Annotated in this window: 59 protein-coding genes and 3 tRNA genes (1 of these 62 running past the window's edge); 41 read left to right on the plus strand and 21 right to left on the minus strand. The window is 33.3% G+C overall.

Going from position 1 to position 57,671, the window contains the following annotated elements; all coding sequences use genetic code 11:
• Positions 1–144: 144 nt before the first annotated feature.
• Positions 145–1,317 (minus strand): type III PLP-dependent enzyme, encoded by a 1,173-nt coding sequence (locus tag BZ25_RS08080; RefSeq protein WP_012208369.1) that lies wholly within the window; start codon positions 1,315–1,317, stop codon positions 145–147.
• A gap of 270 nt (positions 1,318–1,587) precedes the next feature.
• Between BZ25_RS08080 and BZ25_RS08085 the strand changes: the two genes are divergently transcribed.
• From BZ25_RS08085 to BZ25_RS08095, 3 genes are all read left to right on the plus strand, one after another.
• Positions 1,588–1,675 (plus strand) — tRNA-Leu (locus BZ25_RS08085).
• A 121-nt stretch (positions 1,676–1,796) separates the two neighbouring features.
• Positions 1,797–2,744: a GAF domain-containing protein gene (locus tag BZ25_RS10380; RefSeq protein WP_012208370.1), complete on the plus strand. Its 948-nt coding sequence runs from the start codon at positions 1,797–1,799 to the stop codon at positions 2,742–2,744.
• Between the two features lie 20 nt (positions 2,745–2,764).
• On the plus strand, positions 2,765–3,373 hold the full coding sequence (locus BZ25_RS08095; RefSeq protein ID WP_012208371.1) for a CoA pyrophosphatase: 609 nt from the start codon (positions 2,765–2,767) through the stop codon (positions 3,371–3,373).
• A 4-nt stretch (positions 3,374–3,377) separates the two neighbouring features.
• Here BZ25_RS08095 and BZ25_RS08100 read toward each other — a convergent pair whose 3' ends face one another.
• The 5 genes from BZ25_RS08100 to BZ25_RS08125 all read right to left on the minus strand — a co-directional run bounded on the left by BZ25_RS08100 (position 3,378) and on the right by BZ25_RS08125 (position 10,249).
• Complete coding sequence (locus BZ25_RS08100) at positions 3,378–4,625, minus strand: glycerate kinase (RefSeq protein ID WP_121514655.1); 1,248 nt, start codon at positions 4,623–4,625, stop codon at positions 3,378–3,380.
• A 12-nt stretch (positions 4,626–4,637) separates the two neighbouring features.
• Entirely contained in the window at positions 4,638–5,981 is a 1,344-nt protein-coding gene (locus BZ25_RS08105) for a GntP family permease (protein ID WP_121514656.1), read from the minus strand.
• Between the two features lie 23 nt (positions 5,982–6,004).
• Positions 6,005–7,114: a sensor domain-containing diguanylate cyclase gene (locus BZ25_RS08110; RefSeq protein ID WP_121514657.1), complete on the minus strand. Its 1,110-nt coding sequence runs from the start codon at positions 7,112–7,114 to the stop codon at positions 6,005–6,007.
• 95 nt (positions 7,115–7,209) lie between these two features.
• Complete coding sequence (locus tag BZ25_RS08115) at positions 7,210–8,178, minus strand: ExsB family protein (protein ID WP_121514658.1); 969 nt, start codon at positions 8,176–8,178, stop codon at positions 7,210–7,212.
• 148 nt (positions 8,179–8,326) lie between these two features.
• Positions 8,327–10,249, minus strand: a complete 1,923-nt coding sequence (locus BZ25_RS08125; protein ID WP_121514659.1) for a GGDEF domain-containing phosphodiesterase — start codon at positions 10,247–10,249, stop codon at positions 8,327–8,329.
• A 191-nt stretch (positions 10,250–10,440) separates the two neighbouring features.
• Here BZ25_RS08125 and BZ25_RS08130 point away from each other — a divergent pair, with 191 nt between their 5' ends.
• Both BZ25_RS08130 and BZ25_RS08135 read left to right on the plus strand, forming a co-directional pair.
• The gene (locus tag BZ25_RS08130) at positions 10,441–11,319 is read left to right on the plus strand and encodes an acetamidase/formamidase family protein (RefSeq protein WP_370035042.1); all 879 of its coding nucleotides are present in this window, start codon (positions 10,441–10,443) and stop codon (positions 11,317–11,319) included.
• A 31-nt stretch (positions 11,320–11,350) separates the two neighbouring features.
• On the plus strand, positions 11,351–12,229 hold the full coding sequence (locus BZ25_RS08135) for an AEC family transporter (protein ID WP_121514660.1): 879 nt from the start codon (positions 11,351–11,353) through the stop codon (positions 12,227–12,229).
• Here BZ25_RS08135 and BZ25_RS08140 read toward each other — a convergent pair whose 3' ends face one another.
• The 8 genes from BZ25_RS08140 to BZ25_RS08175 are packed head-to-tail and all read right to left on the minus strand — an operon-like array spanning position 12,230 to position 20,835.
• On the minus strand, positions 12,230–13,786 hold the full coding sequence (locus tag BZ25_RS08140) for a S9 family peptidase (protein ID WP_121514661.1): 1,557 nt from the start codon (positions 13,784–13,786) through the stop codon (positions 12,230–12,232).
• 39 nt (positions 13,787–13,825) lie between these two features.
• Entirely contained in the window at positions 13,826–15,505 is a 1,680-nt protein-coding gene (locus BZ25_RS08145; RefSeq protein WP_158584885.1) for a hypothetical protein, read from the minus strand.
• Positions 15,468–16,220: an ABC transporter ATP-binding protein gene (locus tag BZ25_RS08150; RefSeq protein WP_121514663.1), complete on the minus strand. Its 753-nt coding sequence runs from the start codon at positions 16,218–16,220 to the stop codon at positions 15,468–15,470. Before BZ25_RS08150 ends, BZ25_RS08145 begins: the two co-directional genes overlap by 38 nt.
• Positions 16,213–17,451 carry a U32 family peptidase gene (locus BZ25_RS08155; RefSeq protein ID WP_121514664.1) on the minus strand — a complete coding sequence of 413 codons (1,239 nt, stop codon included), beginning with the start codon at positions 17,449–17,451 and terminating at the stop codon, positions 16,213–16,215. The genes BZ25_RS08150 and BZ25_RS08155 overlap by 8 nt, the downstream gene beginning before the upstream one ends.
• Complete coding sequence (locus BZ25_RS08160) at positions 17,448–18,794, minus strand: hypothetical protein (RefSeq protein WP_121514665.1); 1,347 nt, start codon at positions 18,792–18,794, stop codon at positions 17,448–17,450. The genes BZ25_RS08155 and BZ25_RS08160 overlap by 4 nt, the downstream gene beginning before the upstream one ends.
• Before the next feature lie 5 nt (positions 18,795–18,799).
• The gene (locus tag BZ25_RS08165) at positions 18,800–19,789 is read right to left on the minus strand and encodes an AI-2E family transporter (protein WP_233546316.1); all 990 of its coding nucleotides are present in this window, start codon (positions 19,787–19,789) and stop codon (positions 18,800–18,802) included.
• 34 nt (positions 19,790–19,823) lie between these two features.
• Entirely contained in the window at positions 19,824–20,369 is a 546-nt protein-coding gene (locus BZ25_RS08170; RefSeq protein ID WP_121514667.1) for a DUF4416 family protein, read from the minus strand.
• Positions 20,356–20,835, minus strand: coding sequence for a hypothetical protein (locus BZ25_RS08175; RefSeq protein ID WP_147429943.1), 480 nt, complete (start codon positions 20,833–20,835; stop codon positions 20,356–20,358). The genes BZ25_RS08170 and BZ25_RS08175 overlap by 14 nt, the downstream gene beginning before the upstream one ends.
• A 373-nt stretch (positions 20,836–21,208) precedes the next feature.
• Here BZ25_RS08175 and BZ25_RS08180 point away from each other — a divergent pair, with 373 nt between their 5' ends.
• The 34 genes from BZ25_RS08180 (at position 21,209) to BZ25_RS08345 (ending at position 49,934) form a co-directional block, all read left to right on the plus strand.
• Positions 21,209–22,888 carry a methylmalonyl-CoA mutase gene (locus BZ25_RS08180; RefSeq protein ID WP_121514669.1) on the plus strand — a complete coding sequence of 560 codons (1,680 nt, stop codon included), beginning with the start codon at positions 21,209–21,211 and terminating at the stop codon, positions 22,886–22,888.
• A 142-nt stretch (positions 22,889–23,030) separates the two neighbouring features.
• Positions 23,031–23,432 (plus strand): cobalamin B12-binding domain-containing protein, encoded by a 402-nt coding sequence (locus tag BZ25_RS08185; RefSeq protein ID WP_121514670.1) that lies wholly within the window; start codon positions 23,031–23,033, stop codon positions 23,430–23,432.
• On the plus strand, positions 23,410–24,342 hold the full coding sequence (locus BZ25_RS08190; RefSeq protein WP_121514671.1) for an ArgK/MeaB family GTPase: 933 nt from the start codon (positions 23,410–23,412) through the stop codon (positions 24,340–24,342). The genes BZ25_RS08185 and BZ25_RS08190 overlap by 23 nt, the downstream gene beginning before the upstream one ends.
• Entirely contained in the window at positions 24,326–24,730 is a 405-nt protein-coding gene (mce, locus tag BZ25_RS08195; protein WP_121514672.1) for a methylmalonyl-CoA epimerase, read from the plus strand. The genes BZ25_RS08190 and mce overlap by 17 nt, the downstream gene beginning before the upstream one ends.
• Before the next feature lie 220 nt (positions 24,731–24,950).
• Positions 24,951–26,507 (plus strand): acyl-CoA carboxylase subunit beta, encoded by a 1,557-nt coding sequence (locus BZ25_RS08200; RefSeq protein WP_121514673.1) that lies wholly within the window; start codon positions 24,951–24,953, stop codon positions 26,505–26,507.
• Between the two features lie 13 nt (positions 26,508–26,520).
• A complete protein-coding gene (locus BZ25_RS08205; RefSeq protein WP_158584886.1) occupies positions 26,521–26,928 on the plus strand; it encodes an OadG family protein in 408 nt (135 codons plus the stop codon).
• Between the two features lie 6 nt (positions 26,929–26,934).
• Positions 26,935–27,405: a biotin/lipoyl-containing protein gene (locus BZ25_RS08210; RefSeq protein WP_121514675.1), complete on the plus strand. Its 471-nt coding sequence runs from the start codon at positions 26,935–26,937 to the stop codon at positions 27,403–27,405.
• A 64-nt stretch (positions 27,406–27,469) separates the two neighbouring features.
• A complete protein-coding gene (locus BZ25_RS08215; protein ID WP_158585703.1) occupies positions 27,470–28,492 on the plus strand; it encodes a TrkA family potassium uptake protein in 1,023 nt (340 codons plus the stop codon).
• A gap of 12 nt (positions 28,493–28,504) precedes the next feature.
• A complete protein-coding gene (locus BZ25_RS08220; protein WP_121514677.1) occupies positions 28,505–29,836 on the plus strand; it encodes a hypothetical protein in 1,332 nt (443 codons plus the stop codon).
• Positions 29,837–29,950: 114 nt separating this feature from the next.
• On the plus strand, positions 29,951–30,328 hold the full coding sequence (gene rpsF, locus BZ25_RS08225; protein ID WP_121514678.1) for a 30S ribosomal protein S6: 378 nt from the start codon (positions 29,951–29,953) through the stop codon (positions 30,326–30,328).
• A 22-nt stretch (positions 30,329–30,350) separates the two neighbouring features.
• Positions 30,351–30,866, plus strand: coding sequence for a single-stranded DNA-binding protein (locus tag BZ25_RS08230; protein WP_121514679.1), 516 nt, complete (start codon positions 30,351–30,353; stop codon positions 30,864–30,866).
• Between the two features lie 87 nt (positions 30,867–30,953).
• Positions 30,954–31,184 carry a 30S ribosomal protein S18 gene (gene rpsR / locus BZ25_RS08235; protein WP_012208398.1) on the plus strand — a complete coding sequence of 77 codons (231 nt, stop codon included), beginning with the start codon at positions 30,954–30,956 and terminating at the stop codon, positions 31,182–31,184.
• 114 nt (positions 31,185–31,298) lie between these two features.
• Complete coding sequence (gene rplI, locus BZ25_RS08240; protein WP_121514680.1) at positions 31,299–31,748, plus strand: 50S ribosomal protein L9; 450 nt, start codon at positions 31,299–31,301, stop codon at positions 31,746–31,748.
• Positions 31,749–31,774: 26 nt separating this feature from the next.
• Positions 31,775–32,602 carry an MBL fold metallo-hydrolase gene (locus BZ25_RS08245; protein ID WP_121514681.1) on the plus strand — a complete coding sequence of 276 codons (828 nt, stop codon included), beginning with the start codon at positions 31,775–31,777 and terminating at the stop codon, positions 32,600–32,602.
• A 130-nt stretch (positions 32,603–32,732) separates the two neighbouring features.
• The gene (locus BZ25_RS08250; protein WP_121514682.1) at positions 32,733–33,203 is read left to right on the plus strand and encodes an NfeD family protein; all 471 of its coding nucleotides are present in this window, start codon (positions 32,733–32,735) and stop codon (positions 33,201–33,203) included.
• A 48-nt stretch (positions 33,204–33,251) separates the two neighbouring features.
• Positions 33,252–34,181: an SPFH domain-containing protein gene (locus BZ25_RS08255; RefSeq protein ID WP_121514683.1), complete on the plus strand. Its 930-nt coding sequence runs from the start codon at positions 33,252–33,254 to the stop codon at positions 34,179–34,181.
• Between the two features lie 18 nt (positions 34,182–34,199).
• Positions 34,200–34,721, plus strand: coding sequence for a hypothetical protein (locus BZ25_RS08260; protein ID WP_121514684.1), 522 nt, complete (start codon positions 34,200–34,202; stop codon positions 34,719–34,721).
• A gap of 71 nt (positions 34,722–34,792) precedes the next feature.
• Positions 34,793–35,464 (plus strand): thioredoxin family protein, encoded by a 672-nt coding sequence (locus BZ25_RS08265; RefSeq protein WP_012208404.1) that lies wholly within the window; start codon positions 34,793–34,795, stop codon positions 35,462–35,464.
• A 22-nt stretch (positions 35,465–35,486) separates the two neighbouring features.
• A complete protein-coding gene (gene trxB, locus BZ25_RS08270) occupies positions 35,487–36,509 on the plus strand; it encodes a thioredoxin-disulfide reductase (protein ID WP_012208405.1) in 1,023 nt (340 codons plus the stop codon).
• Positions 36,510–36,607: 98 nt separating this feature from the next.
• Positions 36,608–36,883 carry a 30S ribosomal protein S15 gene (rpsO, locus tag BZ25_RS08275; protein ID WP_012208406.1) on the plus strand — a complete coding sequence of 92 codons (276 nt, stop codon included), beginning with the start codon at positions 36,608–36,610 and terminating at the stop codon, positions 36,881–36,883.
• Positions 36,884–36,943: 60 nt separating this feature from the next.
• Positions 36,944–39,031 (plus strand): polyribonucleotide nucleotidyltransferase, encoded by a 2,088-nt coding sequence (locus BZ25_RS08280; protein ID WP_012208407.1) that lies wholly within the window; start codon positions 36,944–36,946, stop codon positions 39,029–39,031.
• Positions 39,032–39,433: 402 nt separating this feature from the next.
• Positions 39,434–40,663: a pitrilysin family protein gene (locus tag BZ25_RS08285; RefSeq protein WP_158585704.1), complete on the plus strand. Its 1,230-nt coding sequence runs from the start codon at positions 39,434–39,436 to the stop codon at positions 40,661–40,663.
• Between the two features lie 23 nt (positions 40,664–40,686).
• Positions 40,687–41,727: an HD-GYP domain-containing protein gene (locus BZ25_RS08290; RefSeq protein ID WP_012208409.1), complete on the plus strand. Its 1,041-nt coding sequence runs from the start codon at positions 40,687–40,689 to the stop codon at positions 41,725–41,727.
• Positions 41,728–41,730: 3 nt separating this feature from the next.
• Complete coding sequence (locus BZ25_RS08295) at positions 41,731–42,402, plus strand: metal-dependent transcriptional regulator (protein ID WP_012208410.1); 672 nt, start codon at positions 41,731–41,733, stop codon at positions 42,400–42,402.
• Positions 42,403–42,453: 51 nt separating this feature from the next.
• Entirely contained in the window at positions 42,454–43,266 is an 813-nt protein-coding gene (locus BZ25_RS08300) for a purine-nucleoside phosphorylase (RefSeq protein ID WP_121514686.1), read from the plus strand.
• A 32-nt stretch (positions 43,267–43,298) separates the two neighbouring features.
• Positions 43,299–44,306, plus strand: a complete 1,008-nt coding sequence (locus BZ25_RS08305; protein WP_012208412.1) for a bifunctional oligoribonuclease/PAP phosphatase NrnA — start codon at positions 43,299–43,301, stop codon at positions 44,304–44,306.
• Between the two features lie 15 nt (positions 44,307–44,321).
• A complete protein-coding gene (locus tag BZ25_RS08310; protein WP_121514687.1) occupies positions 44,322–44,744 on the plus strand; it encodes a Na+/H+ antiporter subunit E in 423 nt (140 codons plus the stop codon).
• A 38-nt stretch (positions 44,745–44,782) separates the two neighbouring features.
• Positions 44,783–44,998 carry a monovalent cation/H+ antiporter complex subunit F gene (locus BZ25_RS10685; RefSeq protein WP_158584887.1) on the plus strand — a complete coding sequence of 72 codons (216 nt, stop codon included), beginning with the start codon at positions 44,783–44,785 and terminating at the stop codon, positions 44,996–44,998.
• Positions 44,995–45,279, plus strand: coding sequence for a monovalent cation/H(+) antiporter subunit G (locus tag BZ25_RS08320; RefSeq protein ID WP_103065099.1), 285 nt, complete (start codon positions 44,995–44,997; stop codon positions 45,277–45,279). Before BZ25_RS10685 ends, BZ25_RS08320 begins: the two co-directional genes overlap by 4 nt.
• The gene (locus BZ25_RS08325) at positions 45,276–46,052 is read left to right on the plus strand and encodes a DUF4040 domain-containing protein (protein ID WP_121514688.1); all 777 of its coding nucleotides are present in this window, start codon (positions 45,276–45,278) and stop codon (positions 46,050–46,052) included. Before BZ25_RS08320 ends, BZ25_RS08325 begins: the two co-directional genes overlap by 4 nt.
• On the plus strand, positions 46,049–46,738 hold the full coding sequence (locus BZ25_RS08330; protein WP_121514689.1) for an MnhB domain-containing protein: 690 nt from the start codon (positions 46,049–46,051) through the stop codon (positions 46,736–46,738). Before BZ25_RS08325 ends, BZ25_RS08330 begins: the two co-directional genes overlap by 4 nt.
• Entirely contained in the window at positions 46,735–47,070 is a 336-nt protein-coding gene (locus BZ25_RS08335; protein WP_103065097.1) for a cation:proton antiporter subunit C, read from the plus strand. The genes BZ25_RS08330 and BZ25_RS08335 overlap by 4 nt, the downstream gene beginning before the upstream one ends.
• A gap of 27 nt (positions 47,071–47,097) precedes the next feature.
• Complete coding sequence (locus tag BZ25_RS08340; RefSeq protein WP_121514690.1) at positions 47,098–48,528, plus strand: complex I subunit 5 family protein; 1,431 nt, start codon at positions 47,098–47,100, stop codon at positions 48,526–48,528.
• Positions 48,529–48,632: 104 nt separating this feature from the next.
• Positions 48,633–49,934, plus strand: coding sequence for a hypothetical protein (locus tag BZ25_RS08345; protein ID WP_121514691.1), 1,302 nt, complete (start codon positions 48,633–48,635; stop codon positions 49,932–49,934).
• A 69-nt stretch (positions 49,935–50,003) separates the two neighbouring features.
• On the opposite strand, the gene BZ25_RS08350 is transcribed toward BZ25_RS08345, so the two are convergent.
• Positions 50,004–50,093, minus strand: a tRNA-Leu gene (locus BZ25_RS08350).
• Positions 50,094–50,184: 91 nt separating this feature from the next.
• On the opposite strand from BZ25_RS08350, the gene BZ25_RS08355 reads away from it, so the two are divergent.
• Positions 50,185–51,486 carry an NAD(P)/FAD-dependent oxidoreductase gene (locus BZ25_RS08355; RefSeq protein ID WP_103065094.1) on the plus strand — a complete coding sequence of 434 codons (1,302 nt, stop codon included), beginning with the start codon at positions 50,185–50,187 and terminating at the stop codon, positions 51,484–51,486.
• Positions 51,487–51,545: 59 nt separating this feature from the next.
• A tRNA-Gln gene (locus BZ25_RS08360) sits at positions 51,546–51,620 on the plus strand.
• A gap of 37 nt (positions 51,621–51,657) precedes the next feature.
• On the opposite strand, the gene BZ25_RS08365 is transcribed toward BZ25_RS08360, so the two are convergent.
• From BZ25_RS08365 to BZ25_RS08390, 6 genes are all read right to left on the minus strand, one after another.
• Positions 51,658–53,661: a peptidylprolyl isomerase gene (locus BZ25_RS08365; RefSeq protein ID WP_121514692.1), complete on the minus strand. Its 2,004-nt coding sequence runs from the start codon at positions 53,659–53,661 to the stop codon at positions 51,658–51,660.
• Positions 53,662–53,811: 150 nt separating this feature from the next.
• Entirely contained in the window at positions 53,812–54,792 is a 981-nt protein-coding gene (locus BZ25_RS08370; RefSeq protein WP_049755229.1) for a thiamine pyrophosphate-dependent enzyme, read from the minus strand.
• 13 nt (positions 54,793–54,805) lie between these two features.
• Positions 54,806–55,975, minus strand: a complete 1,170-nt coding sequence (gene porA / locus BZ25_RS08375) for a pyruvate ferredoxin oxidoreductase (RefSeq protein WP_121514693.1) — start codon at positions 55,973–55,975, stop codon at positions 54,806–54,808.
• Between the two features lie 26 nt (positions 55,976–56,001).
• Positions 56,002–56,304 (minus strand): 4Fe-4S binding protein, encoded by a 303-nt coding sequence (locus BZ25_RS08380; RefSeq protein WP_012208424.1) that lies wholly within the window; start codon positions 56,302–56,304, stop codon positions 56,002–56,004.
• On the minus strand, positions 56,297–56,872 hold the full coding sequence (locus tag BZ25_RS08385) for a 2-oxoacid:acceptor oxidoreductase family protein (RefSeq protein ID WP_012208425.1): 576 nt from the start codon (positions 56,870–56,872) through the stop codon (positions 56,297–56,299). The genes BZ25_RS08380 and BZ25_RS08385 overlap by 8 nt, the downstream gene beginning before the upstream one ends.
• A gap of 38 nt (positions 56,873–56,910) precedes the next feature.
• Positions 56,911–57,671, minus strand: the 3' portion of a protein-coding gene (locus tag BZ25_RS08390; protein ID WP_233546318.1) for a glycoside hydrolase family 57 protein. Its footprint extends 832 nt past the window's final position; the window shows 761 of its 1,593 coding nt (coding positions 833–1,593); the start codon falls outside the window, past its right edge; the stop codon is at positions 56,911–56,913.

The following is a 57,671-nucleotide window of genomic DNA, read 5'->3' on the forward strand; positions in this document are numbered from 1 at the left end:
CACTTTGTCAATTTCTTTTTTATGAACTTATTTGAAAATTATTGTGAATTGATAATTTTGTCAAAAATCTCTTTTAGAAAACATTGACCTTGTATTTAAAAAAATGAGGCCTTCAAAACCAGGCCTCATTGAAATTTTACGCAATTAGCTCTGTACCTCTTCCATTAATAGTATATTGTTTCTTAACAAAGCTTCTAAATCTTCGACTGTGTATACTTTAAGAGGTTCAATTCCATTAAAAGATGTCGCATATTCATTGGTGTAAGCACCAGTATTTATAAAATATACTATATCATTATAATCAATATCGATTGGTAGCTCAATTTCATCGTAGATAGTATCTACACTGTCACAAGTAGGGCCAGCTAAGGTCATAGTTGTTGTCTCGGAATACTCTTTACCTTCCACCAGCACTTCATACCTGAAATTTTCAATGGTTTCCATTAAACCGTGAAAAACCCCAGTATCTAAAAACACCCAGTTTTGTGTACCCTTTCTGCCTCTTAAAAGTACTCTTGATGCAATTATTCCAGCATTCCCAACCATAGACCTTCCGGGTTCAGATAAAACTCTCAATCCATCCACCCAACCAAGATACTCTTTGATCGATTCATTTATTACTTCTCCAATTTCTTCTACTTCCGGAACTGGTTTTGTATGTTTTACTGGAATGCCCCCACCTAGATTCAACATTTTTAAATCAATCTTTTGCTTGTGAAGTTTTTCAAAAACCTCGCTGGCATTCAAAATTGCTTCCTTCCACTTGTATTTGTTATATGATTGTGAACCGACGTGGAAAGATACCCCATACGGAATTAAACCTTTTCTTTTTGCATATTTGAGTATTTCTATTAAATGATCTACGTCCGTACCAAATTTACCTGACAGTGGCCAATCCGAATCATTGGAACTCATTGACAATCTTCCATATACTTTAGCACCTGGAGCGTTTCTTGCAATCTTTTCAACTTCCATCTCTGCATCTACTGCAAAATATTCTACTCCATTATCCCAGGCGAATTTTATGTCTTTTTCTTTCTTTATGGTATTTCCAAAACTCATTTTATCTGTAGAAATTCCCAACCTCATCAATTTTTCTATTTCCCCTCTTGATGCAACATCAAAAGAAGCTCCTAAATCTCTTAATGTTTCAAGTATACTAGGATGAGAATTGGCTTTTACCGCATAAAAAATTTCGACATCGTTGATTGAATTTTTGAGCTTGTAATAATTTTCCTTTACATAATTAGTATCTAGTACTAAAAAAGGTGTTTCAAGATTTTTTGCCGCCTCTCTTATGAGTTGCGTTAATTCCAATTTATCCAACCTCCCTAAGTTTTTTTGGATTTTATATTGCCTTTAGAAACTCTAAAATTATCTTATTCATATTCGTAAACTGCTAAATTTTTGAGAATCCCAATTTCAAAAATCATAAATTTCTAATTCAATATTTAATACACAAAAAGTAACGCACAAACATTTATTTAGTTAATATATAATTATGCTAAGTTACATTATTAAATATCCCGAATGGTATTCACAAAATTCCTTTGTAGTGGTATAATTTAAACGAATATCAGTTAATAAGCCGAGGTGGCGGAATTGGTAGACGCGTAAGATTCAGGATCTTATGGGCTTTTAGTCCGTGCGGGTTCAAGTCCCGCCCTCGGCACCAGTCACCTTTCCTTAAGAGGCGGAAGCCCGTTTCTTCAGAAAAGGTGATTTTTTATTTTATGATTCAATTTTGATATAATTTAAATAATTGTCGGAAAATCAAAAGGAGGTCCATTGTATTAATGAGAAGCGTTTTTAGAGATTTTACTGATTATTTTTTTGAAGTATTGACTTATCCAAAAGAAAAATGGAATTTATTTTGGCAAGACTACAAGAGAACTTTAGATTTTATAAATCTTTATCAAGAAAAAAAAGGTATCAAAGATGATGAAATTGTTGAAAAGTTTAAAAAAATTGGAAGAAGGGAACTTGACAGGGCTTTTTGGTACAAGCAAGAAATCATAAAAGATTTAAAAGCTGATATCATCAAGGACCTGACAAAATCCTCTGAAAAGTTTCAAGTTGACAGGGGAGATTATGCGGTTTATTTAACTGTGTTCACAGGTGATAGCCCTTACGAATTTTTAGAGTCATTCATAGGAACCATAATTGGTATAGATATACTTTATTTTTATTTCAACAGAGATAAGATCGACCCAAAAACCCTAATAGAAGAAGCAATAATGAAATTCATTAATTCTACACCACCCAATAAGAAAAAAGCTGACTTCTGGATTTTATACGATAAAATTAAAACCCTTATCAGTGACAAAAATTATAACGATAAGCAGAGTATTTTAAAATTAATTTCTCAATTGTTAGCTGAAAGGATACCTTATTATAATTGGGTGGGTTTTTACCTAGTCGATGAGACAGAAGATAATTCTCTTGTATTAGGACCTTTTGTTGGAGAGCCAACAGAACATACAAAAATAAAGTTTGGACAAGGTATCTGTGGGCAAGCAGCAAGTACAAAAACGACCTTCGTTGTTGATGATGTTAGCAAAGAGGATAACTATCTTTCATGCAGCCCAAAAACACAGTCAGAAATCGTTGTTCCCATATTTGATAAAAATGGCAATATTGTTGGTGAAATAGATATTGATAGTCATGAAAAAGCCCCTTTTGATCAAGACGATCGATCATTTTTGGAGGCTATTGCCAAATTACTTTCTGAAAGATTTTGGTAAATAACAAATAAGGTGATTCTGTGAATATAGATAAAATTAAACAAATTTTTAAAGATTATTCTCCAAAACCTATAGGAGTAGAAAATTGTTTTTCAGTGTTGATTTCTTTGATACAAAAAGACAACTCTTTACATCTTTTATACGAATTGAGATCAAAGACTTTAGAGAGACAACCTGGTGAAGTTTCTTTTCCAGGAGGAGAAATTGAGGCAAATGAAACACCAAAAAATGCAGCAATTAGAGAAAGTTGTGAAGAATTGAATTTGCAACCGAATAACATAGAAATATTGGGAGCAGCGGATTATCTCCTTACTCCCTTCAATTATTTAATATATTCGTATGTTGGCTTTTTGAATATAAACGTTAACACAATAAAACCTAATGAAGAAGTGGAAGAGGTATTTACGATACCGTTAGACTATTTCTTATCTCATGAACCTTTAGTGCATAACACTTATCTTACAAACGAAATAGATGAAGGATTCCCTTATGATCTTATACCTAACGGAAAAGATTACAACTGGAGAGTTGGCAAATATCCTGTTTATTTCTATGTTTACGAAGATAGAATTATTTGGGGCATCACTGCCAGATTGACCTATGAATTTATTAAAAAATTGAGATGCTGAAGATTCAATCACACAGTATAAAAGTTAAATCATTTACATTTGTACCGGTAGGTCCCGTTATAACTAACCCGCCAATACTTTGGAGAGCATTATATGAGTCGTTGTCAATCAATACCTTTTCAACATCTATTCCTTTTTCTTGTAATCTGTTAACCGTTTCTCCGTCAACTATTCCCCCGGCTGCATCCGTCGGGCCATCTGTTCCATCTGTTCCTACCGAAGCGATCAAAACTTCTTGATATCCTTTAATACCTCGAGCTGCCGATAAAACCAATTCTTGATTCCTTCCTCCTTTCCCCTTTCCCATAACATGAACAACCGTTTCTCCTCCTAAAATTATTGCACAAGGGGTTTTTAAAGGTCTTTCTCTTCCTTTTTCCTCCCTAGCTATGGCAGCTAAAAATGAGCCGGCTTCTTTTGCTTCACAATCAAGGGTAGTTGTTAAAATCATAGTATTATATCCCAAACTTTGAGCAATCTTGGCAGCACTTTCACAAACCTTGGCTACACTACCTATAATCCTTGTTTCAACGTTATTTAGATGCTTTGGAGTTTCATTTTTTAAGGCTCGTAAGATCTTTTCTGAAAGTTGTAAGTCATATTTTTTTATTATTTTTTCATCATCTTCGATGGTGGTAGAATCAGGGTATGCAGGACCAGATGCTATACTATCCAATCTATCTCCTAACACATCAGATAGAACAAGAGAATATATTTTGGCAGGTTCAACTAACTTTGCAAAATTCCCTCCCTTAACTCGAGAGAGATGTTTCCGAATTGTATTTATTTCCACTATATTTGCCCCGGATTTTAACAACATATCTGTTACTTTTTTTAGGTCTTCCAAAGTAACGTCCTCAACAGGAAGCTCAAAAAGGGCTGATCCCCCTCCAGAAACAAGAAATAATACAACATCGCCTTCGCCTAAATTTTGTACTAATTCTATAGCTTTCTTTGTAGATTTGATAGTATTGTCATCTGGAATAGGGTGCCCCGCCTCATATATTTGTAGGCTTTCTATTGTACCTTGAGAATGACCGTATTTTGTTATAACTATTCCATCTTTTACCCTATCTTTTAAGAAATCTTTTGCTGCTTTAGCCATCCTCCAAGCAGCTTTACCTATAGCAACTACGTGAATATTATCTTCTAAACTCATTTTCTCAAGCTCTTGTTGAACAGCTTTTTCTGGTAAAACAAAATCTATTGAATTTTTTATTATCCTAAAGGCATCTTCGCGTAAATTCTTCAAAGGATCAACTCCTCACAAAATTATTAAACTTATAATCCATATAACAATTCCCGCTGTGATTCCTTCTACCAAAGTTCCCAGCGTTTGAAGCTTATAAGCCTGATTGACACTCATTCTCGAAAATTGCGAAACAACCCAGAAATAACTATCATTAGCATGAGATACCACCATAGATCCAGCTCCAATGGCAACAACGGACAACGCTATTGCAGCAGGTGTAGTTAAACCTAGAGAGCTCATCAATGGAGCCATTAACGACGCAGTAGTTATTATAGCAACAGTTGAAGATCCTTGGGCTGATTTAATTACTGCAGCTACGATAAAAGGTAGCCAAATACCCAAATTAGCTGTAGCTAAACCTTCTCCTAATACATTTGCAATTCCTGAATTTTGTAAGACCCTCCCAAATGCGCCACCGGCTCCTGTTATCAAAATAATAGATGCGGCATTCAACAACCCTTCACCTACCCAACCACTTGAAGAAAGCATCTTTTTATCTAATTTTTTGGGTAAAGTAAAAGCTATTAAAACTCCAATCAAAAGAGCGATAACCGGATTACCAACAAAACCAAAAAAGCTTCTAATAGCTCCGTCCCCAAAAGGCGTGGTTGGGAAATCAGAAATTGATTTTAAAAGAATCAAAATTATAGGAACAACTATGGGCATGAAAGAATTAAAAGTTGAAGGGGCTTTCTTGGTTCTTTCCTCTATCTCTGTATCGGTTAATTCTGGTTCTGGTTCAATATATATTCTTTTGCCCATTATATTGGCGTATAGTACACCTATGAGCATAGCGGGAACAGAAACTATCAACCCAATCAATATAACCATCCCCAAATCTGCACCTAAGATACCAGCAGCAGCTATAGGTCCTGGGGTAGGAGGAACCATCGTATGGGTGGCATATAATCCAAGACTCAGGGCAAGACCGGTTGCTGCAAGGGAGAACTTTGCCCTCTTCGTAACAGCCCTGTTCAATGGGGAAAGAATTACAAATCCAGAGTCACAAAAAACAGGGATGGAAACTATATAACCTATTATAGCCATAGCCAACGGAACTCTTTTTTCCCCAGTTAATTTTAAAGTAGCTTCCGCCATCTTAAACGCTCCACCAGACTTTTCAAGGAAAGTACCAATTATCGTACCTGCAGCTATCACTATGCCTATACTTCCAAGCGTTCCTCCAAAACCACCGGTAATTGAATCAACTATTTCCGTCAAACTCATTCCAGAAAAAATACCGAACAAAACAGCAGTGAACAACAAAACTAAGAAAGGGTGCAGCGTTAACCTTGCAGTTGCAAAAATTATAAAAATAACAGATAAAATCAACAAAATGATCAACCATATACCCATTAGTAATACCCCCTTAATATTAATTAATGTATTTCTTTTTCCAAATACATCCTTTTGTCTGCTATTTCAACGGCTTTCTCGATATCAGGAGCTTCTTCAGGAATAAGACAATAACCTATGCTTATAGAAGATATTATCAATGTATCTATAATTGTTATTGGGGTTTCAACAGTTGATTTGATCCTTTGTATTATTTTATCAATATTATTGTTCTCTGTTATTTCATTTATTATTATAACAAATTCGTCTCCACCGAACCTAAAGATTAAATCATCAGATTTAATAGAATTTTGAATTCTCTTTGTAAGAATTTTTAAAGCTTGATCCCCCATGGTGTGTCCAAAATTATCGTTAATCTTTTTAAAATTATCAAAGTCCAGAAAAATAACCGCCTTTTTTGAAGCATCGGATTTATGTTGAGAAATATATCTTTCAAGGGCTGTTCTATTGTATACCTGGGTTAATATGTCTAATTCTGAACTTAGAAACTGTTCGTGCAAAGAAAAAACCGTTTTTAAAATCCTATCTATATCTTCTAAAAAGTAATTTATTAATTCTTTTTCAAATGGCGATACCTTTATTTGCTTAAACCAATCAACATTCAAAACACCTATTATTTCATTCTTAACCGTAATCGGTATGCCCAACCAGGACTTAGACAAGCTATGTTTTTGATTCCAAAGACTATTCTTTTTAGTATCCTTTATAAAAAATATTTTTTTTGTATTAATTACTTTTTTTATATGTTCCCCATTAATTTGTATGTCTGAGGCTACTTCTTCTAAAGGAAGAAAGTCTAAATCCTTTGACCAAAATAAAAATCTCCATTCATCATTAGGGGAAGTCAAGAAAAAACTCCAAGAATCGGCTTTTAAAAAGAGAGGTAACTTTTCTATAATAGATTTAAGTGCATAATCCTTTTCGACCTCATTTTCTAAACAAGTAATAGCCGTTTCAAAAAGAGAACCTTTAAATCTATGTCTTATAACCTTTTTCGGACTGGGAGGAGCGAAAGCAGGTGGTTTATCTTTTTCATTAGCGATTCTTCTAACATAGATTGCAGTTTTTATCCCTATATAAAAAACATAGACCAATATTAACAAAATTACAATAGAAATGATTATATATACCATACTAACTCCTTCAAATATTACAATTATCGTATATTAATCTTTTTTTCCTAAACATTATATCACGATTCTAACCCTTTGGATAGAATTGTGATTTTTTATAACTTTTTATAATCTACTACAGTGAAAGTCCAGAGTTTATAGTTTGAGCTTTTTATCCATTCAGCAGTTATGGGCATAGCAAATTCCGGAGCCAGTCGCCCATTTAATATCCAGTATTTTGACTCTTCGTTGTTATATATACCTGGATTTACCAAAATCTTGAGTTTTAAAGCAGTATCTACTATATCCACAAAATCTATTGTCACTTCATTCTGAAGGAGACTTTTTATCTCTTCTAAAATTTCTTTAGAGGGCAAAGGCTTAACGTTAATCAAAGCTATATTTTTTGAAAGAGGGCCGATGATTTTAACGTTTGCGATCTCTCTTTGAACATTGTAAAAATCAAGTACATCGTGAATCACTTCGTTGGCAATGATATCAGCTCTTGAATGATAATCTCTATTTACAGACATTTTTAATAAATGCTTGTACTTACAACCCTCTCTTATTTTATTCTCACCAATTTTTGGTATCATTATATTATAGTACTCTAAAATCTCTTGTATATCTTCTTTGTTCAAATTTAAAAGCGGAGAATATATCCCGTCAAAAAACTTAATCCCCGTATTACCCCACGAATCAGATAAGTTCGCACCTGAAGCAACTATACCCCTATAAGAAAACTGCTTTACCTTTCCGATTTTTACAATCCTTGTACATTGATTACAATTTGGACCATGGTACATTATCTCCTCTTGTTCTTCTTCTCCACGTGAAAAAAACAATTTTAAACCCAACTGTTTGGATAAGGTTAAAACAGCTTCTAATCCTTTTGAGTAAGAATAACCACCAAAGCAAACGTTCACCAAAGTAATCTTGCTTTTGGGCAAAATATCTTTTGCAAGTAGAGCTACAACAGTACTGTCCATGCCTCCTGAAAAAGCTATATAAAGATGCTTATTACCTATTATTTCTTTCATTTCCTTTTTTATGGAATCTATTTTTTCTTCAATCGTTGTTGTCATTTCTCTCTCCCTTTTATATCCTAATTCTTTCTTTTTTCAAAAAAAGTTTGAACTGATCAAAGGGTAAAGGCTTACTAAAATAATAACCTTGTACCTCGTAGCACCCTTCCTCTTGAAGAAATAATAACTGTTCTTTATTCTCTACACCTTATGCAATAACTTCAAGTCCTAGGCTTTTAGACATTGAAATGATACTTGATACTAATCTTTGAGACGTTTCATCATGTAAAATATTATCGATAAAACTTTTATCTATTTTTATCTTATCTACATCCAATTTATTTAAATAAGAAAGGGAGGAAAATCCTGTTCCAAAATCATCAAGGGCTATCTTTAATCCTATTTCTTTCAAAGCTTCTACTTTTTTCTGAGCTGAATAAAAATCTTCAATGAATAGATCTTCTGTGAGCTCAATTCCTAAGTAAGAAGTATTTAAATTATATTTATGCAACATATTTTCAATGCTATATAAAAAATCCTCTCTTTCAAAAAATGATTTTGAGACATTGAAAAAAATTCTTATGTTTTTATCCAGTGATGCATTTATAACCCGTGCACTCTTTATTGTTTCTTCTAAAACAAATTGATCGATCCTATCCATGAGGGCATTCTTGTTAGCAATACCTAAGAATACGTTAGGAGACAAAACGGAACCATCTGATTGTTTTAACCTAATTAAAGCCTCGGCACCAATTATACTCGTCTCTTTTGTATCTATTTGCGGCTGAAAGTACATCAATAGTCCATTATTATCTAATGCTAAATTTATCTCTTCTTCTACTTTCTTTTCGAATCCAAAAATTTGTGATAATTCTGGTGAATAAAAATTGATAGACTTTTTCATTGAATTTTTTAAAGCCATTTCTGCCTGATTTATTAAATCTTCAGGTTTTGCTGAATCAATTGGATAGCTACTTATACCTATCTTTACTTTCAAAAAAATTCTTTCGCCCAATATTTGATAGGGTGTTGATAACTTATTTAAAAGATTGGTCGCTAGACTTTCTAACTCATCTATGCCTTCAAAACAACCAAACAGAGCGAATTCATCTTTAGAGATTGCTGAGGCAAAGTATTGTTTGCCAACAATTTCTGTAATTTTCTTTGCTACCTCTTTTATAACGCGATTCATCGTTTCCAAACCATAAAGGTCAATTAACTCATGTAATTCATCAATTTTCACTACTAAAATAGCAAATTTCTTTTCTTCTGTATTTTTTTGCAGAACATCTTCAATTCTTTCGGATAAACCTTTTATGTTTGGTAAACCTGTCAAAGAATCATGTTTAATCACTCTCGTTATTTCCTCTTCTTTTTTAACGTTATTAGTTATATCGGTATTTATAGCCATATATCCGATTACTTTGTTGTTGTATCCTTTAATTTCAAAGAAATTTGAATACAAGAAAATCATTTCACCATTCTTTTTTCTGTCTATTATTCTACCGCTCCAAAATCCCTTTGATTTAAGTTCTTGCCACATTTGCTCATAAAAATTTTTATCATGCATATTTGAAGCCCAAAAGTTAGGCCCTTTTCCAATAACCTCGTCAGGAGTATAGCCAGTCATTTCTAAAAAAGCTTTGTTAACCCTCACTACTTTGTTATTTTTATCAGTTATAACTATAGCCTGGGGTGAAGTATCAAACATCTCTTTTGGAAAAAATGTGTCTGGGCTCATCAATCCAAAATTTTGATTAGGATTGCGAACTAAAATGTATAAAACATCTTTTTCATCTCTTCTTTTTTTCTTTCCTGTTAAATCAAACTTATTAAAACCCTCTTTATTACTTTTCGAAGAGATTTTCAACGACCACTCAGCGTCGTATTCAATGTTGTAAAATTTATCGATTAGCTTTTGTGCATCTTCTTCTTTTATCAAAGCTAATAATTCGTCTAGATTATTTGGAAGTTCGTTTTTTCCAAGACCAGTTATTTGTTTTAAATTTTCTGAATAGATGATCTTACCACTTGACAGATCTATTCGCATTATTGCTCCTGTATACATCTCCGAAGCAGATTCATACATATCCAATAGCTCTTCTATTGCCTTTTCGTCATTTTCCACCATAACCTCCCCTATTAAAAAAAATTGCTTTGAATTTTTTTAAATCAAGTTTTATAATTATAGATAATTAAAACTTGTATGATAAAATATACACTGATTATATTATAGTCTTTTTAATTATAAATAAAGATAAAACAAAATTTTCAAAAAGTTTTCCTTTTATTTACAGAAAAATCTTAAAGAGGTGATTAATGTTGATAAAAATCAAAAAAGAAAACTCTATATTTAATTTTTCTAAAACAAATACTCCCATTGCTAATGTTAAACCCAAAGAAAAAATTTGCATAGAGACAAAAGACGCTCTTAGTGATGAAATAAAATCCGAGAACCAGCCTTTCGACTCAATAAATTGGGAAAAAGTTAATCCAGCTACAGGTCCTCTTTTCATTGAAGGAGCAAAAGAGGGAGACATTTTAGAAGTTAATATAGAAAACATAAAAATAACTCGAGAGTACGGTGTAATGTTAACGGGCAAAGATATGGGAGTGTTGGGAGATTCTTTTGAACGAAGTTTTATAAAAATAGTACCAATAAAAGAAAACAAAGCTTTTCTGTACGACTATGAAATCCCTTTAAGCCCTATGATAGGGGTTATTGGTACCGCTCCTAAAGAAGGGAGTATACCTTGTGGTACACCTGGAGAGCATGGTGGAAACATGGACTGTAATATCATAGGAGAAGGAGCTACCGTGTATCTACCTGTGAATGTCGATGGAGCTTTATTTGCTTTAGGCGATCTACACGCAGCTATGGGTGATGGAGAAGTTTGCGTAACAGGCATCGAAATCCCTGCTGAAGTATACATTTCATTCAATATAATAAAAGATAAAAATTGGAAATTACCTATGGTGAAAACTGAAAAACATATTTATACATTAGCTTCAAAACCATCTTTAGATGAAGCTTCAATTACAGCAACAAAAAACATGGTACATTTTTTGAGCCAGGAATATAAGTTGAGTGAAGAAAAAGCTATGTTCTTACTAAGCGCTACTGGAAAACTTCAAATTTGCCAAGTGGTTGATCCTTTAAAAACCGTGAGAATGGAACTACCGTTAGAATACCTAAAATAGACATTTTTAGCAATAAAAGGAGAGTAAGTCATTGACAGCACTTATAAACTTCGTAATAATAGCAACCATAGGAAACTTATCTAAAAGATTTTTACCTAAAAACACAGGTGATATCCTCACAACTTTGATAATAAATTTTACACTTCCCATGACTGTATTTATAGGTATAACTTCATCTCAAATAGATTTATCCAAATTATTTTTTGTTCTGATAGGCTTATTAGGTGGTTTACTGATCTTTTGGGGTGGAAAATTTTTAATAAGAACTTTAAAAATCGAAGATGTTAAAATAAGTACCGTGATACTATTAGCTTTTTGTGGATTGAATATTGGCCTTTTCATGTACCCTTTGGCAGAAATGTTATGGGGCATTGAATCCATAACTTACTTTGCACTTTACGACTTAGGAAACAGTTTTATAGTATTTGGAGTTGGCAAGTCTGTTGCTGAAGGAAAAGGAGGAAAGTTTCATATTGTAGACCTGTTTGAATTTCCTCCTTTTATAGCTTTAATTTTAGCATTTCTCCTAAACGGCGTTAATTTACCTGAATTCATACTTTCCCCAATGATGGTTATAAAAGACGCCAATAATTTCTTGATAATGTTTTTAGTAGGATTTTATTTCAATATAGTATCTCTCAAAGCCCACAGAAGGATCTTAACGATTTCTGTAACCACAAAGTATTTATTAGGGTTGATAGTTTCTCTATCCACTTTACTAATCCCTGTAAGCACAGACTTGCAAAGAATTTCTCTTTTTCTTTCTCCATTGTTGCCAAGTGCAATGATGGCGATCGTCTATTCAGTAAAAAACAACTATGATTCTGAACTCGCCAGCAGTTTCGTGAGTCTAACAACTCTTATCTCCTTCATAATTGTATTTGTTGTAACAGCGATAATGGGGTTTTGATTAAAGTCCCTGGCTTTCCAACCAAAGTGCGATTTGATCGACTACTTTATCTTCAAATTTTAATGTTTGGAAGTTGACAAGCTCGTGAGCCATATTCTCTATGTAAACTATTTCTAAATCATTTTTCTTTTTCAATTCTTTTTCATATTCTTTTAAGAGCTCGTAGGGCGTCTTCAAATCTTGTGTGCCATTGATTATTAATAACGGAACATTCATATTCACAAACTTTTCTACCATACCTCGACTTAGTTCACTCCATCGAATTAAAAATTCTCCACTATAATAATCTAAATATAGCTCGTTTGGGTCTATTTCTTCTTTTTTCATACTTTCATTTACTTTTTTTGCCTCTGTCAAAACGTCTTCCAACATTACTATAACACTATCTAATGAATTGTCAGTATTAAGCTTTTTATAATAATCTATTTGATATTCTACTTGGTAAACTATTTGTTCTGTAATCTCTAGCAAAGCTGGAGAAAGGGCAACAGCAGCAAGTACTTCTTCTCCTTCAATTATATAAGGTAAGAAAGAAGCTCCTTGACTGTGACCAATAACAATTATTTTTTCTTTATTAACTTCTGGTAGGGTTTTTAAGTATCTTATAGCTGCTTGTGCGTCTTTGATAAACACGTCTGGCATAACCTCGGAAAAATTTTGCCCGTTTTTTGCCATGGTGAAATTTCTTTTGTCGTATTTTAGAACAATATATCCTTCTTCAACTAGGCCTTCTGAAAGGTGCAAAAAAGGTGTAAGCGTTCCAATAGTTTCATTTCTGTCAAGTGGACCTGAACCATGTACCAAGACAATACCGATTGCCTTCTTATTTTTATCAACTTCTTTTGGAAGCATCAGAGAACCTTCCAATTTAAAGCCATCGAAGCTGTCAAAAACAATCTCTTTTTCAACGTAATTTTTCGCTTTTGCTTCTTTCTTTTGCATTGTCACTTCAATTGATTGAGAAGGTATCTCAACCTTGGTGATTTTACCGTCTTGAAAGACTACATTCTGTGCTAAACCCGAAGACAAAATTACAAAATTTTGAGGATCTTTATACTCAATTTCCACGTCTAAAATTGCATTGTTCCAAGTTGTCTGGTTTAGAGACAATTGAGGAACAAATGCTGAATATTTACCTTCGGGCAGATTTTTATAATAAAGGGCGAATATATGGTCTAAAATGAAGTTATTATCTAAAATAATTACGTTTTCTACGTTATAATTTTTTAAATTTATACCGTTGAATTGATTTGTGACCTTTTTCCCGTTGTAAGTACTTACCAAAGTTCCTTGCTTTTGATTGTCAACAAAAATATCTAGTGAATATTCTTGAAATGTCCAAGAAACATCATATTTTGTTTCTGAAACAAATTTTAGGGTGTTTTCCCCTATATTTAAAATAGAGGTAGTTTTTCCCAAACAATTGGCTACATCAAACTCCACGATAATATTTCCAATCTCTGCATCGTTTTGATAAATATAATACTGATAACTTTCTGAAAAAGCCAGCATAAAGCTAAACATAACCGGTAAAATTAAAACAAAAAACTTCTTCACATATATCACCTCTTGCAGTTTTTTTAAAAACAATTGCTATTATAATTCTCTACTTAGAAGTTGAACGGTTTTTCTTTTTAAATATCGCCATAGGAAGAAACTAAAAATCAAGAATATTAAGTTTAGAATGATTAAAATAATATACTGATCGAATAATGGAACCAATTTATATATCAAGAACCCCATGATTGCAACAACTCCAAAAACCAACAATACAGCAAGCAAACCATTTATATTTTGTTTCATCGCTTTCTGTGGATTATCCCAGTTTAAGTATGGTTTTGAAGCATCAATAATCATTTGAATTATATTTAGAAACAAATTAAAAATAATCGCTAAGATCATGGCTCCGCAAAATTCATAAAGATTTAGTTTAAAAAGAAATGTACCAATAATTAAACCTGAAATAAGACCTAAAGAGCTTATTTGCATAATATGTTTAATTTTGGCCCTCAAAATTTGATCCACCTTCATAGGGGTTATTTTCAGTTCTTTTATCAAATTTCCTTCCCTTGAAAAACATGAATAAGAAAGGCCGTTTATAGACGAAGCTAAGGTTGCAATAAAACCAACAATGAATAATTTGTACTGTAATATCGTACTGATTATTTCATTACTTAACCCTAATTCTACATTATTGATTATAATACCAAAGACTATCAATATTATTGGAAAAGCTAAAACATTACTAAATCCATTGACTGAAAATGAAGGTGTTTTCAAAAAATACAGCCACTCCCTTTTTAATAAGGCTTTTTCTAAAGTTGATTCTTTGGTGAAGAAATAAGAATTTTCTTGAGTTTTAGATTTTCTTAGTAAAGGTTTTGATTCTATCAGGGAAGAATAATTAGAAAAATATAACTTTTCCCCAATATACAACGTTAAAATTAATAGGGATAAATGAAAGCCCAGGAACAATAAAAGCCACACTAAATTTAAAAAAATGCCACTAGTTAAAGATTTTACGGCTAAAAAAGCCGGGGGATAAAGCCATGCTACTTTAGTAATCGTACTGTCAGGATTGATAGAAATATTGGGTATTTCGTTTTGATTTTCCATATTTATTGAGAAAGTTGACCCTGATAAAAACAAATATAAACCAAAGATAACCATAAGAAAAATTGTTGATAAATACAATAGAAGCTCTAGCCTATTAGATTTTTTTAATAATCTTGAAGTGAACAAAGTATAGAGTAAAACCAAAGTCATTGGAAATACTTGCGAAAAAAGAAAAACAATTATGAATATTAAATAATATAAAAAATTTTGTTTAGTATAAACCCCAAAATAAATCAAAGAAGGCAGCAATAATATCAATGAAATAAACATTTGATCTGATAAAATTACAGATAATTTCCCTAAAATAACTTCATAAGGTTTCAAAGGTAAGGTTAACAAAAGCTTCATATCTTCATTGATAAATAATTCTCCAATCAGCAGAAAAGCACCTAAGAAGAAGCCAAAAAAACCAGCTAAGACAAAAAAATTTGCCAGAAATAATGGCTGAATATTCAAGATTGTATAAGTTTCCAAAGTAGTTTTAAGCATGTTGAGGTAGGGAAATGAATAGGCAACAACCGTTGGTACAAGTGCGCAAAAAATAACTATAAAAGTAATTAAATCACTTTTATTCCTTTTTATAGAGTATTTAGTTTTGGAAATTCCATAGTGTTGATCAAATTTAATCAAGATAAGAGAAATCAATCTTTTCACTTTCACTATTTGTCACCTCTAGGAATATTTGTTCCAAACTTTTATCCCCTTTGAGCTTTCTTAGTTCGTTTATAGAACCATCAAAGATGATTTTCCCTTTATCAATTATTGCTATTTCATCACAAATTTTTTCTGCAATTTCCATAATATGTGTGGAAAAAAATACTATATTTCCTGCTTCCACATGTTTTTTCATAAGATTTTTCAGAATAAAAGCTGACTCAGGATCAAGTCCAACAATCGGCTCGTCGAGAATCCAGAACTTTGGGTTGTGAATCAACGCAGCAATCAGAGTTAATTTTTGTTTCATTCCATGGGAGTAAGTAGAAATAGGATTACTAATAGAGTTTTCGAGCTTAAAGGTTTTTATCAGCCACTCTCCTCTTTTTTTGCGTTCATCAAGCGGAACCTCAAACACATCGCTTATAAAATTTAGATAAGATATTCCTGTTATCTTTTCAAATAGAAATGGTTCATCAGGGACAAAACCTATCAACTTTTTTATCTTTATTGGTTCTTTTTGAAAATCCATACCATCATAAATAATTCTTCCAGAAGTTGGTTTGTACAAACCAGTAATCATGTTTATAGTGGTTGTTTTTCCTGCACCGTTAGGCCCTAAAAACCCGAAAATTTTCCCATCTTCTATTTCCAAGTTTACATGATCCACCGCTACTACGTTTTCAGCAAAACGTTTTGTAAGATTGATCAACTCAATCAATTTGATTACTGCCTCCTTTTTCAGGAACTCGAATTAAATCACCGAGGTCCAAGGAATTATCCCCTCTCAAAATTATCTTTTGATTGGGATTAGCACTATCGATTAAACTACCATCTTCCAGATTTACTATTTGATCTAATAATATTTTGGTATTTTCACCTTTTTTGGTTACAATCTCTAATTCTTCACCCTTTTCTATCTTATTCCTGATATCAACAACATATTGATCTTCAGATATCTTTTCTATAATTTTTCCCACAAATTTGTAATTTCTAACGTAAGAAGAAGTCTTATAATTTTGGGAGTTTTCATCCGGCTTATGAAAATAAAAACCTGATGTGTATTCTCTGTGGCTGACACTTTCAAGTTCCTTTTTTAAGCAATCGATAAGTTCCTTTGTGTATTCTTTGTTGTAATAGCTATCTATTGCTTGCCTGTATACTTTAGTCGTTACTCCTGCATAATAACTACTTTTCATCCTTCCTTCTATCTTTAAACTATCAACTCCGGTTTCGATTATTTTATCAAGAAAATCGATAGTGCAAAGATCTTTAGAATTCATAATGTAAGTTCCTCTTTCATCTTCAAACACAGGAAAATACTCCCCAGGCCTTTTTTCTTCCATTAAATAGTATTTCCATCTACAAGGCTGTGTACATTCCCCTCTGTTGGCGTCTCGCCCCGTCAAGTAATTACTTAATAGACATCTTCCTGAAATAGATACACACATCGCTCCATGTATGAATACTTCAATTTCTATATCTGGGACTTTTTCTCTGATTTCTGATATTTCTTTTAATGAAAGTTCTCTTGCCAATATGACTCGCTTTGCCCCTAGATCTCTCCACATAGAAACACTGGCCCAATTGGTGTTACTTGCTTGAGTGCTTACGATCAAAGGTAAGTTTGATATTCTTTTAACAATATTAAATACACCCAAATCTGAGATTATTACTCCATCCACGCTTAAACTTTCCAAATAATTTACATAATCAGGCAAGACTTCCAATTCAGAATTGTGAGGTATTGCATTGAGAGTTACAAAAAGCTTCTTTTGTAAATCTTTCGCCAATTTTACTGCCTTTTCTAACTCTTCGTCTTCAAAATTTTTGGAAAACGCCCTTAAATTTAAGATTTTTCCACCAATATATGCAGCATCGGCACCATAGTGATACACAGTTTCCAATTTTTCGTAGTTCCCTGCAGGGGATAACAATTCAACTTTTTTCATGGCAATAAAAAGTTCACCTCGAATCCATAAGATATCAAAAATGTCTCAAATTCTTCCCCACCATTCTTCAAAGATTTCCATTTCACCTCAAAATCTCCTAACTTTGTGTCAAACAAGAAACAAAAAATATTGCTGTTGATCATACCTTTTGAGTTTCTTCCATGATCCCAGATATAACTGAAATAACCCTTTTCAAAGGCTAAGGTTAAATCGACACTGTTTATCTGGGAATCTTCCCCATACTTGAAACCAAAAGGATAATCAAAAAAGATTCTAGCATCCGGAGATAAAGCGATAGTTCTGTAGTATAAATTATCGTATGGATACTCACTTGAAAAAAAGTTATCTTGTATTTCATATCTTTCAACACCAATTTTAAATTTGGCACCTTCAAAATCAAAGGTCTTCGAAATGCCTAACCCGTAACCAGTGCTAAGTGTGGCATAATTAAACGCATATTCAGTATCAAGATTTATTCCCCAAAAAGGGATAATCTTAATATATCCTCCATATACACCCACATCTGATTTTATAAACATATTTACAGGATTAGGAAGATCTCCCGCCACCTGATTCAAAGAGCTTATTCCCAAAAAAAGTTTCTCATTTGGATTATAATTCAAACCGTTATAAAAAGCATTTCTAAAGGCGATAAACTCGTCATCCATGGCAGCATACTCCTCTTTTGAAAGCAAAGGCACCATAGATAAAACAGAGAAATCGTAATCTAATTTATCATTAAAAGAATAAGAAATAGCCAACGTATCATAATAAGGAGAGTTATCAGATACGACTAGGTTGTATTTCATAGGACCGTATGAAAGAGGGACTCTTCCCACCAAAAAACTAAGATCTTCTTTATTGTAAGATAAATAAGAATAAGTGGGAAAATCCAAAGAGATATAAACCAAAGATGGAAGATTGAAAAGACTGTAATTTTCGTAAGTAAAATAAGATGTATCAGCTACCCTAAAATCAGCGATGAACTGTGCATAAAAATAATCGCTGTAATAATTTTTGATTCCAAAAGTGAATAAGTCCCCGTTTTCTAAAGCAAAATCTCTGAACAAGACTTCGTTTATCTCTGTGCTTCTATACCAACCTCCGGATAAGTTAAAATCATCCATGATTCTACTTTCGTATTTTAAATCCATTGAAAAGTGTATGTAATTTTCAAAACTTTCTGGATTGCTGTTTAAATCTGCGTAAATAGGGTATTTTAAATAGACTTCCCCTAAATTTTTAAAATGGTATTCCGGATCATTTTTTGTTAGCAGATTGGCTGATGAGAAACTAAATATTGTCAACAAAATGGTTAGTGAAAAAAGATAAATTTTTTTCATTTATCTCACTTGATTTTTATCACAAAATATTCCCAAAAGTTCCTAAGGTAAACAACTATAGGAAGAGCAATAAGAATACCTAAAAAGCTAAATAACTCACCGAATAAAAGTATAGATATTATTATTACGAACCAATGTAAATTAAGAGAATTACTGTGGATTTTTGGCTGTAAGAACCACATTTCCAACTGATTGGTACCAGTTAAAATTGCTATTCCTATTATTATACCTATTAGCCCATTTTCTGTGAAAGCTAGCATCAATAAAGGAACTGCTGATATAACAACTCCTAAATAAGGTATAAAATTGGTGATCCAAGCTAAGATACCTAAAAAAAACGCACTTGGTATTCGAAAGAGAAACGACATTAACCCAATGGTAGCTCCAACTATTATAGCTGACAGAAATTGACCATATACAAATCTTTCAAACTGTGAGTAAGTATCCTTCATAAATTTTAAACCTTTTTCTCTGTCGCTTACAGGGTAAAGTTTCCATAAATTATTCTTCGTGATTGTTTTTAATGAACCGATTGCCGTAGTTGTTACGACTAAAACAATAGCCGAAGTTATCAAATTGGGAATAGATGATAAAAGCTGGTTCATCAAGCCTAAGGCAAAATCAGAAAGATTTTTGTTCAAATCGTTGATAAAAGTAACCAACCATTCAGGTAGTTGAGCCAATGCTTCTTCTTGAGGAATCGTTAAAGAGGAAAGCATAGAAAATAGTTTCCTGCCTTCACTAATAATAAGGGGGAAAAATGTAATGGTTGCATATAAAACTAACCCTAAGACAAGTATATGTGATAAAACGGCAGATATCTTAGAGTTCATAACCTTTGAAAATAACTTTTGTGGTGCTTCTATGAGCATGGACAAAAAAACGCCCAAAATCAACGCTGCGATAATAAAAGGAGAAAAATGAGCCAAAAGCAGAAATACAACTAAATATATTAATGACAACCAGCCACCTTGTGACAACAATATTTTCACCATCCGTTTATAAAAATTAATAAGTACATTATAATATTTAATTTTTCCTTTTCTTCAAATAAATATTTCTGATTGCGTCTAACTCATTTAAATATTCTGGATCTTTGAAATTAGGGTAAGTGTATTTAAGAGGTTCCCATTGTCCGAAATTGTACATTAAGGTAATTTCCGCATATATACCTTTACCAATATAAATCCTGTTTCCCCAGTGTTTTGTGCTCGCTAAAACGAATTGAGTGTGGTGTAGATAGCCAATATCTACATTTACTTTTCTTTTACCATCAACAGAAAAGTTTTTCTCAATTTCATTCGTTATCAATTTCGCATCCGGCAAAAAACCGGGAGAACTTAGATATTTAAAGCTCACCAATCTTGATTCAATTCGGATATTTTTACCCATTTCTTCGTTATAATAATCGGTAAAACGCTGAAAATCCAACATGGGAGAAATATAGTCGATAGGTCCAAAATGTTTTTCGATCAACTCTTTCAAACCCATTTTGTAAAGCCATAAATCAGAATCTCCAGCAGTAAATATATGCGCCAAATAATTTACAAGATCCGGTGCTTTAGTCATTCCCATATGACAAACTCACCTCAAAATTTTCTAGTTTTACAGTGTATTTGACAAGTGGTGTTTCAATAACCGTTTCACCTTGATTACCGTGTATCTCTAAATTTTCTCCAAAACCCAATTGGATTTGAACATCTTGATCTGGTGGAACCACAGTTTCGTTTATATATATCTCAGAAGGTCCTCTATTGATAACATTTAGGGTGTATATATTTCTTCGCAGTATACTGTTGTAAAACCTCAAATCTTGAATTAGAAAATAAAGAAAAATTAAGTTAACGATCAAGAATGCTACCATCAAAAATTGAAATATCTTAAGTTTGTTATACGCCGTATCTTTCCTTTCTAGCTGAACTTCTCCCTTTAACTCTTCATCTTCAAAGACTACATTTATCTCTTCATCTAATATAGTACTCAATCTCTTTGCTACATCTGTCAAAGAGACTTTGGAGAAGTACTCAAAGTCTCCATCCATAAGATTTTCTAGGGTGGATACAGGTATTTTTAAATTATCGGCTATTTGTTTTGGGGTATAATTGGATTTCTCAATTAAAGACCTAAGGTCTTTGTCAAAATGTGCTTTTATCGTTTTTTACCTCCTCAAACTGACTTATTAAATTATAACACAATATTGCCTTCGTTAGTCAGCGAAATTATTTTTTGCAAATAAATATTTGTAAATTTTAAAATAATACGGTAAAATAATAATGACCCAGGGTAATGAAATTTTTTTCATAGTTTTTCTTATTTGTTCTTATGGGCGGGGAGCGGGGCGAAGGGGCGCTGACACAAGATTTAAAGCTTCTAAAGATAATATTTTAAAAAATTTAGTGTGGGAGGAAATTCCTATGTTTGAAAGAGAAAAAATCCATGTAATAGAAAAGTCAAAAAAAGAGTGGGAAGAGAAAAAATTAGAACCTACCTTAAGACGTTTCCCAGAGAGAAAAAAGGAATTTGTTACCTCATATGAAGATGAGATTGAAAGGCTTTATACACCTTTAGATATAGAAAATTTAGATTACCTTAAAGATTTAGGCTTTCCTGGTGAATACCCTTTCACCAGAGGTGTACAACCAACTATGTACCGTGGTAAGTTGTGGACCATGCGTCAATATGCAGGATTCGGATCTGCAGAAGAATCGAACAAAAGATATAAATACTTATTAGAACAAGGCCAAACAGGTTTATCTATAGCCTTTGACCTGCCAACACAAATAGGTTTTGACTCAGACGATCCCATGTCCGAGGGAGAAGTAGGAAAGGTTGGAGTAGCAATAGATTCACTAAAAGATATGGAGATTCTTTTCGATGGCATCCCTCTTGATAAGGTGAGTGTTTCAATGACTATCAACTCAACTGCGATGATTTTATTGGCAATGTTAATGACTATTGCAAAAAAACAAGGTGTTCCTTATGAAAAACTTAGAGGCACTATTCAGAACGATATTTTAAAAGAATACATAGCAAGGGGCACTTATATCTTTCCACCAAAAGAATCTATGAAGTTGATAGTAGATATTTTTGATTATGGAAGCAAAAACCTTCCAAAATTTAACTTAATAAGTATCAGTGGCTATCATATTAGGGAAGCAGGAGCCAATGCGGTTCAAGAAATAGCTTTTACATTAGCAGATGGAATAGCCTATGTCGAGGCAGCAATTAAAGCCGGATTAGATCCAAATGAATTTGGAAGGAACCTCTCATTCTTTTTCAATGCCCATAACAACTTTTTAGAAGAAATAGCAAAATTTAGGGCCGCTAGAAAATTATGGGCAAGGATTATGAAAGAACGCTTCGGTGTGACGGATGAAGACGCAATGAAATTGAAATTTCATACCCAGACTGCCGGTTCCACATTAACCGCACAACAACCTTTGAATAACATAATAAGGGTAACAATTCAAGCTTTGGCTGCGGTTTTAGGTGGTACCCAATCACTTCACACTAACTCTTATGATGAGGCTTTAGGACTGCCTACAGAACAATCCGTCACCGTCGCTTTAAGAACACAACAAATCATAGCCCACGAAATCGGAGTAAGCGAAACCGTAGATCCTCTAGCAGGATCGTTCGCTATAGAAAAATTAACTTTAGACATAGAAAAAGAAGCTCAAAAATATTTAGAAAAAATAGATGAGATAGGCGGAATGGCAAAAGCCATAGAGGACGGATACCCTCAAAAAGAAATATTAAATAGTGCTTATAAAACACAAAAAAGGATAGAAAATAAAGAACAGATCATAGTGGGGGTTAATGAATACAATTCTGACAAGAAAGAAAAGATAGATATCCTAAAAGTTGATGAAGAACAAGAAGAAAAGCAAATAGAAAAGTTAAAGAATTTAAAAAGGCAAAGAGATACCACAAAAGTAGAACAATCTTTGAATAGATTGAAAAAGGCTGCAATAAACGAAGAGAATTTATTCCCTTATGTAATTGAATGTGTAGAAAACTATTCAACAATAGGAGAAATAACAAAAATTTTAAAAGAAGTTTATGGGGAGTATCGTGAAAGCACTACAATCTAATTTCTATTTTTATTTTAACTGAACCTTTGCCATTTTAGAAACTTTATACAATGAGGGTGGGGAGCGGGGCAAAGGGGCGCTGACAGAAATTTTAGAGTTTTTAAAGTCAGCATTTACCATTTGGAGAGGAGGTAGATGTGAAATGAGTACAAGAATTCGTGTCTTAATAGCTAAACCAGGGCTCGATGGTCATGACCGAGGAGCTAAAGTTTTAGCAAGAGCACTAAGAGACGCCGGAATGGAAGTAATCTACACAGGCATAAGAAGAACTCCGGAAGAAATCGTTGAAGCAGCAATTCAAGAAGATGTTGATTTAATTGGCTTATCTATACTTTCAGGTGCACACAAGAAGTTATGTCAAAAAATACTAAATTTACTAAAAGAAAAGGAAGCTGATATTCCCGTTACCCTTGGTGGAATCATTCCGGAAGAAGATATCCCGGAACTAAAGGAAATGGGAATAATCGAAATTTTCACCCCAGGTACTTCATTAAAAGATATAATAGAGAAGGTGAAAGATATTGCAATGGGCAGAAAAGTATGAACAACTACTTCCAAAATTTAAAGCCCAGAATAAAACCGCTCTCGCAAAGATGATATCGCTATTAGAAGACAATTATTCACAAACCTGGGAAATAATTTCTAGATTACATTCGGATATTCAACCAAAAAATTCATATGTAATAGGTGTTACAGGTAGCCCTGGCGTGGGAAAAAGTTCTTTTATCTCAAGATTGGTCTCATTTTATTCAAATAAAGATCAGAAGATTGGAATAATATTGATAGATCCTAGCAGTCCTTTCAGTGGCGGGGCTTTTTTGGGAGATAGGGTAAGAATGTTTGATTTAACCAGTGCCTCTAACGTTTACATCAGAAGTATAGCAAGTAGAGGAGCAATAGGGGGAGTTTGCAATTCGATTTATGATATCATTGATGTAATGAAGGCATTTGGCTTCGATACAATAATCATTGAAACGGTGGGAACCGGTCAATCAGAGATCGATATATTCTATGCTTGTGATACTACTCTTTTAATATTATCTCCCGATGCTGGCGATGAAATTCAAATTTATAAGGCAGGAATAATGGAAATAGCTGATTGCTATATTGTCAACAAGATAGATTTACCTAATTCCAAAAGATTCTTAATGTACTTGGAAAATTATTTGGATTCACAAAATGAAGATCATAAAAAGCTTTTTGGCGTTAGTGCGACGGAAAACAAAGGGTTTGAAAAAGTTTATCAATGGTTAGAAACTAGCAGAAAGCACTTTCAAATCCATAATTCAAAAGAAAATTTAAGAAAAAAAAGTCGTGTTAAAAACTATCTTTTCCATCTTATAGAAAATTACTTGGAAGGTTATTCTTTAGAAAATCAAGATGCCGATTCCCTTAAAAAAGATGTTATAGCATTCATCTGTGAAGAGGAGGGAAACAATGGAGCCCAAAATTGACCACATCGGAATTGCTGTCAATTCCATAGAAGAAGCATTCAAGTTGTATAGGGACTTGCTTCACGTTGAAAAGAGTGTAGAAGAAATCCTTGAAGATAGAGGAATAAAAGTTACTTTTTTATACATAAAAGATGTTAGAATAGAACTTATGGAACCTTTAAGAGAGGACTCTGAAATATCAAATTTTTTAAAAAAACGAGGCGAGGGATTCCACCACATCGCATATCAAGTAGATAACATTAAGATGGTCTTAGAAAACGCAAAAAAAAGGGGTTACAAAACCTTATCTGATGAACCTAATCGAGGAGCAGGTGGAAGCTTAGTCTTCTTTTTACATCCAAAATCTGCTAACGGTATTTTAACTGAGTTTGTTGAGTATCGTAAATAATAAATTAAGAGTTGCAAGGTCTAAGGGACCTTTGGTCACTTCCTTAAATGGGTTGGGAGCGTTTGCTGCAGTATGCAAACCATTTTTTTATAAATGATTTTGACCTTGAATTTGGGGTTTTTAAGGGGCTTCCCCTTAATGTCCGAACAAGGCGGCGCTGACACAACGTTTTAGAAATTCTGAAAACTGTATAAATCTCGCAAATAAGGAGGCTTTATATATGCCAGATGAAGAACTAATTCAAAAAATAGAAGAGTTGAGAAAAAAGAAAGAATCCCTTCTTGTTGGAGGGGGAGAAGAGAGAATAGAAAAACAACATAAAATGGGTAAGTTAACTGCTCGTGAAAGAATAGAAGCTCTTGTAGATGAAGGTACTTTTGAAGAAATCGATATGTTAGTTAAACATAGATGTACATACTTTGATTTAGATAAAAAAGAGTTTCCATACGATGGAGTTGTCACAGGATTTGGAGAGATCAACGGCAAAAAAGTTGCAATTTTTTCCCAAGATTTCACCATTCAAGGTGGATCCCTTGGAGAAATGCATGCAAAGAAAATAATGAAATTACAAGATTTGGCTATGAAATACGGTATACCTTTAATCGGGATAAACGACTCTGGTGGAGCTAGAATACAGGAAGCTGTTGATGCCCTATATGGTTACGGCGGAATCTTTTATAGAAATACCCAGGCTTCTGGTGTAATCCCCCAAATAACCGTTATAGCTGGTCCGTGTGCAGGAGGGGCAGTCTACTCTCCAGCGATAACTGATTTCGTAATTATGGTGGATCAAACTTCTCAAATGTTCATCACTGGTCCTCAGGTTATAAAAACTGTGACTGGCGAGGACATTGATAAAGAGAATCTGGGAGGGGCAAAAATTCATAACACCAAAAGCGGTGTTGCCCACCTTTTGGCAAAAGACGATAGGCACGCCATGGAGCTTGTCAGAAAATTACTTTCTTACATACCTTCAAACAATGTTGATCCTGTAGAACCAATTGATTACGATAAAAATTATGAATTACCCGAAGAAATAAACGAAATAGTCTCACCTAACCCGAAAAAAAGTTATGATGTAAAAGATTTAATCAATTTAGTATTTGATCCAGGGTCTTTTTTTGAAATTCATCCTCATTTTGCCAAAAATATTGTCGTAGGCTTTGCAAGATTGGAAGGAAAATCTGTGGGGATAATAGCCAATCAACCAAAAATCTTGGCAGGTTCACTCGATATCGATGCTTCCGATAAAGCAGCCAGATTTATAAGATTCTGTGACTCTTTTAATATACCTATTATCACCTTTGTTGACACACCTGGATATTTACCAGGAGTATCTCAAGAACACGGTGGAATAATTAGACATGGAGCAAAGCTATTGTATGCTTATTCTGAATCCACCGTTCCTATGATCACAGTAATTTTAAGAAAAGCCTATGGTGGGGCTTATATTGCAATGGCTTCACAACATTTGGGTGCTGATTTTGTGTTTGCATACCCAACCGCGGAAATAGCTGTGATGGGATCCGAAGGTGCCGCAAACATTATCTTCGCTAAAGAGATTGAAAGTTCTGAAAACCCTGAAGAAACGAGAAAAAAACGCGTCGAAGAATACAAAGAGCGGTTTGCAAATCCCTATGAAGCAGCTTCTAGGGGATATATAGAAGATGTTATAGAACCCATTGAAACAAGGAGAAAATTAGCTACTTCCCTTTCTATAGCTTACTCAAAAGTAAAACCGACTCCATCTAAAAAACATGGAAATATTCCGTTATGATGGAGGGATATTTATGAAAAATGTATGGATTATTTCATTAATGGGAATATCTATAGTCTTTGTATTGCTAATAATTTTAATGGTGATCATTTGGCTTTTCCGTTTTTTCTTTAAAAGTAATAGTAATAGTAATAATTCATCAGGTAAATCAAGTTTAGAAAAACCTCAAAAAGAGTACATAAAACCACCACAGGTCAAAAGAATTGAAAATCATGAAAAAATAGATCAAAGTGAAGAAGAAGAACTGTTTGCTATCGTTTCGGTTATAATCAGTTATCTTACTGATAAAGAATTCAAAATTGAAAGCATTAAAGAAGTTTCAAATAAAGAGTTGAAATCGGAAAGGGGCATTAAAACAAGGTGGATGAAACACCAACCTTCTATTTCTTGGAGACCTTATTACAACAAAAAGTGGAGGTAAAGTAAATTGAAAAGAAAATTCAAAGTTACGATTAACAATAAAACCTATGAGGTTGAAGTTGAGGAAATAGACTCTGAAATTGCTAATGAAGAAAAAATAAAAGAAACAGAAGAAAGAACCCTTGAAAAAGAGGAATTTAGTGAGTCTCCCAAGCCTGTTTTCGACAAAAAAGCCGAAAAAAAGGGCAAGAAAAAAGTTGAGAAAAAACAACAAGATGAAGAAGAAAAAGTCCCTGAGGAGCCAAATAAAAGGCAAACAGACTCAGGTTATGAGGTCAAAGCTCCTCTTCCAGGAGTAATTAACGAAATAAATGTGAAAGAAGGACAGAGCGTTAAAGCTGGAGATAAGCTTGTCATAATCGAAGCAATGAAGATGGAAAATGAAATACCAGCCGAAAACGACGGTATAGTTGAAAAAATTTTGGTAAAAAGAGGGGACAACGTCGAAGGCGATCAAACATTAATGATCATAAGGTAAAAACTTTTAATCTCCAAAGTGAAAAGGAGGCACATGTCTCGATCAAATGAATGAAACTCTGACTTTGAAAATAAGACGATTTGTGATATCCATTATAATTTTTGTTCTAATAGTCTTTACAGGAACGGTAGGTTATATGATACTGGAAGATTGGGTTTTTTTAGACTCTCTATTTTTTACTATAATCACATTGAGTACCGTTGGATACGATATACCTGCCGATCTATCGAGAGTTTCACATATATTTACAATGGCATTGATCCTCTCTGGAATAACGGTAGTTTTATACTCTCTTTCAACCCTAACCTCCTTCATTGTTGAGGGTGAGATGAGAAACGTTTTGGAGGTAAGAAAAAGGATGAAAAAAATAGATGGTATGAATAATCATTATATTGTTGTAGGAGCTGGTAAAACGGGATTTTTTGTCTGTCAAAATCTGTTAAAAGAGAAAAAAGATTTTGTCTTGTTGGATAAATCAGAAGAAAGAGCACAACAATTTTTAAAAGAAATAAATGCGGAAATTCCATATTTTATTGGTGACGCAAAAAATGAAACGGTGCTGGAAGAGGTGGGGGTTAAAAGAGCCAACAGCATCATATTAACCCTACCATCCGATGTAGATAACTTGTTTGTTGCTTTAACGGTGAAAAGTATAGTTCCTAAAATTAACATCATTTCGAAAGTCAATGACCCAGAATCAGTGAAAAAACTATCTTATGCCGGGATCAACAAGATCGTTCTTGAATCTGAAATCTCTGGTAATAGATTAGCCTATATGGCAACTCGGCCAAACATTGTATCATTCCTTGAGACGATTATTCATACACCAGAAAAAGATTTACAACTAGAAGAGGTTGATATACCCAAAAACTCTTGGGTAATCGGCAAATCTCTTAAAGAAATAGCCTTACCCGACAAGGTAGATATGATAGTGATAGCCGTAAGAAAAAAAGATAATAACAGTATATTCAATCCAAAAGCAAATACCATAATAGAAGAGGGAGATGTGATAATAGTACTGGGGGAAGATTCTAAAATTAAAAGATTGCGAGAGATAGTTGAACAAGAAAGTTACCAGCTAAGCTGAGGGGGGTATAAAATGAATAAAAAAGCTTTGACTTCCATTTTGATGATTCTTTTACTTTTTTCGTTTGGATTTTCAATAAACTTAAAACTTGACTTTCAAGGAATATATGATAATTATGAAGAAACTCTCACTGACAGGATAGGTATAAAGTTATACAATTACACTTCAAACTTCGATATCACAAGCGAATTAACCTTCTACAACGATGATAAGTATTATTTTTATGAGTCAAATTACTATTGGGATCACTATTTTTTGATAGAAAATAGTTATATCACTCTTAGAAACGACAATCAAACACTTGAATTGAGTGGTGGCATAAAACAACTAAAAGATGAGGTAAACTCTCCTTATTCATTGTTCTTTTCTTCCAATAATATTCCCCTCGTTAATTTAGATGTGGGTTATGAAGATGAACATTTCTTTTTTGAAACCATGTGGGTTCAATTGGTAAGTGAAAATAACAAATATTTTGAGGATACCTCTAAAGCAATGAATTACAAAACGTATGGATTGAAATTTGGCAATTTCAGGGTAGGTTATCAAGATGCACTAGTATATAACAGGGCTTTTGACATTTTTTATTTTTTAAATCCAATGCCCGCATATTTTGCTCAAGAAATTAGAGCTGTAGGAAATGGTATGCCTTGGTCGGAAAATATAAACGATAACTCAATAATGGGATTCTTCTTTGATTACAAAGACTCTACTTACTATATTTACTCTCAACTATTAGTAGACGATTTCAACGCAAACAGATTCTTCAATCCCCAGGGTACACAAACTCCCGACAAAGTAGCTTTTTCTTCAGGATTAAACCTAGCAAGCAACCTGGGAACTTTTGGTGTTCACGGTGCCTTTGCAACCCAATACACTTTTCAACCAGGAGGCGGGCCAGGTTACACTATCTATCCAGAAAGTATTTATTATTTTGAAGGTGAGAAGAGGATTATAGATTACACAGATAACTACATCGGATACAAATATGGTGAAAACACGATTTCTTTCCTAGTTGACTATGATTACACGTACAATAATTGGCTCAACCTTTATTCTTCTTTTGAAACGGTGTTTTCTGGAAGTAAATCACCAACGGAGGATACGGCTCCAGATGAAGGCACCTACCTTTTGGATGATCCACTTTTGGAGAAAAGATATGTATATACTATAGCAACAAATTTTTACTTTAACAATCTTGAATTTAACCTATCAGCCGATATGGGAGTAATACAAAACAAATTAGAATTCAATGAAAATGCTGATGAAGATGAAGACATTTTTGTACCTTCAACTGAAGATGAAAATATTTTAAGACTAAATTTTGGATTTGGTATAGAATTTTAATATAATTTTTAAATAAAAACAATAACCTTCTTTCGATTTTCTGTTATAATTGCACAAGAAAAAATCCTGCTTCTGATAAGTTCAGAGGCCTAAGACCATAGGAGGAGGTAAAAAGTGGGAAAAAGATATTACGAAACAATGTTTGTCGTTAGAACAGACATTTCCGAAGAAGAAAGAAATGCTTTGGCTGAAAAGGTAAGAGGTTGGATAGAAGGCCAACTGGAAGGTGAAGTCGAAGAGTTCACGAGATGGGGTGTAAGAAAATTAGCCTATAGGACTCAAAAAGGTAAATTTACAGAAGGAGATTACACCTACATCATATACAAAGCTGACCCAGAAAAGGTTAACCAACTGGATGATCTTTTTAAAGTGAACCAAGAGATTTTTAGGTTTCAAACGATTAGAAGAGAAGATCTTGAGAAAAAAGTAAGAAAAACCCAAAAAGAAGCAAAAATAAAGGTAGAAGAGCCAGAAACTTCTGAAGAAATTTAACGAAAAATAGGAAGTGTTTTCTATGTCTATTTCTTATAACAAAGTTATTTTGGTTGGAAGACTGACCAGAGATCCAGAGATACGTTCTACTATGAATGGAAATAATGTTGCAAACTTTCGTTTAGCTGTTGACAGAGGTACTTCAAACAATCAAGATGGCACAGATTTCATAAGAATTGTGGCTTTTGGTAAACAAGCGGATTTTGCATCAAACTATTTAAAAAAAGGGAAGTTGATCCTAGTGGAAGGATCGCTTCATATTAATCAATGGACAGATAGAGATAATATTAAAAGAGAAACCGCAGAAATTTGGGCCAATAGAATGAATTTTATGGAAACAAAAAAGGCCCAAGAAGCTAATGAATTCTCTGAAATGCCTATTGCAGTAGAAGAAGGCTTCTCTGATATAGACAATATTTCAGACAACGATGCGATCGAAGAAATAGGCGATGAAGCTTTACTTGGAGATGACAATTTTTTAGAGGGAAACCTTGATGACCTTGAAAATGATCTTTCTTCAGATAATAAACCTATCTGAACTGAAGAACTTTAGAAATAAGTTTTTTAGGTAAAAGGGTATCGAGAAAGGAAATAAAAAATGAGAAAAACGGAGGTTTTAAATAGAATGGCGTACGTTAAAAAAGAAAGAAAAAGAATAAAAAAATGCAAATTATGCAGGGATAATGTTGAATATATTGATTACAAAGATGTCAGAAAATTAAAAGAGTTTATGAACGACAAAGGAAAAATCCTTCCAAAAAGAATAAATGGAAATTGTGCCAAACATCAAAGAATGGTACGAACAGCGATACAACGTGCTAGAAAAATGATGTTAGTCCCTTACGTGAACGAGTGAGGCTACAATTCATGTTATAAATACAATAGATAGAGGGATTCCTCTATCTATTTTTTTTGAAGATATGTTTTTTGCCTAATTATGATAAAATTGTACAAAGGGGTGTTTTGACAGATGAAAGTATTGTTGCTGGAAGATGTGGCTAAATTAGGGAAAAAGGGTGAAATAAGAGAAGTTTCTGATGGATACGCAAGGAATTATTTGATTCCAAAGAATTTGGCTGCTGAAGCAACCGGAGGTTATATAAAGCACATTGAAGAAAGCAAAAAAATAGAAGACAAAAAGAAGGAAAATCTAAGAAAAAGAAGCGAAGAAATTTTAGAAAAATTAAAGGGTACAAAAATAGAAATAAAAGCAAAAGCCGGAGAAAAAGGCAAACTTTTTGGTGCAGTAACAGCTCAAGATATTTCTGAAAAAATAGAGGAATTACTTGGTGAAAAGTTTGACAGAACTTGGTTTGATGAAAAGGTAAACATAAAAGAATTAGGAACTCACACTTTAAAAGTTAAGCTTCCTCAAGGCGTGAGAGGGGAAATAAAGGTTGAAATAAAACCAGAAAACTGACAAAATTTCAATGGGAGTTGTGATAGTTGGAGTTTTTAATAAGATCAAAGGCATTGTATACGACTTGGGTTTTTTATAAGCCAGATAGAATACTTTTCGATGCTGGTGAGGGGGTTAGTGCAGAGTTAGGAAACAAAATATATGGAATAGAAAAAATTATTTTAACACACTCTCACGTAGATCATATAGCTGGATTGTGGGGAATCGTTAATACTCGCAATAACGCTATGGGAAACAGAAACAAAAAACTAGAAATTTATTATCCTAAGGGATCAGAAAATATTAATGAATATTTAAAATTTATAGGTAAAATGAATAAAAGATTAAGATACGAAATAGATTTTAGGGAAATAACTTTATCGGACACAATCTCACTAAGCAATAAAAGGTTTATAAAACCATTTAAAACAAGACACACACCTGGGGAAATCTCTTTTGGTTACCAAATTTTAGAACAAAGAAAAAGATTAAAAGAAGAGTACAGAGAACTAAAAGAGTCAGAAATAAAAGATTTAATAATCAATAAAAAAGAAGACATTCTGGAAAACTATACTGCCAACATATTAACCATAAGCGGGGATTCTCTACCTATTCCCCCCAATTTTGCAAAAGATTGTGGAACGCTACTTCATGAATGTACCTTTTTTGATGAAAAGGATAGAAAAATTAGAAATCATACCTCTCTAGCAGAATTAAAAAATTTAATTAACATTTCCAAGCCTAAGAGAGTTATTATATACCATGTCTCAAGTAGGTACAACAGCAAAATTAAGTCAACCAAAGAAGAATTGAATGAAGAATTCCCAGATATACAAATAAATATCGTCCACCCTGAAAAAGTTTTCAAGATCTAATTTTGCTGTTTTTTGCAAAATGGTTTTACTGTGATGTGCAAAAAGGTCTTTTTTGCAATGCTTTAGAAGTAACATCCTAATTCTCATTTGCTTCGCAAATGATGTTTGCAAATGACGTGAGGTGATAATTATGGGTCAATGGGGTGTGTGGGTTATTTTTGCAATAATTTTTGCGATTGCTGAAGCTATACTTCCATCTTTTTTCTTTTTATGGTTCGCCATAGGAGCTGGAGTAGCAGCTATTACATCTTTATTTATTTCATCGGCCGTTTTAAATTTGCTAATATTCTTAATCATTTCTTTTTTGTTGTGGATCTCAACAAGAAAAATTGTACAAAACATGTACAAAGGTTCTTCTACTATAAAACCTTATCAAGATCAATTTGTTGGCATGAAAGCTAAGGTGGATAAGATTGACGATGAAGGAAGAATCATAGTTAAAATAAAGGGAGACGAATGGAGAGCATTTCCAGAAGATGAAGAAAACTATCTTATTAATGTGGGCGATGATGTTATAATCACAAGAAAAAACGCTAATTTTGTATATATAAAAAAAATCAAAGCATCTGAAAATAATCAAAAAAAAGAGACGGGGGAATAAAATGTTTTTTAGTGACCACAATTTGAAAAAGAAAGGTGGGGAAAAACAATGTTGGTAATATTGATAATAGCAGTTTTGTTTTTGATCTTTATTGCTGCAATGAGTTTAAGAATTATCCGCCCTTACGAAAAAGGTTTGGTAGAAAGATTAGGAAAATTTCATAGACAGGTCGATTCTGGATTAAATTTCATCATGCCTTTCATAGAAAGAATAACCAAAGTAGATTTAAGAGAAATGTTGATAGATGTTCCACCTCAAGAGGTTATCACTAGGGATAACGTTATAGTTACCGTTGATGCTGTTATATATTACGAGATAACTGATGCTTATAGAGTAGTCTACAACGTTGGAGATTTTACCTCGGCAGCTGTTAAATTGGCTCAAACAAATTTAAGGAACGTGATCGGAGAATTAGAATTAGACCAAACATTAACCTCTAGAGAAAGAATCAACACAAAACTCAGAGAAGTATTAGATGAAGCCACCGATAAATGGGGAGTAAGAATCACCAGAGTGGAGATTAAAAAGATCGATCCTCCTCAAGATATTATGGATGCAATGAGCAAGCAAATGAAAGCCGAAAGAATGAAAAGAGCTGTTATTTTAGAGGCTGAAGGGTACAAACAATCACAAATTACCAGAGCAGAAGGAGACAGAAATGCTGCAATACTAAAAGCAGAAGGTGAAGCGGAAGCCGTTAAGAAAAAAGCAGATGCTCAAAAGTATAAATTAAGTATCGAAGCAGACGGAGAAGCTGAGGCAATTCTTAAAGTTTTCGACTCAATCCATAAAGGCAATCCTACAAAAGATTTGATAACAATAAGGTACTTTGAGGCATTAAAAGCAATCTCAGACGGGAAATCAACAAAGGTCTTTATGCCTTATGAAATTTCGGGAATATTGAGCTCTGTAGCTGCTATGGCAGACATTTCGAAAAACGATACAATCTCTGATAGCAATCCAGAAAATAAAGAATAAAATTCTGAGGTAATTTTTATGGTATTATTAAAGTCTTTGTTTATCAATGTAATCAGTTTTTTAATAGCATTTGCTGTTATTAGACTTTTGATCATGAAAAATAAAGAACCCTATCATTTCGTAGATTATTTTAACCTGTACGGTTTAACATCTTTTTTGCTGGTATGTTTTTATTTGAAGTATTTAAACGATTTAACGATATTAATGGAAATTATTGCATTCTTTATTTTGTTCTTATTTTATCTAAGGTCTTTTGACGCGGCTACAAAAAAATATCATGAAAGATTCAAAATAACTATTCTCTCTTTCGGTTATTCAAAAAAAACATATTTTAATAATTTTCTCTCAAAAAAAATCCTAATGAGAGGGGTTGAAGCTTTTCTTTTCGCCGTATCTTTTTATTATTTCATGGATAAACTATTTTTGTCAATCCCCATAATATTAAATCCGATGATAATAATAATACCGTCGATCCTTTTATTTTTTACAACGATTGTTAAATCATCAAAAATTAACAAAACATATAGAATTTTAAAGTAGATTAAATCAAAATATGTTAATATACCTATATAGGGTATATACAACACTAAATTAGATGGAGGTTTTTAAATATGGAAAAATTGATGGACAAAGAAACACAAAACAAGGTAAGAGAAATTTTAGAGGAATTGACAGAGCCTGTTCAAATATTTTTATTCAAAAATGATGGAGAATATTCAGAAATTGTTGAACAGTTACTTGGAGAGCTCAAGGAATTAGATGATAGAATAAAAGTTGATACCTACCATTCTGATTCTGAAGAAATTAACAACTACGATATTGAAAGAGATTTATTTCCAGCTATGGTAATATTAGATAGCGAAGGAAACGATTACGGAATTAGATATTATGGGATCCCTTCGGGATATGAGTTCACTACTCTGCTTCAAAATCTCATCGCTGTATCTAATAATAGTGTGACCTCTTTCAGCGATGAAAACAAAGAAAAATTATCTAAAATAGACAAAAAGATGAGGATCAGAGTTTTCGTGACTCCAACTTGTCCATACTGCCCTAGGGCTGTTTTTGCAGCTCATCAAGCCGCTATGTTAAACCCTAATATAACAGGAGAAATGATAGAAGCTAACGAATTCGATCGAATATCTTTTGAATATGGTGTAAGTTCCGTTCCACATACCGTGATAGAAGTAAAAGAAAGCGAAGAATGGGTAAAAAAAGGTGAGTTTGTGGGAGCCTACCCTGAAAATAGTTTTGTGGAAGAAGTTTTAAAAGCAGTTGAATAAAGTAGTTGAAGGAGGTTCTCAGATGTTTTTTAACGTTGAAGGGGCTAACAAAAAATCCGAAATAAAACAACAATATGACGTTGTAATAATCGGTGGCGGTCCTGCCGGGATTTCAGCTGCTATATATGCCTTACAAGGCGGAGCTTCTACCCTGGTAATTGAAAAAGCAATTGAAGGCGGACAAATGAATTTAACAGATATTATAGAAAATTACCCAGGGTTTAAAACGATAAAGGGTGAAGAGCTATCTTCTTTGATGAAAGAGCACGCAGAGCAGTTCGGAGCCGACTTCTATGATGGGAAAGTTATAGAATTGATAGACAGCCTTACGGCAGATAAGGATGAAGATTTCCACAAAATGGTTGTTATGGAAAATGGAAAAACAATCAAATCAAAGGCAATAATAATAGCAAGCGGATCTTACCCTCGAAAATTAGGGGTTAAAGGTGAAGAGGAATTTTCTTCCAGAGGTGTTTCTTACTGTGCATCGTGCGATGGTCATTTTTTTAAGAATAAAAAAATTGCTGTCGTGGGAGGAGGAAATACAGCCGTAGAGGAAGCGGTTTATTTATCGAACATAGCTAAAGAAGTTTATATAATTCACAGAAGAGAAAAACTTAGAGCTGATAAACTTTATCAAGATAGAGCCTTTTCTCGTAATAACATAAAGTTTAAATGGAATTCGGTCATTGAAGAAATTAAAGGCAAAGATAAGGTCGAAAGTTTGGTCATTAAAAATCTAAAAAACGATGAAGTTTATGAAGAACCTTTCGATGGAGTTTTTGTTTTCGTTGGATTAGTGCCAGAAACAAGCTTTTTAAATAAAGATCTTTTCGATTTTGACGAATATGGTTTCTTAATTACAGACGAGAATATGGAAACAAAAGTTAAGGGTATTTATGCAGTAGGAGATGTAAGAAAAAAGGAGCTCAGACAAATTGTAACTGCGGTGTCCGATGGAGCTATAGCTGCTTCACATGCAATTCGCGAGTACGTTAATGAAGACCAAATATCATCAACTCAATCGATAAATTTGACAAAATGAAGATATAATTGTATAATATGTTTAGTACCTTTAACTCAGTTTAGGGTGTAACCCCTTTTCTTGGTTAAAGGAATATTCTGCAGGAGGTTATAGAAAAGATGTCTAGAGGATTGGACCCCGAGAAGAAAGAAGAGCTTATCGAAGAATTTAAAATCAACGACAAAGATACTGGTTCTGTAGAAGTGCAAGTAGCTCTTCTTTCTGCTAGAATCAAACATTTAACGGAACATTTGAAACAACACCCAAAGGATTACCATAGTAGACGTGGATTGATGATGATGGTAGGAAAAAGACGAAAGATGCTCAAATATTTGAGAAAAAGTAAACCCTTAGTTTATCAAGAAATCATCAATAAATTAGGTATAAGAGGTTGATAACAAATTTTTTAAAAAGCGGGGCATAAGCTCCGTTTTGTTTTTATAGGAGGTGTGAGAATGAAAGTATTGGAAAAAGAACTTTTTGGCAGAAAATTACGTATTGAACATGGTAAAGTTGCCAAACAGTCTCTTGGTTCTGTGATGCTGACTTTTAACGAGTCAACTATACTAGTTACAGCAGACGCTTCGGAAGAAACAGTAAAAGGTCAGGACTTCTTTCCATTAACCGTAGAATTTCAAGAAAAATTCTATGCAGTTGGTAAAATTCCAGGAGGTTTTATAAAAAGGGAAGGGAAACCAAGCGATGAAGCCATATTAGCTGCAAGGCTTATCGATAGACCTATTAGACCTTTGTTTCCAGAGAATTTTTTCAATGAGGTCCAAGTAATAACTACGGTATTTTCAATGTTGAATGGCGATAGTATAGAAACATGGGGTATAACAGGTGCTTCGTTAGCCCTGAATCTTTCACCTATACCATTTAATGGTATTGTTGCGGGAGTAAGGATAGGATACGTGGATGGACAATTCATTGCCTTCCCAACCCAAGAACAACTAAAGAATTCTAAAATTGACATGGTCGTTGCAGGAACCAAAGATGCAGTTACAATGGTAGAAGGTGAATCACTGGAAGTTTCTGAAGAAGAAATGGTAGAGGCTCTGATGTTCGCACAGGAAAAGATAAAAGAAATTATAGCAATTGAAGAAGAGTTTCTTTCAGAATTAAACATTGAAAAATGGGAAGTTCAAAAAGAAATAGTTCCAGAGGAATTTATTGAAGATTACCTATCTCTCATAGACGAAGAAGAGTTAAAAAAGGTACTACTCACAAAAGGTAAAAAAAACAGGGATAAAGTTATATCAGAGTATAAAAAGAACGTAATGAAAAAATTTGAAGAAATCTTCTTGGAAAAATGGAGTGTGGCTTTTTTTGAAGATAAAAAACGTTTCTTAGAAAATGCTTTTGAAGAAAAACTTCAAGATTCGATGAGAAAAATGATTATTAACGAGAACAAAAGAGTTGATGGAAGAACTTGTGATGAAATTAGAGATATCACCTGTGAAGTAGGGCTGATACCTAGAGTGCACGGTTCTGCACTTTTTACCAGAGGGGAAACTCAATCTCTAGGAACTGTTACTTTAGGTGCTCCTTTGGATGTTCAAGTTCTTGATACTATATTCAGCGACGAAGAAAAGAGGTTTATGCTCCATTATAATTTTCCTCCTTTCTCAACCGGTGAAGTAAAAAGGCTCAGAGGAGTCAGCAGAAGAGAAATTGGCCATGGGCATTTAGCAGAAAGAGCACATAAAAACCTTATCCCAAGCGATGAAGAGTTCCCTTATACTATTAGAGTCGTTTCTGATATTTTAGAATCAAATGGTTCCTCATCTATGGCTAGCGTATGCTCTGCCTCCTTGGCTTTAATGGATGCAGGTGTACCAATCCAAAAACATGTTGCGGGTATTGCCATGGGTTTGATCTTTGAAAACGATAATTTCGTAGTTTTAACAGATATTTTAGGAATGGAGGACCACCTAGGAGACATGGATTTTAAAGTAGCAGGAACAAGAGATGGAATAACTGCTTTTCAAATGGATGTTAAAACCAGTCAGGTTAATAAAGAAGTTCTTCAAAAGGCTTTAGAAAAAGCAAAAATAGCACGGTTGAAAATTTTAGATAAGATGTATGAAACTATCCCTCAACCACGCAAAGAATTGTCTCCATACGTTCCAATAATGAAAGTATTTAAAATACCCGTCTCAAAAATAGGAGAAGTAATCGGACCCGGTGGAAAAAATATTAAAGAGATCAGCGAATTATACAATGTTGAAGTTTATATAGAAGATGATGGAAAAGTCAAGGTAACTGGCCATAATGCAAACAAGGTTGATGAAGCTATTAATCACATTCAAAATTTAATCGCACAAGTAGAAAAAGGTGGAATTTTTGAAGGTACAGTGAAAAGAGTCGAAAAATACGGTATATTTGTAGAAGTGTTACCCGGTAAGGTTGGAATGTTACATGTATCCAATTTGAAAGACAAACTTGAATCCTTTAAAATTGGTGATAAGGTTAAAGTCGAAGTAATGAAGGTTGAAGACCAAGGAAAATTCCAATTAAAACAATTAAAAGAAGAAAATTAAAAAATCAAACGTGCGGCTTTTTAACCGCATGTTTTTATTAATATTAGTAATAGATATTGTTTTTAGAAGTTCTAAAATTTATATAAAGCAACCCTTTCCCCGCCCCATACCCCTAAGGATTAAAAAGTTCTTGAGTTTTTTACCTCGTCCCTTCCCCAATTTTATTCCTAAAATATCTTACGATTTCAATACTTGCTTTATAAAACACAATCAGAGAAAAATTTACAGCCAATTTCGAAGTTCTTACTTAGGACAATTATCCATCCAATTGTTTGTATTACATGTTAGATATAATTGATATTGTTATGGTATAATTAAATATCGTAAATTTGCTGTTTTTCCAAACAAAATATTTAAGAAAAATGATTTTAAACTCTTTAGCACATGGAGGGAAAACTAACTTTGTATACTCATGAAATATTAGACAATGGTTTAGATGTAATTCTTATCAACAGGGATTCTATGATGAGTGCTTCTGTACTTTTTTGTGTGAAAGCAGGTTCCTCAAAAGAAGCAAAAGAAAATGCAGGATTATCTCATCTCATTGAACACGTTTCTTTTCGAGCAACTAAAAGAAAAAACACCTTCGAAATAAAACAACCAATAGAAGAAGTAGGTGGTGTCTTAAATGCCTTCACTTCAAAGAATTTCACAGTTTTTTTTGCAAAGATACCTTCTCTAAAAGTGAATGAAACATTAGAAATCATGTCTGAGATTCTTTATGAACCTTTATTTAAAGAAGAAAATATAGAAAAAGAAAAAGGTATAATATTAGAAGAAATCTCTTCATATGAAGATGACCCCATAAACATAGTATTTGAAAACTTATACACTAATGTATATGATGACAACTTTTCAAGACCTATAATGGGATACAAAGATACAGTTATGAATATAAAAAAATCAACAATAGAAGAATTCCACTACAAATACTATCAACCGGAAAACACTGTGGTCATAATATCAGGAAAATTTGATGAGGATTCGGTATTGAAACAACTCAACAGAATTAAGAGCATTGCAAATTTGAACTCTTTTAAAAATAACATCACCAGTCCTTCGATAGTTGACAAAGAAATCTTCATCAAAAAATACAAAAATGATTTAGCTAGCAATTATTTAGTTCAAGGATTTAAAGCACCTTCTAAATTAGATGAATACTATTACTCTACACTAGTACTCAATACCTTTCTGGGAAGTGGAATGAGTTCCCTGCTATTTTCAAAAATTAGAGAAGAAGAAGGTTTAGCTTACGAAGTCACATCAGATTATGAAACTTATCCGAAAACTGGATTGTTATTATTTTATGCAGCAACAACCGATAAAAACCTGGAAAATCTACTCAGAAAAATACAGGAAGTTGTAGATGATCTTAAGAATAATAAAGAAATCGAAAAATGGTTCAATTACGGGAAAAATAGATTAATCGGTAAATTAACGTTAGAGGTAGAAAATAATTTATCCCTGGCTTTAAATGTTTTAGACTTGTATATAAATTATGGTAAAATCATTACGATAGAAGAATTTATAAAAAATATAGAAAAGGTTGAAATTCATAACGTTATTGAAACAGCAAGCAGTATTTTTTCTAACAATAAATATGTTTCGATACTTTCACCGAACAATCAATAAAATCTTGAAGGCGGGTGTTCTTTATGAAAAAAATCCCTTTTTATGAATTAAAACCCGGTCAAATAGTGGCAGAAGATGTTTTTAAAGAATCTCTTTTGTTAATTCCAAAAGGAACTGTCTTAAAATCAACTGACATTAACAGGTTAAGAAGTCACGGTATAAAGACCGTAAATGTTTACGATGAAAATGATTTTATTGAAAAAAAGATCGAAGAAAATATTTCCATAGAATTCGAAAATATTCCCCCTATTGTAGAAGAGGAAACATATAATGAATGGCATCAACATTTTGAATTTGTAAAAGATATTACGTATTTAAAAGATGATCCTTCAGAATTAGATTCTCTTGCAGAAGATATTTATAAGAAATTTTTAAAAACTGAAGACGTCGTATTAAATTTATTTCATGCCATAGGAAGCGAAGCTTTAAATTCTCATTCTATAAATACATCGATCATCGCCTCAATAATCGCTTCAAAATTGAATATGCCGGATGTATTCTTCGACTCTCTTGTAAAAACGTGTCTACTCCATGACATTGGATACAGCTTGATAGGAAAAAGAGTGATATTTGATTATATAGACCTAGAAGATGTAACGGTCAGATCTCATATTGTATCCGCTTATGAAACCTTAAAAAATATTCAAAAAAATATAGGGAAAGAAATTGTAGATGCTATTTCTACCCACCACGAACGATACGACGGAACTGGTATTTTTATGAGATTAAAAGAGAACGCTATAAGTCCTTTGGTAAGAATATTACAAATAGGAGACGCTTACGACTCCTACATAGAAATAGGGAACTCCCCATACGAGGCGATGAGTTTTCTCTTAAGATATTCGGGATTAATTTTTGATCCGTATTATGTAAGTGTTTTCTTTTCAATAGTTGGGTTGTACCCAACAGGAACCCAGGTAATTCTAAACAACGGCAAGAAGGCTACCGTAGTCAAAAAGGGAAAAACTTCATCTTTTCCAATAGTCGAATGTGATGGAAAAACTATAGAAACAGGAATGGAAACTGGCTTGTTTATCAGAGAAGTACTGAAAAAAGGAGAGTAAATATTGGCTGAAAATATCTCAGAAAGTTTGGAAAATTATTTGAGAGCGATTTATATTTTACATATCGACGGAAAAATACCAAGAGTAAGAGATATTTCAAGAATATTATCTGTAAAAGATGCTTCTTCAGTTGAAGCCATTAGAAAACTAGAAAAGCATGGATACGTTAAACATGAACGGTATGGTTATGTAAAACTTACGGAAAAAGGGTTGCTTAATGCCGAAAAGGTTTATAGAAGATACATAATTCTTATAGATTTTTTTGTCAACGTATTAGGACTTTCAAAAGAAGAGGCATATACCCTGTCTTGTGGTATTGAGCACCACATGAATGATAATTTTTATATTTCTTTAGATGGATTGATGTTATTCCTTAAAAGAAACCCCATAGAATTAACGGAAGCAAAGAAGTTTATTTCAAATTATAAGAAAAAAATGCCTCATGACTTCAAAACTTCTCTCTGGGATTTGAATATATCAGAATCTGCAAAAATATACGATATTTCAGGAGATTCTATATTACGGAAAAACATAATGGACAAAGGTATATATCCTGGTTTAACTCTAAAAGTAATAAAAAAAACCGATGACATGATCGAAATTTTGGTTAATGAAAAAGTAATCAATCTTACGTCACATGAATCAAAGCATATAATAATAGGAAATCTAAATTAAAGTTTAACTCTTTAAATTTATTTTTTGCCCTAAGGAGGTACATATTTACATATGACCACTAAAATCGAAAAAGCTTCTCAATATATTAAAGAAAGTACAGAAATAAAACCAATTTTAGGATTAATATTAGGCTCTGGCCTTGGATACATAGCGGACCAGGTAGAAAATGCAAAGGTGATTGAATACAAGGACATTCCTTTTTTTCCACAATCAACTGTAGTAGGACATGAAGGGTCTTTAGTCATAGGTACTATAGAAGGTATCCCTGTCATGATATTAAAAGGACGATTTCATGCTTATGAAGGAATTGAACTAAAAGATATTGTTTTTCCTATTTATGTGATGAAGGATTTAGGAGTTAAAGGTCTGATAATAACGAATGCAGCTGGTGGAATTAACAAAACATTTTCTCCAGGTGATATAGTGGTAGACGTCGATTTCATAAATTTTACATTCAAAAATCCTTTAAGAGGCCCTAATTTAGATGAGTTTGGCCCCAGATTCCCTTCTTTAGTTGAGCCTGTCGATAAAAATTGGGTAAAAAGCGTTATCGAGAAATGTAAAAAAGATAATATAGAGCTCAAAGAGGGGACTTATTTATGGACTTTGGGTCCATCTTATGAAACCCCTTCTGAAATTAGAATGTTCGACAAATATGAAGCAGACCTAGTAGGAATGTCAACCTTACCAGAAGTGATGGCGGCGAATCATGTAGGCTTAAAAGTTATTTCATTTTCTGCAGTTACCAATATGGCTGCTGGTATTCTCCCACAACCTCTAAAACATGAAGATGTTCTTAGAATAACTGAAAAAATAAAGGGAAAGTTTGAAAAGGTCGTATACAACGCTATTAAATTATTTTAATATAAAACATCAAAAAGAACGGAGGACAAAAGTTGTCTGAAAATCTAAAAGAGATTGTAGAAGAGATAAGTAAAAATGATAATATTTTGATAGTAGGCCACATACTCCCAGATGGAGATGATGTAAGTAGTTTAGTATCGATGACCTTAGGATTAGAAAAATTAGGAAAAAAAGTGACGGCGGCGATCGACGATGAAATCCCGGAATATCTTTTACAATTTCCTTTGGTTAAATCGAAGATCAAAAAATTTGAAGATGTTGAAAAAATAATTTATAAAAATTACGATATTATGGTAATTTTAGACTGCTCATCACCGGACAGAATAGGAAGATTTGAAAAATATTTAAATGCTTTTCACGTTCTTTTAATCGATCATCACGTAACAAATACATATTTTGGAAATTTAAATTGGGTAGACCCTTCGATGGCTTCAACAGCTCAAATGGTTTACAGAATTTTGACTTCTTTAAATGTTGAATACGACAAAGAACTAGCAACAATGAATTTATTGGGAGTAGCAACCGATACCGGCTTCTTTAAATATCAAAATGCCAACGTTTTAGTTTTTAAAGATGTTACTGGGTTGATTGAAAAAGGAGCAAATATTAGCGATATTTCAAATACTATATTAGATAACATACCATTAGAACAAATCTACTTGTATAAAGACGTCATTTCCAATCTTAAACTAGCCTTAAATGGCCAAATTGCTTATTCTTTATTATCCTTGGATATGTTCTCTAAATACAACGTTTTACCAAAAGATTCCCCTTCATTTGTGGAAAACCTTCGATCCATCAGAGGCGTGGAGATCGCCATCGTATTTCAAGAATATGAAAAAGGTTCTTATCATGTTTCGTTGAGATCCAAAAAATGGGCAGATGTATCAAAGATTGCTCTCAATTTTGGTGGAGGAGGTCATCCGCGCGCAGCAGGATTTTCAATTGAAACAAACGATATAAAACAAACAATGGAAGAAATTGTAGATTACATTGCTAAAACAATCCCAAATCACAATCCTAACCCAGCCTTTCAATAAGGGTAGTGTTTTTATATGGCATACATTTTTTTATTTACAATTTGGAGCGTTCTAATTAATGATTTTTCCGATCTTTCTCTAGTATTAGGAGTTTTTGTTGTTATAAGTACAATTAGAATAACCAACTTGTTTTTTAAAAATACCACTTATGGGACGATACAAATATTGGTGTACAGTTTAGGAAGCCTTTTAAAAATGTATAAAAATGCATTTGCTTTTTTGCCCTTGATTCTCTTAAAAAAGTACTCCGGTTTATCTCACATAGACGTTAAAGGAAAATCCGATTTTGAAAAAGCTGCAATAGCAAATTCAATCTCACTAACCCCTAAAACACTTGTTTTATTTGAAGAGGATGATAAACTAATAGTTCATAAAGTTTCTTCAACCCCTGAAGAAGCTCATAGAGTAGATGATATTTGGAAGGACGATATAATCTGATACATATATTAGAAATTTTCATCCTTATATCTCTTTTTATGATTTTGATTAAATTAATATTGTCAAAATCAAAATGGGAAAAGGTACTTTCCTATTCTTCGTTTTCTTCAAAAGCGGTAATACTGATGTTAGTTTTTTCCCTTGCCTCTGATCAATTGTTTCTTTTAGATGTGATAATTATATTTTTAATTCTTAACATCTGGGGTGTTTTAATAGTATCCGCTTACCTTGAAAGAGGGGGTAATAAAAGATGATTGCCAACCTTTTAATGGGAATAGGAATTATATTTCTATTTGCAGGAACTTTAGGATTGTTTACTATGCAGGATTTCTATTCTAAAATTCAAGCAATCGGGATATCAGACACAGTAGGAATAATCTCAGTTATAATCTCACTGATGCTCAAATATCCAGAAAACATGGCAAGATTACTCATGTTATCTATCATCATTCTAGTTTTAAATCCAGCAATCTCCTCTATAATCGCTTATCACGCTGCAAAATCAGGTGAAAAGGTGGGCAGAAAAATCAAGTGAGTTATTCTATAATTTTTTTGTTTTTAAGTTTAATCGTTCTTTCATTATACATATTATCACAAAAAAGCTATGTTAACGTAATCATAGGCTACGGAGTTTTTTCTGTAGCTACTTCTGTACTATTTTTTCTTCTGAATGCGCCGGATGTGGCTTTTGTTGAAATAACCATTGGTGCTGCTTTTGTTATTTTTATATATCTAATTGCCATAAAAAAGGCCGCTGAGGTAAAGGTCTATTACATCGAAACACCTTATATGATAGAGGAAAAAGAAGGAAATTTATACGGATTTGAATACGAATTGATCAAGGAATTTTTAGAAAGAAAAGGTTTGGATGCTGATTTCATAAAAGTTGATGCTAAAGATCCTATGGAAAACATAAATGACCACGGAGAAATTCTGGCGGGAGGAATAATTTTAGAAGATAATAATTTTGAAAACATAATACCTTCCAAAGGTATTTTATTATCAAAATTATACGCTGTTGGCCAACCTAACAAAACTTGTTTAGGAATTTTTATTTCAAACTTAAACTCAAAAAACTTTGAAAATTTGGATGATGATTTCATAATTGACGCCGTAAGATTCAGAAAAATGGTTATGGAAGAAGAAACGTTACTATCCAAAAAGATAGAAATTATTAAAGATACTAGTTACAAGATACTCTTTTATAGAAGAGATAAATCTTTAGCAAGGGACTTCAACAAATTTTTGGAAGAAATAAAAAGTGACACCGTATACTATGAAAACCTTGTTAGGAAGTATATAGGATGAAAAAATACCTTGTTTTAACCTTGACAATCATTATTTTCTTAGTTCTTGCATTAAATTTAAAAGTTGGAGATATGAAAAGTTCCTATGAACCTTCTGAAATCCTTGCCGAAAATGGATCAACTAATATGGTTTCTGCTATTGTTCTTGATTACAGGATATATGACACCTTTTTTGAAATATTAGTTTTTACGGTGGTAATCATTGGTATTTCCGAATTTATAGGGAAAATTCCAACGGTTGCTTCCGACGACCAACAGATAATATACGATACACCAATCATAAAGGTTATAACTCCAATAATTTTTCAAATAATAGTTTTAATCTCTCTTTATATTGCGATAACCGGACATATAGCCCCTGGTGGCGGATTTGCTGCAGGGACTATTTTAGGAACAGGTTTTCTAGCTGTCTCCTTGGTAAGACCAACAGATGAAATAGAAAACTTGTTTATAAAATCTAAAATCGAGAAGTTAAAAATGTTGGTTCCTTTATTCATAATTATGTATGGTTTATTAGGATATACTTGGGGAGATTCTATTTTTTCTAATTTCCATCTAAACGGATATCCCGGGGAACTTGCTAGCGGAGGATCCGCCATTTTACTAAACTTTTTAATTTATTTCGAAGTTTTTGGTGGATCATGGACTATTCTGTATAGATTTTTAAAACATAAGGGGTTATTATGAATATTTTCTATATTCTCACCTTATCAGTAATACTTATTGGTTTATTTGGAATTATTGTAAAAAAAGATCTTATCTTAATATTTATTAACCTTGGAGTTTTCCAAGAAGGAATTGTTCTCTTCTTTGTTCTTTTGGCTTACGATGAAAATTCACCTATTATCACCACACATTTACAAGGTTACGCTGACCCCCTCATACATTCTTTTCTACTTACCGTTATAGTTATTGGATTTGCAAATTTGGCTCTGATGTTAGTTTTTGCAATGATTTTATCTTCCAAATTCAAGACCCTTGAAGTTGATGAAATTGAAAAGAAAGTCAAGAAACACTAAAAAATCTCATAAAAATAGGAGCAAAGCATGATTCTACTTGTATCCTTAATACCCATATCTTTTGGCATACTGACCTATTTTTTTAAAAAGAAAACATCTCTATTGGTAACAATCTCATATATACTCACTTTCTTGCTTCTTACTATTTTGCAAGAAGGCTCATTTGTAGTAGGGAATTATTCCGCACTTAAAGGTATCGAATTCACCTTTAACTTTACTATTAAATTCTTACTAATTTTATTCAATCTTTTCTCTTTAATAACCTTTTTTAGAATCTACAAAAATTATGATCATATATTTTTCACACTTTGGCTTCTATTGACAGGAAGTATAAATGGTTTCTTTATGAGTAGAGATTTTTTCAACATATACGTTCATTTAGAGCTTGCTTCTATATTAACCTTTCTTTTATTATCATACGATAAGAATGAAATAAGAATATGGGCAGCTTTGAAGTACATGATGATGAGCTTAGTATCCTTAAATTTCTATTTGATAGGGGTAGGGATTCTTTATTCAAACTCAGGCACCTTGAACCTCAATTACAACCTTTCAAATGGGATTAATACATTTGCATTCAGTTTTATTCTTACAGGGTTGTTAACTAAAGGTGGACTATTTTTCCTTTCTGGTTGGTTACCCGATGCCCATACAGAGGCTGTAAAAGGAATCTCTCCTATATTGTCAGGTATGATCGTTAAACTTCCTTTATTTATAATTTTTTTACTCACACCCTCTTTGCCCATGGAACTTAAAAATTTTCTATACTATTTTGCAGGTATAACTGCTATTTGTGCCTCCATCTTTACACTGCTACAAAACGATATCAAAAAATTTATGGCTTATTCCACAATGACTCAGATGAGTTATGGGCTGATGGTTATTCTACTCCAACCTTCTCTTTTCCCATATTTTATAGTTTTTCACTTGTTCACCAAAGGATTCTTATTCATGATAGCCGAAGATATATACGAAAAAAACGGCACAAAAAATCTAAAAGAGCTACAAGGGTCACAAATATCCTTAGATACATTTTTTTTACTTTTGTTCTTGCTCATGAACCTGGGAGGATTGTTCCCCTTTAGCCTTTATATCCTCAAAGACAATTTATCTTTACCCTATTTTCTCGAGGTAAACATTTTCATCTTCGGGATGTACTTTTATAAATTATTAAACACTTTTAATGTAAATAAGAAAAAATTTGAATACAAATACTGGTATATGTTCATTTTCGTAATTTTAAATGTTGTATATATAACTTATTATTTCAAGATTACCCCTTTTGAACTACCTATCTTAAAAATTTTGACTGAATATTTACTGTTTGCTGCAGGTATTCTATCATTCTTATTTTTAAGAAAAAAGGTATCCTTGCCTTCAATAGACATATACAGTTTTGAAAACAGTTTTATATATCAAATATCATTTTTATTGTTTGCTTTGCTAATGGAAATGTAGACAAAAGTTTTCAAATATTTTGGAAATTTATGGTAAAATAATAAAGACAATATCAAAAAACAAATAGAAGGAGGTAATGTGCGTAGCATCGCACTATACGAATTATGAAAAAATTCTTATTTTCTTTTTTATTACTAATCTTCGTTTTTAGTATCACAATCTTTCCACAAGACGTTTTAAAATTAGTTCCTTCAGATTCCAAAGGGGTAGTCTTAATAAATGATTTAGAAGGCACATATACGGATTTAAAAACTGTGCCAACTATGAAAACTTTATTGTTAGAACCTTTTAACGCCGAACTAATGCTTTCTAACCTTGCTCAAATGTATTTTAATGCTTTAAAGATAGATTACGAAAGTTTTCTAAATAATCTCAGCGTTGATCTCTCGATTTTTGTTCAAGAACCTAAAGAAAATAATTATATTTTTGGCTTCTCCGTTGGTCCTTTAGAAAACCCCCAAACTTTTGCTACAGATTTAGATAAACTATTAGAACCTTTGAAAGATTACGGGATTTCGTTTACTCCTATCTATCAAAGTGTCGGAAATCAAAATTACCTTGTAATGGTTCAAAATAAAGATGTATATTCTTCTTCTGAAAAAGGAGTTACCGATTTTGAAGAAATCCTTCCAACAAAAAAAGGATTATATTACAGAATAAACACCTCTGACTATCAAGGAGACGGCTATTTTTACGTTAAAGATGGCTTCTTAATAGGTGGAGGCAATGGAACTGCAGAAACAGAATTCATCGATAAAAACTTTGTAAAAGGGGCTCAAGAATATCCCTTCCTGGGTAGTATATTTTTTACCTCTGGTTTAATCCCAAAAGATTTAACAAATTTTGCGGATTTCATAAATATAATAGTAGATTACAAAATTGTAGAAAATTTAATATCCCTTTCACAAGGAGTGGAAGCTAACGTTGATTTAACTACGAGTAACAATGCAATGCCGACAATTTCTAATGCGAGCTATTTAAAATTGAAAACTGACGCTAAAATAGACGAAATTATACCTATTTTGAATGAAAATAACATAAAATACAAAAAAACTAGTGAAAACATGATGGAATTTTATATAGAATCTGAAATTACAAGTCAAAATAATCAAACAGAAATTTTAACCAATACTTTTTATGTTTGGAAAGACGAATACTTGATGGTATCACAAATGAAATCCGAGGAGCTTCAAAAACTTCTTAATGATAAACCAAAGCTTTCAGAGAATGAATTGTTCCAAAAATTAAGTGAACGAATTGGAACAGGGGATATTACTTACGCCTTTGTAGATTTAACTCCTATTTTTCAGAATTATGTGCCAAATTTGAAAGGCCAGTATGGTTTATTACTAAATGTGAGTTCAATAGAAGAAAATAAATTAAAAATTGATTTTATTGTGCAATAAGAAATATCGATTAAAGTTAGGTAAGACTTCAATAAAAGATTAAAGGGCATGCTTACGCATGCCCTTTATTGGTGCCGAGGGCGGGAGTTGAACCCGCACGGGGTTCTCCACCCCAACGGATTTTGAGTCCGCCGCGTCTGCCAATTCCGCCACCTCGGCAATTCTAAATTATTATACTATATTTATAAACTCTTGTCAATAGAAATTGAACCTTTGTAGGATAGCAAATGATTTAATGGGAGGGAGTTTTATGAAAAAGATAGCTATCATAGGTTTCGGCGCAGCTTCTATAGGTTTCTTAAAAGGGCTACAAGAAGAGCAAAAGATTGATAACTACAAGATAGATATTTATGAAAAAGGTGAGAATTTAGAAGGTGCAGGATTCGGTGGTTTGAAATACGATGGAAAATTATTTATTTCAAAAGAAATGGGTGGAGATTTAGTTATCCCGTTGAATATTCAAAAGAAAGTAGTAGAATATTATCTCACAAAATCTGGATTAGCAAAGCTGGATGAGGATAAAAAATTAGAGCTTTCCAATAAATTAGAAAAAGGCGATTCTTTTGAAAACGAAGAGCTATATAAAAAGTTCTACGATGCGGATTTTGAACCCGTAAGATCTCACTTTTTTCATCTGGGTACAGAACTACTAATAGAAACCGTAAAAAACATTTTCGAAGAATTTTCAAAATTCAATAACATAAATTTTATATTTGGTGAGGAAGTTATCAAAGTTATTCCTGGCCCAGAGGTTGCCGTAGTAACAAGTAGTGGAAGTGAAAAAACCTATGACAAGGTTGTTGTTGCCGTTGGGAGAAGAGGTCATAAATTAGTATCGGATATGGTCAAAGATCATCCGGATTTAGTCTTATCAAATGACAAGGTTGATCTTGGTGTCAGATTTGAACTTCCTAATCATATAGTGGACGACTTAAACAAAGAGATGTACGAATTCAAAATTAGATTAAAAACTAAAACAGGGTATATTGTGAGAACTTTTTGCAACAATCCTGGTGGAGAGGTTACTTTGGAAAGTTACGACGACTTTTTAACGGTTAATGGTCATGCAAATACTACTAAAAAGACTGCCAACACTAATTTTGCAATCTTGGTTACTCATTCGTTCACTCAGCCTTTCAACGACCCTGTAGGTTACGGTTCTTATATCGCAAAGCTTTCCAATATCCTTGCTGGCGGAGACAAGGTTATACTTCAATGCTATGAAGATTTTAAAGCTTCAAAAAGGACAAAAAAATTAGGGCGAGTTGAACCTACGTTAGATCCCAAACACTTCATTTTGGGAGATTTGAATCTAGCTCTTCCCAGACGTACTATAGAATCAATAATCGATTTTTTGGAACGATTAGAAACAGTTGTAAAAGGCGTTACTTACCCAGATAATCTCTTATATGGAGCAGAAGTTAAATTTTATGCAAATAAGATAAACAACGATTTCTTTGGAAATGTAAAAATAATTGGAGACTGTAGTGGATGGACTCGGTCGATAACCTATGCTACAAGTCATGGATACCTAATCGCAAAGGAGTTTTAAACGGTTGTATTGACAAAATAATATTGATATGTTATAATGATTTTTGTAGACTTAATGAATGGGACGTAGCCAAGCGGCAAGGCGACGGACTTTGACTCCGTTATTCGTAGGTTCGAATCCTACCGTCCCAGCCAAAAAAAGGGAGGTTATACCTCCCTTTCTTCATTCCGATTATTGAATATTAGACTGAGTTGCAATTTGAGATGTGTCTGTAGAAGTATCAGAAGTATTGTTTGCTTCTTGTATTTCTCTTTGCAAACTTTCTATCATACTATCAATATTAGTATAATAGTTTGGATCGATCTCTTTTATTGTTTCCAAATAAGACAATTTAATTTCCTTTAGCCCTAACAAATCAGTTAAATCTAGTCCAACATCTAATGCTTCTAATTTAGTATCGGTTGCTGCTTGCGTAGAATCAACAACTGTTTGAACATTCACCAAAATCTCAGTGATTTGTTGTTGAAATAGAGTAAATAAATATTGAGATCCTAAATAATAGGAATATTGTTTCAACTGATCCAACTGTAACTTTGAATAGCTAACCTTTACTTTTGGATCTTGGGGGTTCAACTGATAATAAAGTTGAACTACTGAGTTAGAAGAAGGGTACTGTGCATATAGATCGGCTAAAACCTTTTTTAACTTTTCAGTGTAATCTTGTGATTTAGTTTGTAATTCTGATCTAACAACACTTGCATCTTCTGTAGTATTTACTCCAAAATTCTCAAGGGCTTCTTTGGAACTCAGATAACTTTGAGCATCCTGATATTTCGATATCTCGGCTAATAATGAGGTACTTTCGTCCGTATATGATTGAGCGTTCAATTCTTCGAGCCTAATATTTATGGCATCCAAACCCAGCGAAACAATATCTGGATCAACAAATTCAGATAAGCTAAGATATTGATTTATAGAAGTAGTTCTATCACTGTATAAACCCAATAATTGGGTTACAACCATCGTATATACAGCCAAATAATCAGAATCAACTTCCATTGAAATTTCAGTACCCTCGAACACAATACCTTCTAGTTCTTTCGCTAATTCTTCTAATCTTTCTACATCTGTACCCGCCTTCGTTAATTCGTACATATACATCAATTTTGCATCGTAATAATTCCTTCCAAAGTTCTCACTTTCTTTGTAATTAGACAACCAATTATCATACTTTTGACCTTGAACTGTACTTTCTACTTCAGCATATACATCATCGTACAAAAATATATCTTCAGGCTTTTCAAATATTTTCTTATCAAGCACTCTTATCAAATGGAAGCCTTCAGAAGTTTGTACAGGCCCAATAATTTCGCCAACTTGTCCATTAAAAACTGCATCTTCAAAACTTTGTTCATAATTCCCATGTTTTATCCATCCAATTTCTCCAGAATTAGTAGCATTAGAAGTATCCAATGAATACAAGGAAGCAGCATCTTCAAAAGTTATCTCACCTGTTGCAATCATTTCCTTGATGCTATTGGCGGTTGCTTCATCTGAAAGTAGTATATGCTGTACTCTAACTTCTTCATAATCATTCTTTATACTTTCAAAGTTTTGTTCGATATAAGCTAGAGCATCTTCCCTAGAAACTGAAGCGACTCCGTCTTTAACCGCATTATTTATTAAATCTGTTTCCACTGTTTGTTGTAAACCCGAAATTAATATGTTTCGTATATTTTGTTCACTACCGTAGTACTGAAGCATATTATTCCAATTTGTTTCATCTGATTTGTATTGAGTTATATATTGATCAACTTGTGTATTTATCTGATTATTCACTTCCTCATTGGAGGGTAAAAGATCGCTTTGTTCCGCGTAATATCGTACAATTTTTTCGTCAAAGAGTAGATCTACCACCTGATTATCAAGTGATAAATAATCAAAAACAGGATCCAACTGTTGACCGTAATACTGTTGATAGATCTGTGCTTGCTGCTGAGTTATGTTATCTACTTCACTCTTCATTATCCAATATGGGTAATCCAAATCTTCGCCGTCTTTAGTGATCACCAAAACAGAGTCTTCTTTTCTCAGTGTATTTCCACTTTGTGAATTAATCACAGGGTTTCGAGATGAAACATAAGTTGCCACGGACCACCAAACTATACCTGCCAAAAATCCTGCTATAACTATTATAGTGATCAGCCTTTCATGCTTTTTAAACCAATTATTCATGCAGTAATGCCTCCTAAACTCTTGAAATTTTACTATCTTTCGAAACGAACTGACTTTGATTTTAATTTTACCACATTTTTTTGAATTTCCCCAATGTTTTATCTTTTATTATTGAAAAAAGGGGATAAATTAATATCCCCTTTAAAATTTCTATATTTTTGTTCTAAGAGGTTTATCTTTAGTCATTTCTTCTAAAGCCAACAACCTATCCCATTTAGCATCTACATAATTTTGTAGTTCTTCCAGTATTTCGTTTGCATCTGGTCTTTTCATAAGTTTACTGTATCTTCCCAATTTAGTTATGTAATCTTTTACTGGTTTGAATGTTTTTGGCTTCTTAGTAACCCTATAAACACCCATATTGTATTCCCATAATGGCCAATACTTTGTTTCGACAGCTAATTTAGTTACTTCTGGACCTGAATCGTCAGGAATTCTCCAAAATCTTACACATGGTGCCAGCATAGCAATGAAAGAAGGTCCTTTGAACTCTAATGCTGTTTGCATCTTTCTCATAAAATCCCAAGGTTCAGCCGTTACTGCGGTTGCGGCATAAACACCTTCATGACCGGCTACTATATCAACTATACTCTTTTTCAATTGTAACTTCCCTGATATAGATTTACCTACTGGAGCAGTGGTTGAATCGGCACCCACAGGAGTGGACCCAGATCTTTGGTTACCTGTGTTCATGTAACCTTCGTTATCATACAAAATGTAAACAAAATCGTGTCCTCTTTCTATAGCTCCAGATAAAGATTGTAAACCTATATCGTAAGTGCCGCCATCACCAGCAAATGCGATAAATTTTATCTTATCGTTGTTAATTTTCCCTCTGTTTAATAGAGATCTGTAAGCGGCTTCTGCCCCAGAGATTGTTGCAGCAACATTTTCAAAGGCATTGTGTATATAAGGTACATTCCAAGAAGTAAATGGGTATATTGTGGAAGAAACTTCCAAACAACCTGTGGCAGCTGCCACTACAGGTTCATAACCCAAACTTTTTGCGGCCAAAGTAGCCCAATTTGCAACCATCGGAGCATTACACCCTGGGCATAATCTATGTCCTTGTGTAAAAGACCAATCATGTGTTTCAACGTATCCTACTATATCTCTAATATTAGGCACAATTATTCACCTCCGGTTATTCTCTTAATCCCAAGTATCTTTGTTCATCAGCTATTAGATTACCCTGAAGGGCATCTTCAAATGCTTCTCTTATCATTTCAGGGGTTGTGTCTCTTCCTCCTAAACCATAAATATAAGAACCTAAAGAAGGTCGAGAAGCAACTTCGTACAAAGAAGATTTTACTAAAGAATATAGGGGAGCTTCTTTCCCAAAAGACATTGCTCTGTCTAAAACAACTACTCCCTTTCTTCCATTTAAAGCTTGCTGAAACTCCTTCTTAGGGAAAGGAGTAAAGACTTGAGGCTTCACCAATCCAACCTTATGTCCTTCTTCTCTAAGCTGGTCTACAACATACTTTGCTGTAGATGCAGTAGAATTCATTACAACCATTATATAATCAGCATCATCCACTTTGTACAAATCCAGAAAATCGTATCTTCTTCCAGATATCTTTTCAAATTCCTCAAATACTCTGGGAAGCTCTTTGTAAGCATTTGTCATAGCTTCTTCTTGTTGACGATGATGTTCGAAGTAATAATCAAAAAGGTCCAATGGACCAAAGGTAACAGGATTTTTTGTGTTTAAAAGAGAGTATTTGGGGTTCCAACTTCCAACAAACTCCCTTACCACTTCATCATCTAACATCTCGAAGCTTTCCACTCCATGAGAGGTAATGAAACCATCTAAATTCACCATAACGGGCAACAATACATTCTCTTTTTCCGCCAATTTAGTTGCCATTATTGTAAAATCATAGGCTTCTTGATGGTTTTCAGTGAAGAATTGAATCCATCCAGAATCTCTTGCCATCATTGCATCGGAATGATCACAGTGAATATTAATGGGCCCTGATAATGCCCTATTGACTACAGGCATTATTATAGGGAGCCTGTAAGAAGCAGCTATATAAACTATTTCTAGCATCAATGCCAACCCATTTGCAGCAGTGGCTGTCATAGTTCTAGCCCCAGAGGCCGCCGAACCTATTACCGCACTCATCGCGGAGTGTTCTGACTCCACAGGAACCAATATGGTATCTACAATACCATCGGATACAAATCCTGCATAATATTCAACAATTGGTGTTTGTGGTGTTATTGGGTAAGCTGCTACTACATCTGGATTGATTTGTCTCATAGCATGTGCAACAGCAGCAGCTCCAGTAACCGTTAGTTTTACGGGCATATATTTTAACCTCCTTCACATTTTCTCTAAATAAATTCTGATTCAGGTTTCATTTCTATGGCGTTAACTGGGCAGACAGCTGCACAAACACCGCAGCCCTTACAATAATCTAGATTCACTTCTCCCAATTTCATTTTTTTACCGTCAAGCCCACCACTTATAGCCATATCTGGACAATAAAGCCAACATTGCATACAGTTAGTACACTTTTCTCTATCTATTATTGGTCTTTGAATCCTCCATTCACCGGTTTTGTATTCCCTTGCGGTGGCAGGTTTATCAATTACGCCACCAATGGGGATTTCTTTCCATCCTTTCAACTCACTCACTGAGTTTCACCTCCTGGTAACCTCTCTCAAGTGCTCTAATATTAGCTCTCACTACTTCATCGGAGAACTTTTTGGAGAAAGCAGCCTTGATTTTTTCTTTAACGGCATCTAAAGGTACTACATCAGTGGCTCTTATCAAAGCTCCTATCATAACTGTATTAGGTATACCTCTTTTTATTTCTTCCAATGCTATCTCCGTAGCAGGTATTACACCAATTCTTCCTTTATACCCTGATAATTTTCTTACTTCTTCAATGCTTCTAGATGTGTTGACCAACAACAATTTATCCTCAGCTAATCCAGATGTTACTTCCGAATTTTTTAAAAGTGTGTCGTCTATGACAACCACCACATCAGGGGTCTCTATGTTACTTTTAAGTCTTATAGGGACATCAGCAACCCTGTTAAAAGCTTTCATCGGAGCACCGGATCTTTCCGCTCCATATTCTGGAAATGAACTGGAATACTTTCCAGCTTCTTCTGCAGCTTCCGTTAAAAATTGAGAAGCACTTTTTGCTCCTTGCCCTGCTCTTGCATGCCATCTTATCTCAAAATATTTTTCTGGCAACGTTTTTATCCTCCCTTCATGTAATAATTTTCAATAAATTAGTTTGTTCTATAATCACTCGAAAATATTGTGTAATCAATATTTCTAAAGATATCATCTATCCATTCATAAAATGAGAGCCTTTCTTCATTAACTTGTTGCTTTTCTAACATTTTGTCAAGATCCAAAAATCTGTTAATATGACATTTAACTCGATTCTTTGCATATTCTATAGTGGTTCCTGTGGTTATTATAAAAGGCCAATCACTCGCTTGTGCAAGGAGAACCTCTCTCATCATCTGATTTAAAGCCCTTTTTTGTAAATTTGAAGGGTTCTTAAAAGTATTGGCTTTTTCTATCATTCTTTCAGTTATTTCGTGAATATGCTTATAAATCCAATCATTTTTCCCATTAAGCCAAACATCATGGTATCCACCGGCACCCCAAGAGGATTCTGCGGGATAAGTGATTTGAACTTTTTTAACTGTTTCTAAAATCTCAGTAGGTACAGAAAAATCTAAATATTCGTTTTCAGATGATTGCCTAAAAAGCTCTTCCAAAAATTTCGGACCTTCATACCACCAATGACCAAATAGTTCAGCATCAAAGGGAGCTACAATTATTGGTTCTTCTTCGTCTAAACATGCTAATAATTTCCTGATTTGCGAAGTTTTTTTATCTAAAAAATCTCTGGCATGCTCTTTTACGATGTTACTGGCTTCTCTAACATCATATATTTCTTTTTTATCCAAGGATAATGATTTATCGGTGATACGATAATACTTTATTCCCGTATTACACCTTGTTCCGCTTGGATCTA

It is taken from the genome of Petrotoga sp. Shatin.DS.tank11.9.2.9.3 (assembly GCF_003665005.1).
GTDB lineage: Bacteria > Thermotogota > Thermotogae > Petrotogales > Petrotogaceae > Petrotoga > Petrotoga mobilis.

Excerpts from the sequence above, each read along its gene's own strand:
- BZ25_RS10380 (WP_012208370.1), top strand. The coding sequence starts at position 1,797 with ATGAGAAGCGTTTTTAGAGATTTTACTGATTATTTTTTTGAAGTATTG.
- BZ25_RS08105 (WP_121514656.1), bottom strand. The coding sequence starts at position 5,981 with ATGGGTATATGGTTGATCATTTTGTTGATTTTATCTGTTATTTTTATA.
- BZ25_RS08110 (WP_121514657.1), bottom strand. The coding sequence starts at position 7,114 with ATGGTATATATAATCATTTCTATTGTAATTTTGTTAATATTGGTCTAT.
- BZ25_RS08115 (WP_121514658.1), bottom strand. The coding sequence starts at position 8,178 with ATGACAACAACGATTGAAGAAAAAATAGATTCCATAAAAAAGGAAATG.
- BZ25_RS08125 (WP_121514659.1), bottom strand. The coding sequence starts at position 10,249 with ATGGTGGAAAATGACGAAAAGGCAATAGAAGAGCTATTGGATATGTAT.
- BZ25_RS08155 (WP_121514664.1), bottom strand. The coding sequence starts at position 17,451 with ATGAAAAAAGTTGAATTGTTATCCCCTGCAGGGAACTACGAAAAATTG.
- BZ25_RS08160 (WP_121514665.1), bottom strand. The coding sequence starts at position 18,794 with ATGAAAAAAATTTATCTTTTTTCACTAACCATTTTGTTGACAATATTT.
- BZ25_RS08165 (WP_233546316.1), bottom strand. The coding sequence starts at position 19,789 with ATGGTGAAAATATTGTTGTCACAAGGTGGCTGGTTGTCATTAATATAT.
- BZ25_RS08170 (WP_121514667.1), bottom strand. The coding sequence starts at position 20,369 with ATGGGAATGACTAAAGCACCGGATCTTGTAAATTATTTGGCGCATATA.
- BZ25_RS08175 (WP_147429943.1), bottom strand. The coding sequence starts at position 20,835 with ATGGATGGAGACTTTGAGTACTTCTCCAAAGTCTCTTTGACAGATGTA.
- BZ25_RS08180 (WP_121514669.1), top strand. The coding sequence starts at position 21,209 with ATGTTTGAAAGAGAAAAAATCCATGTAATAGAAAAGTCAAAAAAAGAG.
- BZ25_RS08185 (WP_121514670.1), top strand. The coding sequence starts at position 23,031 with ATGAGTACAAGAATTCGTGTCTTAATAGCTAAACCAGGGCTCGATGGT.
- mce (WP_121514672.1), top strand. The coding sequence starts at position 24,326 with ATGGAGCCCAAAATTGACCACATCGGAATTGCTGTCAATTCCATAGAA.
- BZ25_RS08200 (WP_121514673.1), top strand. The coding sequence starts at position 24,951 with ATGCCAGATGAAGAACTAATTCAAAAAATAGAAGAGTTGAGAAAAAAG.
- BZ25_RS08205 (WP_158584886.1), top strand. The coding sequence starts at position 26,521 with ATGAAAAATGTATGGATTATTTCATTAATGGGAATATCTATAGTCTTT.
- BZ25_RS08220 (WP_121514677.1), top strand. The coding sequence starts at position 28,505 with ATGAATAAAAAAGCTTTGACTTCCATTTTGATGATTCTTTTACTTTTT.
- BZ25_RS08230 (WP_121514679.1), top strand. The coding sequence starts at position 30,351 with ATGTCTATTTCTTATAACAAAGTTATTTTGGTTGGAAGACTGACCAGA.
- rpsR (WP_012208398.1), top strand. The coding sequence starts at position 30,954 with ATGGCGTACGTTAAAAAAGAAAGAAAAAGAATAAAAAAATGCAAATTA.
- rplI (WP_121514680.1), top strand. The coding sequence starts at position 31,299 with ATGAAAGTATTGTTGCTGGAAGATGTGGCTAAATTAGGGAAAAAGGGT.
- BZ25_RS08250 (WP_121514682.1), top strand. The coding sequence starts at position 32,733 with ATGGGTCAATGGGGTGTGTGGGTTATTTTTGCAATAATTTTTGCGATT.
- BZ25_RS08255 (WP_121514683.1), top strand. The coding sequence starts at position 33,252 with ATGTTGGTAATATTGATAATAGCAGTTTTGTTTTTGATCTTTATTGCT.
- BZ25_RS08260 (WP_121514684.1), top strand. The coding sequence starts at position 34,200 with ATGGTATTATTAAAGTCTTTGTTTATCAATGTAATCAGTTTTTTAATA.
- BZ25_RS08265 (WP_012208404.1), top strand. The coding sequence starts at position 34,793 with ATGGAAAAATTGATGGACAAAGAAACACAAAACAAGGTAAGAGAAATT.
- trxB (WP_012208405.1), top strand. The coding sequence starts at position 35,487 with ATGTTTTTTAACGTTGAAGGGGCTAACAAAAAATCCGAAATAAAACAA.
- rpsO (WP_012208406.1), top strand. The coding sequence starts at position 36,608 with ATGTCTAGAGGATTGGACCCCGAGAAGAAAGAAGAGCTTATCGAAGAA.
- BZ25_RS08280 (WP_012208407.1), top strand. The coding sequence starts at position 36,944 with ATGAAAGTATTGGAAAAAGAACTTTTTGGCAGAAAATTACGTATTGAA.
- BZ25_RS08290 (WP_012208409.1), top strand. The coding sequence starts at position 40,687 with ATGAAAAAAATCCCTTTTTATGAATTAAAACCCGGTCAAATAGTGGCA.
- BZ25_RS08300 (WP_121514686.1), top strand. The coding sequence starts at position 42,454 with ATGACCACTAAAATCGAAAAAGCTTCTCAATATATTAAAGAAAGTACA.
- BZ25_RS08310 (WP_121514687.1), top strand. The coding sequence starts at position 44,322 with ATGGCATACATTTTTTTATTTACAATTTGGAGCGTTCTAATTAATGAT.
- BZ25_RS10685 (WP_158584887.1), top strand. The coding sequence starts at position 44,783 with ATGATTTTGATTAAATTAATATTGTCAAAATCAAAATGGGAAAAGGTA.
- BZ25_RS08320 (WP_103065099.1), top strand. The coding sequence starts at position 44,995 with ATGATTGCCAACCTTTTAATGGGAATAGGAATTATATTTCTATTTGCA.
- BZ25_RS08330 (WP_121514689.1), top strand. The coding sequence starts at position 46,049 with ATGAAAAAATACCTTGTTTTAACCTTGACAATCATTATTTTCTTAGTT.
- BZ25_RS08335 (WP_103065097.1), top strand. The coding sequence starts at position 46,735 with ATGAATATTTTCTATATTCTCACCTTATCAGTAATACTTATTGGTTTA.
- BZ25_RS08340 (WP_121514690.1), top strand. The coding sequence starts at position 47,098 with ATGATTCTACTTGTATCCTTAATACCCATATCTTTTGGCATACTGACC.
- BZ25_RS08345 (WP_121514691.1), top strand. The coding sequence starts at position 48,633 with ATGAAAAAATTCTTATTTTCTTTTTTATTACTAATCTTCGTTTTTAGT.
- BZ25_RS08355 (WP_103065094.1), top strand. The coding sequence starts at position 50,185 with ATGAAAAAGATAGCTATCATAGGTTTCGGCGCAGCTTCTATAGGTTTC.
- BZ25_RS08365 (WP_121514692.1), bottom strand. The coding sequence starts at position 53,661 with ATGAATAATTGGTTTAAAAAGCATGAAAGGCTGATCACTATAATAGTT.
- porA (WP_121514693.1), bottom strand. The coding sequence starts at position 55,975 with ATGCCCGTAAAACTAACGGTTACTGGAGCTGCTGCTGTTGCACATGCT.